Origin of the sequence: Pseudorhodoferax aquiterrae (genome assembly GCF_014652235.1) — a bacterium.
GTDB classification, from domain to species: domain Bacteria; phylum Pseudomonadota; class Gammaproteobacteria; order Burkholderiales; family Burkholderiaceae_C; genus Pseudorhodoferax; species Pseudorhodoferax aquiterrae.
Window position 1 is genome coordinate 113,618 of sequence record NZ_BMYK01000005.1, and the last position, 56,053, is coordinate 169,670.

Below are 56,053 nucleotides of genomic sequence, written 5' to 3' on the forward strand. Positions count from 1 at the left end.
CGACTGCCTGGACCTGCTGGTCGCGGGCTACCGGCCCGACGCCATCCTGATGGACCTGGCCATGCCCGGCATCGATGGCTGGGAGACCATCCGCCGCGTGCGCGCGCTGCTGCCGCGGCCGCCGCGCATCGCCATCGTCTCGGCCAACGCCTTCGACAAGGGCCTGGAAAACGATGTGGAGATCCGGCCCGAGGACTTCCTCGTCAAGCCCGTGCGCTTGTCCGAACTGCTGGACTGGCTGGGTCGCCAGCTGGCGCTGCAATGGCTGGACCAGCCGCCGGCCGCCGAGGCGTCGCCGCCCGCGCCTGCCGCCCCGTTGGCCTACCCCGACGCGGCCAGCCGCGCGGCCCTGCAGCAAGCGGTGGACGTGGGCTTTCCGCGTGGCATCACGAATGCGCTGGACGCCATCGAGCGCAGCCAGCCCGCCTGCGCGGGCTTCGTGCTGCAGATGCGCGGGCTGGCCCGACAATTCCAGTTCGAAGCCATGAGCCGATTGCTGCAACAAGCCGATGCCGCACCCACCCCTTGACCAGACCCTGGACCGCGCCAACAGCGACGTGGTGCTGATCGTCGACGACGTGCCGGACAACCTGGCCGTGCTGCACGACGCGCTGGACGAATCGGGCTTTACGGTGCTGGTCGCCACGGGCGGCGAGATGGCCTTGCAGCGTGCCGCGCAGGCCGTGCCCGACGTGGTGCTGCTGGACGCCATGATGCCGGGCATGGACGGCTTCGAGGTCGCGCGCCGGCTCAAGGCGCTGCCGGCCACGGCCCATATCCCCATCATCTTCATGACCGGCCTGACCGAGACCGAGCACCTGGTCGCGGCGCTGGAGTCGGGCGGCGTGGACTACGTGACCAAGCCGATCAAGCCCAAGGAGGTGCTGGCCCGCATGCAGGTGCACCTGGCCAGCGCGCGCGAGCGGCGCCAGGCGCGCAACGCGCTCGACGCCTTCGGCTATGCCAGCATCACCGTGCGCGTGAGCGACGGCCGGCTCATGTGGCAGACCGTGCTTGCGCGCGAGCTGCTGCAGCGCTACTGCGGCGGGCCGGGCGGCGGCAACGTGGCGCCGCCCGTGCTGCTGGACTGGCTGCGCCGCCATGCCTTTGACGCCGAGCAGCGCCAGATCGAGCCGCCGCCGCTGCGCCTGGAGCAGGGTGCGCGCGCGCTGAGTTTCCGGCTGCACCAGCAGACCGGCGACGGCGAGGGCGGCGGCGACTGGCTCATCGTCATGCGCGAGGAGTCGGACGCGGCCGTCATCGAGGCGCTGAGCCTGTCGCTGGCGCTGACCGCGCGCGAGGCCGAGGTGTTGTACTGGCTGGTCAAGGGCAAGACCAACCGCGACATCGGCGAGATCCTGGGCGCGAGCCCGGCCACCATCAAGAAGCACCTGGAGCGCGTCTACGTCAAGCTCGGCGTGGAGACGCGCACGGCGGCGGCCACGGTGGCGCTGCAGCGCGTGCGGCAGCTGCAGCCGCAGTCCTAGTTCAGGCGTCGGTGGGTGCGTCGGCGAAGCGCTCGCGGATCGCCAGCAGCTGCGGCAGGATGCCAATGAAGACCGGCACCAGCGCGGGGTCGAACTGCTTGCCGGCTTCCCGTTCGAGCAGCGCCACCGCGTCGTCCACGCTCCAGGCCGGCTTGTACGGCCGCACGCTGGTCAGCGCGTCGAACACGTCGGCGATGGCGATGATGCGGGCCTCCAGCGCAATGGCTTCGCCGGCCAGCCGGTCGGGGTAGCCACTGCCGTCCCACTTCTCGTGGTGGCTGCGCGCGATCTTGGCGGCGATGTGCAGCACGCCGCTCTCGTGCTGGCCGATGATGTCGGCGCCGATGCTGGCGTGCGTGCGCATCACGGCCCATTCCTCGGGCGTCAGCTGGCCCGGCTTGCGCAGGATGTGGTCGGGAATGCCGATCTTGCCCACGTCGTGCATGGGCGCGGCGTGCAGCAGGTCCTCGGCATCGCGCGCATCGAAACCCAGCGCCAGCGCCAGCGCCTGGGCGTAGTGGCTCATGCGCAGCACGTGCTGGCCGGTCTCGTTGTCCTTGTACTCCGCCGCGCGGCCCAGGCGCTGCACGATCTCCAGCCGCGAGGCCTTGAGTTCGTCCATGCGCACCAGCGACAGGTGCGTGCGCACGCGGGCCCGCACCATGGGCGGGCTCACGGGCTTGATGATGTAGTCGACCGCGCCGGCGTCGAACCCCTGCGCCTCGTCGCCCGCGTCAGCCAGCGCGGTCACGAACACCACCGGGATGGACGCGGTGGCGGTGTCGGCCTTGAGCGTGCGACAGACCTCGTGGCCGCTCATGCCCGGCATCATCACGTCCAGCAGCAGCAGGTCGGGCCGCTCGTCGCGGGCCAGCTTGAGCGCCGTGGCCCCGTCGCGCGCATACAGCAGCCGGTAGTCGGCCTGCAGGATGCCGCGCAGCACCTGCAGGTTGGTGGGCTCGTCGTCCACCAGCAGCAGGCGCGGGCGGCGGTCGGGGTCGGTGGTCATGGCAAGGCCTCGGTGGGGGTCTGCAGGTTGGCGCGGAGCCGGTCGACGCAGCGCAGGGCCGCGTCGAAGTCGAAGTTGTCGATGGCTTCCATGAGCGCGCGCATCTCCACCGGCGGCAGCACTTCGGCCAGCTGGTGCAGTGCTTCCTCGTCGAGCTCATGGCGCTTCAGGGCTTGCTGCAGGCCGTCCAGGCCGCCCAGCACGCTGTGCTGCTCCAGCGGCGCCAGCACGGTGGGCACCGTCGGCGCCGGCGCCGGAGCAGGTGGCGGCAGCACCGCGGCCACGGACTGGAGCTGGGCCAGCAGCACCGGCACGGCCGCCCGCGCAGGCGCCAGCTGGCCGGCGCGGGCCGCGCGTTCCAGCACCTGCGCGGCCAGCCGCAAGGCCGGCAGCGCCAGGTTGCCAGCGGCACCGGCGATGCGGTGGGCCGACGCCACCAGCGCCGCCGTGTCCTGGCGTTCCAGGGCGTCGGCCAGGTCCAGTGGCGTGCCGGCCTGCGCCTGCACGAAGTTGCCGATGGCCGCTTGCAGCCGCTCGCGGCTCTGCCAGAGGACCAGCCCCTGTTGCCAGTCGACCACGGCGTTGCTCTCGGGCACATCCTGCGAGCGCGTCGTTCCGGGCGCCGGTTGCAGGCCCAGCACGCGCCCGATCTCGGCGAACAGCTGCTGGGTCACGACCGGCTTGGTGGCGAAGCCGTCCATGCCGGCCTGCTGCGCGGCGAGGCGGTCGGCGGCCTGCACGCTGGCCGTGAGCGCGATGACCGGCGTGGGCACCAGGCCGCTTTCGCGTTCGCGCGCACGCAGCGCGCGGGTGGCGCTGAGCCCGTCGATCTCGGGCATGTGCATGTCCATCAGCACCAGGTCGAACCGGTGTTCGTCGAGCATGGCCAGCGCCTCGCGTCCGTTGCGTGCGCTGTGCACGCGGTGGCCGTCGGCCTGCAGCAAAAGCTCCAGCAGTTCCACGTTCTGCGGCACGTCGTCCGCCACCAGGACCGACAGCGGGGGCAACTGGCCCGTGGCGACGCCGACCTCGGCTTGCGGCGCCTGACCGGCCTGGAGCGGCAGATGCACCTCGAAGCAGCTGCCCACGCCCAGTTCGCTGCGCACGACGATGCGGCCGCCCATCAGCTCGGTGAGCTGGCGCGCGATGGTGGTGCCCAGGCCGGTGCCGCCGAACTGGCGTGTGATCGTGGCGTCTGCCTGCGCGAAGGCGTCGAAGATGCGCTCGACGCGGTCCGGTGCGATGCCGATGCCGGTGTCCTGGACGGCGATGACGGTGCTCTCGTCGCGCTGTTCGACACGCACGTCGATGCGGCCCTGGCGCGTGAACTTGATGGCGTTGCCCACCAGGTTGACGAGCACCTGCTGGATGCGCAATGCGTCGCCCCGGCGGAAGTCGGAAAGCGCGGCCGGGTAGTCCAGCGCGAGGGCCAGGCCCTTCTTCTCGGCCGTCAGCCGCATCGAGGCCACCACCTGCTCGCACAGCTGGCGCAGCGAGAAATCGCCCAGTTCGAGTTCGACCGCGCCCTTCTCGAGCTTGGCCGTGTCCAGGATGTCGTTGAGCAGGCCCAGCAGCGATTGGCCGGCCTGGCGCACCGTCTCCAGGTGGCGCCGCTGCGTGGGCGCCAGCGCGGTGTGGAGCAGCACGTCGGTGAAGCCCAGGATGGCGTTCATGGGCGTGCGGATCTCGTGGCTCATGTTGGCCAGGAAGCTGCTGCGCGCCTGCGCCGCCTGCTCGGCCCGCACCTTGGCCTGGCGCAGCTCGCGCTCCATGGTCTTGCGCAGCGTGATGTCGGTCTTGAAGGCCATGGTCTTGACGAGCCGCCCGGCGCCATCGAAGACCGGGTTGTAGGTGGCCTGCACCCACAGCTCGCGGCCGTTCTTGCCCATGCGCTCGAACTCGCCGGCCAGCACCTCGCCGCGCTGCAGCGCGTCCATCATGCGCAACTGGTCGGGCAGGCGGCGCAGGTGCGGCGGCAGCATGTCCAGGTAGGGCCGGCCGATCAGCTCTTCGGCCCGCTCGTAGCCGAGCATGGCGACGTAGTTGCCATTGCAATGCAGGATGCGGCCATCGGGTGCGAGTTCCAGCACCGCCATGGCGCGGTCCAGCACCGCGCCGGTGGTTTCGAAGGCCTTGGCGCGGGCGCGTTCCTCGGTCACGTCCAGCATCACACCGTCGATCCACTGCAGCTGCCCGTCGGCGTCGCGCACGCCGCCGGCCGATTCGGCGATCCAGCGCTCTGCGCCGTCGGCGCGGCGGATGCGGTATTCCACGGCATAGGGCTGGTCCTGCGCCAGCGCCAGCGCGATCGCGGCGTTGCGGGCCTGCCGGTCGGCCGGCGGGATCAGGGCTTCCAGACTGCGCAGGTTGCCGACGAACTCGGCCGCCGGCCAGCCCGTCAAGTCCTCCACGCGCTCGGAGACGAACAGCATGCGTGCGTGCGTGCGCGCCTCGCTGCGGAAGGCCACGCCGGGCATGTTGGCGATCAGGGTGCGGTACTGCGCCTCGCGGTTGCGCAGCGCCGTCTCGATCGCCTTGCGTTCGGAGATGTCGGTCACGATGCCCAGGTACAGCGGCTCGCCCTGGCCCTCGGTGCGGCTGATGGCCAGCCGCAGCGCGATCACGCGGCCGTCGCGGTGCCTGCCACTGACTTCGCGGCTGGCGCCGACCAGGCCGGCGAGGCGGCTTTGCAGGTGTTCGGCGCGTTCGGCCGCGTCCAGGCCGTCGGGCACCGCTGTCATGAGCAGATCGATGTTGCGGCCCACGACGGTCTGGGCCGACCAGCCGAAGATGCGCTCGGCCGAGGCGTTGAACGACAGGATGCGGCCGCTGCGGTCGGCCGAGATGATGCCGTCCACGGCCGTGTCGAGCACGGCGCGCAGACGGCCCTCGCTGTCGCGCAGCCGCTGGTTCAGGTGCTGCGAGCGCAGCAGGGCCTGCACCGTGACGGCCAGCGCGCCGATGGTCACGGCGACGAAGGCGATGACCAGCGCCAGCACGTTCTGCGGATCGGCGGCCGGATCGAAGGCCGGATCGGTCACGCCGATGAAGCGCGCCGAAGCCATGCCCAGGTAGTGCATGCCGGCGATGGCCAGGCCCATGACGCCGCCCGCCAGCAGGTCCAGCGCCTGGCCGCCCAGGCGCAGCCGGTGTGCCAGGCCGAAGCGGATCCACAGCGCCAGCACCGACAGCACCACGGCCAGCACGATGGAGGCAGCGAAGCCCAGCGGGTCGAAGGCCAGCCGGGCGTCCATGCGCATGGCCAGCATGCCGCCGTAGTGCATCGCGCCGATGCCGGCACCGACCAGTACGCCGCCCAGCAGCAACTGGCGCCCGCTGATCTGCGGGCGCGCCAGCAGGTGCAGCGCGGTGCCCGCGGCCAGCAGGCTGGGCAGCATGGACAGCAGGGTGATGCCGGGGTCGTAGTCCACATCGGTGCACAGCTGGAAGGCCAGCATGCCGATGAAGTGCATGGCCCACACGCCGGCGCCCAGGGCCAGCGCGCCAGCGCCCAGTGCGGCCCAGCGCGCGGCGGGCCGCGTGGTCCGCCGCGCGCCGACGGCCAGCTGCATCGCCGCCCAGGCGGCGGCCACCGCCACCACGACCGACAGCGCCACCAGCCAGGGGTGGTAGGCACCGGCGATCTGCAGCGCCGGCGGGATGTCCTCGCGCAGGAACCAGCGGTTCCAGTCGAACGTGGTGAGGGACGTCATGAGGTTTGTTACAAATTTACGCAGATCGGAGCCGGCATATGTTCGGCAAAAGATCCGATCCCTGCGCCCAAGGAATGCACGCCCTCGCCGTATTTGTGCGATGGTGGGGGCGCGCGGTGCGCGAGTATCAGGCTTGCAGGCGCAGTGCGGCCTGCTCGGCCGGTTCCGGCTGGCCGTAGAGATAGCCCTGGGCGCCATCGCAGCCGCAGGCGGCCAGGAATTCGGCCTGGGCCGGGGTCTCCACGCCCTCGGCCAGCACGCGCAGGCCCAGGCCGCGCGCCAGCGCCACGGTGGCATGCACGATGGCGGCGTCCTGCTCGTCCTGCGGCAGTGCGCAAACGAAGCTGCGGTCGATCTTGAGCTCGTCGAGCGGAAAGCGCTTGAGGTAGGCCAGCGAAGAGTAGCCGGTGCCGAAGTCGTCCAGCGACATCCGGATGCCCAGGGCGTGGATGTCCTGCAGCAGGCCGATGATCTGCTCGCCTTCGCCCATGGCCACGGTTTCCGTGATCTCCAGCCGCAGCAGGGCCGGGGCGATGGCGGTTTCGCGCAGCGCCAGGCGCACGACCTGCACGATCTCACCATTGGTCCATTGGCGCGCCGACACGTTCACCGCCACGGGCACCGGCCGCAGCCCGGCGGCCTGCCAGCGCGCCAGCTGGCGGGCCACCTCGCGCACGGCCCAGGCGCCCATGTCCACGATCAGGCCGGATTCCTCGGCCAGAGGAATGAACTCGGAGGGCGGCAGGTCCCGGCCCGGCGCCTGCTGCCAGCGCATCAGGGCTTCCATGCCGATCATGCGGCCGCTGTCGAACGCGAACTGTGGCTGGTAGTGCAGCCGCAGGCGCCCGTGCAGCAGGGCCTGGCGCAGATCGACCTCGCGCGCCAGGCGGTCGTGCATGCGCGCGTTGATGTCGCTGGCCCAGATGTGGAAGCTGGCCTTGGGCTGGCCCTTGGCGCGGTACATGGCCATGTCGGCCTTGGACAACAGGTCCTCGATCTGCATGCCGTCCCGCGGCACCAGCACCACCCCCACGCTGGCCGAACTGGGCAGCAGGCGGTGGTTGAACTCCGGGCCCAGCGCCACGTCGCGCGACAGCGCCTCGACGATCTTGCTCGCCCCCAGGGCAGCGCCCTCGGGGCCGCCCACGTCTTCCAGGATCAGCACGAACTCGTCGCCGCCCCAGCGCGCCACCGTGTCGGTGTTGCGGCACAAGGCCTGCAAGCGCTGGGCCAGCACGCGCAGCACGGCATCGCCGGTGCGGTGGCCCAGCGTGTCGTTGATGTGCTTGAAACGGTCCAGGTCGACGAACAGGATGGCGGCCACGCTGTGCTGGCGCTTGACGCGCGAGAGCGTGAGCTGCAGCTGCTCCTGCAGCAGCACGCGGTTGGGCAGGCCGGTCAAGGCATCGTGCGTGGCGGCATGCTCACGCTCGCGGGCGGCCTCGAGCGCGCCCGTCATGTCGGTGAACACCAGCACGGCGCCGTCGACCACGCCGTCCGTGGCCCGCAGCGGGCTGGCCGTCGCGCGCAGGCTGCGCAGGCCCTCGGCTGAGCGCAGCTGCAGCAGTTCGCGCACGCGCACGCTGACGCCCTGGGCGACACAGGCCGTGATCGCCGCATGCAGCGCATCGTGGCTCTGCTCCTCCAGCGGATAGGCGAGGGCGAGCGGGCGCCCGTCCAGCACCTGGGGGGCCGCCTGCTGCACGGCGCTGGGATTGGCGAAGCGCACGGTGTGCTCGGCGCCGTCGACGGTGAGCACCGCATCGTCGATGGCGCGCAGCGCGGCCTGGGCCTGGGCACGCGTGCGCTGCAGCTGGCGCTGGGCCGCGCGCGCGCGCGCCGCCTCACGGAAGCCCAACGCGACCGCCAGGCCGGCCACCGGCAGGGCCGGAGGCAGCCAGCGCTGCTGCGTCAGCAGGGCAGAGCTGGCGGCCAGGGGCAGGCACAGCAGCGCCAAAGCCAGCAGCAGGCGCGCCGGTGCCTTGCGTGGCCGCAAGGCCACTGCGCTGACCAGCAGCAGTGTGAAGAGTGCGGCCAGCGGCGTCGGCACCTGTTCGACCGCGGCCGCCTGGGGCAGGGTGGGGGCGCCATCGCCCTGCAGCAGGTGGTAGGCCAGCAGGTCCAGGTGCTGCAAGGCGGCCGGTTGCCACCAGGCCAGCAGCAGGGTGACGGCCGCTCCGGCGAACCACCAGGTGGCGCGTGCCGCCGCCGCCGCCGCGAGATTGCGCCGCCGGGGCCGCAGGCGCCCGCGACCGGTCGGGTCGACGGGGCGGGAGCGCGGGCTGGGCATGGCGGCTGGAGAGTGGCTGTGAAACGCCTCCGATTGTATGGATTGTTGTCAAGCAAATGTTTTGTATTCAGTGCAGTGACAGCATGCCGTGTTTCTTCACGCAGGGCTGGAGCGCAGTCCATAGGTCTTGCCGCCCACGAACAGGTATTCCACCCGCATCACGGCATCGCCCTGTTCCCCCTTGAACGTGAAGCCCACGGCCGCCACGCGGTCGCCCGCACGGATCTCCTCGGCCTGCCAGGCGCGCATGCGCGTGAGCGGCGCCAGCTCGAGTTCCCAACGACGGTCCTGGCGGGTCGGCAGCACGGTCTTGGCCAGCAGCGCGGGGCCATCGACGCCGGCGCTCTGGGCCGGCAGCGTGCGCTGCTTCAGGTCGGCCGGTAGCGCCAGCGTGGCGGGCGTCTCGACCACGAGTTCGGCATGCGGATTGCGCCAGCGGCTCTCGAGAACCTGGCCTTCCAGGTAGATCGGCCGGTCCTGGTCGAAGCTGCTCCAGCCGTGGTGGGCATGGGCGCGTTGCAGCGCGAGCGGGACGGCCAGGCCGGCCAGTGCGACCAGCCGGCGGCGCGTGAGGTACAGGTTCATGGCATCGCTCCTTCGTGGTGGTGGGTCATTCGTAGGCGATCCAGCGGCCGCAGACGATCGCGGCCAGCCACAGCCCGCTGGACACCAGCATCTGCAGCCGGGCCAGCCGGTCGAGCCGGGCCAGCGCGCCGCGGCCGTGGAACCAGGCCGCGTTGCAGCCGGCCAGCGCCAGCAGCGCCATCTTGAGCAGGAAGCTGCGCTTGGCCAGCAGCTCGCCGGGCTGGCTGGCGAACATCAGCAGGCCGCTGGCCGCGGCCAGCGCGAACCCGGCCAGCGCCAGCGTGAGCGACAGCCGCGCCAGCGCGGGCACCGGCAGCGCGGCGGCGCCGCCGAACACGCGCACCTCCAGCGCCACGAGGTTGCCCAGCAGCAGCGCGATGCCGGCGATGTGCACCACTTCGAGGGCAGGGTAGGCCCAGGGATGGGACTGCAGGGCGGCCAGGGCTTGCATGCGGGCCATCTTCGCACCGGCCGCGCGCGGCGCGGCCAATGCCCGTTTCAGCCGTCGGGCAGCACGCCTTCGCGCGTCACCAGGGCAGCGGCCGAAGCCCGCGTCTCCACGCCCAGCTTGGCATAGGCATGTTCCAGGTGCTTGTTCACCGTGCGTGGCGACAGGCCCAGGATGTCGCCGATGTCGCGGTTGGTCTTGCCCTTGGCCAGCCAGGACAGCACCTCGATCTCGCGCGGCGTGAGATCGGCCTCGCGCAGCCGCGAGGCCGCTTGCGGCCGCACCTGCAGCAGCGCCATGGCCTCGCCCATGCCGCTGGCACCGATCCACTGCAGCCGCAGCTCCTCGCCGCCCGCCGTGGCCAGCAGGGCCGAGCCGCCGCCGGCCGTGCGCAGCGGCGCCACGAACGGCGCGAGCCAGGCCGGCCATTGCTCGGCCGGCCGGTCCGAGAAGCGGCGCAGCCACTCGGCCGCGCGTGGCGAGCGCCAGGCCAGCCGGTCCTGGTGGTCCAGCAGCAGCACGCCCAGGCCGCCCAGGTCGACCGCCTCGCGTGCGAGCCGCGAGACACGCGCATTGCGCAGGTGGGTGGCGAGCCGCGCGAGCACTTCGTCGATCTTGACGGGCTTGACCACGTAGTCCACGCCGCCGGCCTCGAAGCCGGCCACGATGTGGGCGGTCTCGGACAGCGCCGTCATGAAGATCACAGGCACATGGGCGCGCTCGGGCAGGGCCTTGATGCGCCGGCAGGTCTCGAAGCCGTCCAGGCCCGGCATCAGCGCGTCCAGCAGGATGGCGTCCGGGATCACCCAATCCAGGCTCTGCAGTGCGGCCTCGCCGCTGCGTGCCACGAGCACGCCGTAGCCGGCCGCCTCCAGCGCGTCGACGAGAAAGCCCAGTGCGTCCGGTGCGTCGTCCACCACCTGCACGACCAGCTTGGGCGCCGCGGCCGTCATTCCCGTTGCAACCATCTCAGAAGACTTTCCAGATCGACCCGATCGACCAGCTGGCGCAGGTAGTCGCATTCGCGCTGCGTGGCGGTGTCGGCCGCGGCCATGCGGGCAATGCCGCGCTTGAGGGAGCCCAGGTCGCCGATGCGGGCGAGCCAGATCAGCTCGGCCGTGGCCTCGTTGGACAGCGTATGGGCCAGCGGCGGCGCGGTCTCCTGCGGTGCCGGCGCGGGCGGTGTTTCGTGCAGCCACTCCAGCTGCAGCAGCCGCTCCAGCTGCCCCAGCAATTCGGACTCGGCCACCGGCTTGGTCACGAAGCCGTTGCAGCCGCTGCCGTCCAGCTGCTCGGGCGCGTGGAACACGTTGGCCGAGACCATCACCACGGGCAGCGCCGCATGGCCGGCCTGGCGCAGCGCGCGGCAGGTGGCCCAGCCGTCCATGTCGCCCATGTTCACGTCCAGCAGCACCATGTCGGGCGCATGCGCGGCGACGGCCTGCAGGCACTCCGGGCCACTGGCGGCCTCCAGCGTGGCGAAGCCCAGCGGGATCAGGATCGCGGCCAGCAGCTGCCGCTGCTCGGGCTGGTCGTCCACGAGCAGCAGCCGGCGCCGCGCGCCCTGGTAGCCGATCACGCGGCGGTGGTTCTCCACCCGGTGCTGGTCGATGGCAGTCAGTTCGCGCATGTACAGCCTGAGCCTGAAGCAGCTGCCCCGGCCCACGGCGCTGTCCACCGAGAGTTCGCCGCCCATGAGGTCGGTCAGCAGCCGCGTGATGGCCAGGCCCAGACCGGTGCCGGGCTCGTGCGCGATGCGGCCCGAGCTGCTGCGCTCGAATGGCAGGAAGATGCGCTCGATGTCGTGCGGCGCGATGCCCAGGCCGGTGTCCTCGACCTCGAAGCGCGCCACCTCCATGCGGTGCGAGACGCGCAGCACCACGCTGCCCTCGGCCGTGAACTTGATCGCATTGCTGAGCAGGTTGAGCAGGATCTGGCGCAGCCGCTTGGCGTCGGCCTGCACGTAGGCGGGCAATGCCCGGGCCGGCAGCTCCAGGCGGAAATCCAGGCCTTTGGCATGGGCCTGCGGCTCCACCATGCGCACGAGATCGTCGAGGAAGTCGCGCAGCGAGATGGCGGCGGTCTCGATGCGCATGCGGCCGGCCTCGATGCGGGCCAGGTCCAGCATGCCATCGATGAGGCTCGAGAGGTGCTGTCCGCTGCGCTGGATCGTGGCCACCGGACCGCGCACGGCCTCGCTGGCGGCGCTGCGCAGCAGCACCTGCGAGTAGCCCAGGATGCTGTTGAGCGGCGTGCGGAACTCGTGGCTCATGCCGGTCACGAAGCGCGTCTTGGCCAGGTTGGCGGCCTCGGCCACTTCCTTGGCCTTCTGCAGCGCCGCGTCGGTGCGCTTGTGCGCCTCGATCTCGGCCAGCAGCAGCTGGTTCTGGTGGTTGGATTCGTCCTGGGCGACCTCGCGGCTCTCCACACCCAGCACGATCCACCAGGCGCCTACGGCCAGCAGCAGCAGCGCCAGCGTGTAGACCTTCTGGAAGCCTGCGCGCATGCTGGCGCGCGCGTGTTCGTCCAGGCCGGCAGCCACCACGTCCTGGTAGTAGACCAGGCCCATCACGGTGGACAGCAGCAGCACAAGGGAAACCAGCACCACGAGGTAGTGTGTGAGCCGGAAGTTCAGCCGCTGCGCCATCGCGCCGGGCAGCAGCGTGCGCAGCAGGTCCTGCGTCTGCTCGGACGCTTTCGCGCGGCTCTTGCAGCGGTCGTGGCAGCGCGACTCCAGCGTACAGCACAGCGAGCAGATCGCCGCGCCGTAGGCCGGGCAGAAGGACATGTCCTCGGACTCGAAGCGGTTCTCGCAGACCGAGCAGGCCACGCTTTCGCCGGGCCGCCACAGCGGCGTGCGCGGCCGCGCGATGTACCAGCGTCCGCGCGTGGCCCAGGCGATCAGCGGCGCGGCCACCAGCGCCGTGCCCAGCGCCAGCAGCGGCGAGAACGCGCGCGCGGCCGGCCCCAGCGCGCCCGCGTAGCTGGCCACGCCCAGGGCGCCGGCCAGCAGCGTGGCGCCCACGCCGACCGGGTTGATGTCATACAGGTGGCCGCGCTGGAACTCGATGCCCTTGGGCGACAGGCCCAGCGGCTTGTTGACGACCAGGTCGGCCACCAGCGCGCCGACCCAGGCGATGGCGATGTTGGCGTACAGGCCCAGCACCTCCTCCAGGGCGCGGAACACGCCCAGCGTGAGCAGCAGGATGGCGATCAGCACGTTGAACACCAGCCAGACCACGCGGCCCGGGTGGCTGTGCGTGAGCCGCGCGAAGAAGTTCGACCAGGCCAGCGAGCCGGCGTAGGCATTGGTCACGTTGATCTTGATCTGCGAGAGCACCACGAAGACCACCGTGATGGCCACGGCCCAGGCCGGATCCGCGAACAGCAGGCCGAAGGCCGCCAAGTACATCTGCGTCGGGTCCAGCGCCTTGTCCAGCGGCAGCTGGATCTGCAGCACCAGGTAGGCCAGCAGCATGCCGCCCATCATCTTCAGCATGCCGGGCACGATCCAGCCCGGCCCAGCGGCCAGCACGGCGGCCCACCAGCGCAGCCGGTTGGCTGCGGTCTGCTCGGGCAGAAAGCGCAGGAAGTCCACCTGCTCGCCGACCTGCACCACGAGCGCGAAGGCCATGGTGGCGGCCGCGCCGAACATCAGCCAGGAGAAGTCGCTCTCGCCCGAGCTGAAACCCGACAGGCCCGGCAGCTGCGCGAACACGCCCGGGTTCTTGACCAGGATGGCGATGAAGGGCAGCACCAGCAGCGCCAGCCAGAGCGGCTGGGTCCACGACTGCAGCCGGCTGATGAAGGTGATGCCATAGGCCACGAGCGGGATCACCACCAGCGAAGACAGCAGGTAGCAGGCCGTGATCGACCACTCGGTGAAGTACAGCTGCAGCGCCGAGGCCATGATGGCGGCCTCCAGCGCGAAGAAGATGAAGGTGAAGCTCGCGTAGATCAGCGAGGTGATGGTCGAGCCCAGGTAGCCGAAGCCCGCGCCGCGCGTGAGCAAGTCCATGTCGACCGCGTAGCGCGCCGCGTAGTAGCTGATCGGCAGCGCGGTGAGGAAGGTGATGGCGCCGACCAGCAGGATCGCCCACAGCGCGTTGGCAAAGCCGTAGTTCAGCGCCATGGCCGCGCCGATGGCCTCCAGCGCAAGGAAGGAGACGGCGCCCAGCGCCGTGTTGGCGACGCGGAACTCCGACCAGTGGCGGCGCGCGCGCGGCGTGAAGCGCAGCGAGAAGTCCTCCATGGTCTCGTCGGCGACCCAGGTGTTGTACTCCCGGCGGATGCGGAAGATCTTCTGGGCGGGGGCTGCGGTGTGCGTGTCATGCATCAGGGCGGTGCCCGACGCAAAAAACGTACCGGGGCCGGATTCAGCCCGACCGTGCGAGCTGGGCCTCCAGCGCCTGCACGCGCTGGCGCAGTTCATGTTCGACCGTGATGTCGGTGATCAGTCCATACCAGCGCGTGACCTCTCCCTGCGCGTCGAACTGCGGACGCGCCCGGCTGCGCACCCACTTGTGCGTGCCATCGGGCCACAGGATGCCGAACACGGTCTCGAACGGCTGCTTGCTCGGCAAATGGGCCAGCCACTCGGCGCGCACGCGCAACTGGTCTGCCGGGTCCATGCGCTCGCGCCAGCGGGCGTGGCGTTCGGCGCTGGTGCTCATGGGTGACCATTCCCAGGTCTGGCCCATGTAGTCGATGCTGCCGTCGGGGCCGGCAGCCCAGGCCACGTTGGGGGCCAGCGCGATCACCTGGCGGTAGTGTTCGATGGTGTCCTGCAGCGTGCGCTCGGCAGCCACGCGCTCGGAGATGTCGATGGCGAACACCGAGACCCCCAGGACCTGCCCAGACACGCTGCGCACCTGCTGCAGCGCGATGAGGCTGGTGGTGCCGGCGTCGCGGCGGCGGTACTCGACGGGCGCGAGCGGTTCGCCCTGCAGCACGCGCCGCAGCAGCGCGATGAAATCCGCGTGGCGCCGGCCGCCCTGCAGCTGGTCGGCCGTGCGCCCCATCGCCTGCGCCACGTCCAGCCCCAGCATCTCGCCGATGCGCGCGTTGGCGCTGACGACGCGCAGCTGCGCGTCGAGGAAGCCCAGGCCCACGGGCGCGGCCTGGTACAGCGATTCGAGCTGGTGGAAGCGCTGGAATGGCGAGGTGTCCAGCGGACGGTCCCGTCTGGAGAAGCTGCCTTGCCGCGCGAGCACCTGCTGCGCCTGTGGTGCGGCCTGCGGCGCGCCCCACAGGTAGCCCTGGCCGAGCTCGCAGCCCATGCGGGCCAGGATGGCGGCCTGCCGTTCGTTCTCGATGCCCTCGGCCACCACGTGCACGCCCAGGCTCTGGCCCAGGCCCAGCACGGCGGTCACGATCTTCAGGCTGTTGGGGTCGGTCTCCAGGCCGCGCACGAAGCTGGCATCGATCTTGATCTCGTCGAAGGGCAGGGCCTGTAGCCGCGTCAGGCTGGAATGGCCGGTGCCGAAATCGTCCAGTGCCAGCCGCATGCCGGCCTGCTTGAACAGCGCGATGGCGCGCTGCGCGGTCGAGTTGCTGTGGAACAGCGAGCTCTCGGTGATCTCGATGCACAGGCGTTGCAGCGCAAAGCCGCTCGCGGCGGCGGCCGCGCTGACATGGTCGACGATGCCGAGGTCCAGGAACTGCGTCGGTGCCAGGTTGAACGCGAGATGGAAGTCGCCCGGCCAGGTCCTGACCTGCGCGCAGGCCTGGCGGACCAGGTGCAGGATCAAGCCGTCCAGCAGGCCCGCCTGCTCGGCCACGGGGATGAAGCGCATCGGAGAGACCGACCCCAGCGTGGGCGAACTCCAGCGTGCCAGCACCTCGAAGCCGGTGATCTGGCGCGTCTGCAGGTCGACCTGCGGCTGCAGGGCCGGCCAGATTTCCCCAGCTGCGATGGCGTTGCGCAGGTGCCCCAGCAACTGCTGTTCGTCCATGCTTGCCTCCTTGGTATCCGGTTGTAAACCAAAAGGCACCGGTGGTGGGCGAGTTCAGACGAGATCGGGCCCTGGCGCCGAGCAGCCGCGCGGCGCCTCCGGGCGTGCGGGAGGGCCGCGTCCTTCAACGGCCGAGAAGGGCCCGGGATGCGCCCGACAGGCACAGCGCCATCGGTGCAGCAGCGTCGAGCAGGTGCAGGCAGGCTGCCCCGAACACCGGCTGCAGTTCGGCCAGGCCAGCGGCAACGCCGGTGATGCAATGCGCCTGCACGCCGGTCGCCCGCAGGGCGTCGACGGCCCGGCGCGCATCGTGCAGCAGATGCCCGGCCTCGAACACGTCGATGTCCCAGGGCTGCCCGTCGCTGAGCAGCACCAGGCCGCGGCGCGGGCTGTCCTCCTCGGCGAGCAGCGCCTGAGCGTGGCGCAGCGCGGCACCCAGGCGCGTGGAGTGGCGCACGGGCAGCGCGGCAAGGGTGGCCGCATCGCAGGGTGCGCCGAACTCCACCGCGCGCCAGTAGGCCACCGCGGCGCGGCCGTTGGAAGCGAAGCCGTGCACGGCCACGCGAGCACCCAGAGACGCCAGCCGGCGCGCCAACGACAGCGCCGCCTGCTGCTGCGCGGCCTGCACGGTCAGCGGCCCGCCGCACCAGGGGGCCAGCGTCGACCGCGACAGGTCCAGCAGCAGCAATACGCTGGCGCGTACCGGCGGCACCGTGCGGCGGAACATGCGCGGGTCCCAGGCGCGGTTGCGGCGCCGGTCCGCCAGCGCGGCCACAGCGGCCTGCACGTCCAGCGTCTCGCCCTCGGCTTCGGGTGGCAAGTGGCGGGGGCGGGGGCGGGGGCGGGGCCGTGGTCCGGCGGCCGGGCGGGCCAGCGAGCGCTCCTGCACACGGCACCAGGCCGTGCGCCACAGGCCGAGCTGCGCGTGCCATTCGCCGTAGTGCCGCTCCCGCAGCATGGCGACTTCGGCGCCGGGCTGGCTGCCAGCCGCGGGTGCCGCTGCACCGGCGTCGGCTGGCAACGGGTCGTCTTCGGCGCTGCGGCCGTGGTCCCACAGGTAGCTGTGGTCGTCACGGTAGGCCGGGCCGGGCCGGTACCGGGTGTCGAAGGGCACGCGCATCTGCCCCAGCATGTTGGCCAGCAGCAGCGCGAACTGGGCGAAGTCGGCAGGCGGCGCATCGGCCGGCAGCCCCCAGAACCCTTGCCGTGCGCGCTGGACCCAGTGGTGCCCGTCGTGGGCTGCCGGATCTGCCAGCACGCGGTCGAGTCGAGCCATCAGCGCAGCGAAGCCCAGCCCCGGCTCCGCCTGCGCGGGCAGGAAGGGGGCGAACCAGCGGCGCGCGCCTGGCCACTGCGCGACGAGCAGGCGCTCCACGCGCGCGTCCTCCACCGCGGACAGCACGGCGAGCGCCAAGGGTTTGCGCCCGCGCGCATCCTGGCCGGTGCGTGAATGCAGCAGATGCGCCGCCGCATGGGCGACGGCCGCCTGCTGCAATCCAGGCGCACCGGCAGGGGGCAGCAGCAGCTGCGCGGCCGCCGGCGTCACGGATACAGCGCGTCTGCCAGCGCGCGCAGCGCCTGCACGCGCTCGGGTTGATCCGACCAGGCCTGCACCAGCGCCAGCTCGCAGGCCACGCGGGCGGGCATACCGCCGGCGATCAGCTGGGCCGCGCGCACCAGCATGCGCATGGAGATGGCCTGGTCCGCGCCTTCGTCCAGCGCGCGTGTGCGCTCGGCCAGGCCCACCAGCCGCATCGCCTGCTCCACCGCCAGGCCGGACTCGTGCACCACGATGGCCACCTGGGCCGCCACCGGGGGCGGATCGAAGGCCATGGCCACGAAACGCTGGCGCGTGGCCGGCCGCAGGTCGCGCCCGGCCTGGGGGTTGTAGGAGACCACCAGCTGGAAACGCGGGTGTGCCACCAGCAGTTCGCCGTTGCGCTCCAGCGGCAGCACGCGCCGCGTGTCGGCCAGCGGGTGCAGCACGGTGAGCGCATCGGGCCGCGCCTCGATCAGCTCGTCCAGGTAGCACAGCGCGCCGTGGCGCGCGGCCAGCGTGAGCGGTCCGTCCTGCCAGCGCGTGCCGTCGGCGTCGATCAGCCAGCGGCCCAGCAGGTCGCCGGCCGCCATGTCCTCGTGGCAGGCCACGGTGACCAGCGGCAGGCCCAGCGTCCAGGCCATGTGCTCGACGAAGCGCGTCTTGCCGCAGCCGGGCGGGCCCTTGAGCAGCAGGGGCAGGCGCAGGGCGCAGGCGTCCCGGAACTGCGCGACCTCATCACCGACCGGACGGTAGTAGGGCTCGTGCGCGATCCGCCACTGTGCCAGCGGATCGGCCGGTGCCTGCAGAACGGCGCTCACCGGTGCTGGGGCAACTGGTTCGGAATGCCCTCGATCGGGCATTCCGGCGTGCCCGGCGTGCTGCGCGTGATGGCCTCGACTTTCTTGCGCGTGCCCTCGGGGTCCTTGATCCAGTCGGCGTAGAAGCCATAGGGGCAGGCCGCCACGCCGTGCATGTCCTCGCCCGAATTGATCTTGCCCGTGTAGCCGCGGTGCAGCAGCTTGTACAGGTGGTTCTGCGACTGGCCGTTCTTGCGTGCGTCGCGGATCAGGTGCATGGAGAGTTCGGCGTAGTTGATGCCCATCTCCTCCTCGCCGCATTCGCCCAGCGTGCGGCCGTCGAAGCCGATCAGCGCGGAATGGCCGAAGTACGAGTACACGCCGTCGAAGCCGGTGGCGTTGGCCACGGCCACGTAGCAGTTGTTCATGAACGCCATGGCCTTGGCCACCAGCACCTGCTGCTCCTTGGCCGGGTACATGTAGCCCTGGCAGCGCACGATGAGTTCGGCGCCCTTCATCGCGCAGTCGCGCCAGATCTCGGGGTAGTTGCCGTCGTCGCAGATGATGAGGCTGATCTTCAGGCCCTTGGGACCCTCGCTGACGTAGGTGCAGTCGCCCGGGTACCAGCCCTCCACGGGCACCCAGGGCATGATCTTGCGGTACTTCTGCACGATCTCGCCCGCATCGTTCATGAGGATCAGCGTGTTGTAGGGCGCTTTGTGCGGGTGCTCCTCGTGGCGCTCGCCGGTCAGCGAGAACACGCCCCAGACCTTGGCCTTGCGGCAGGCCTCGGCAAAGATGGCCGTCTCCTCGCCGGGCACGGTGGCGGCGGTCTCGTACATCTCTTTGGCGTCGTACATGATGCCGTGCGTCGAGTACTCCGGGAACACCACCAGGTCCATGCCCGGCAGCCCCTGCTTCATGCCGACCACCATGTCGGCGATCTTTCGCGCGTTGGCCAGCACCTCGGCCTTGGTGTGCAGGCGCGGCATCTTGTAGTTGACGACGGCGACGCCCACGCCGTCCTTGCTGCTGGAAATGTCGCCGTGGCGCATCGCATGGCTCCTGTCTGAAATGGGATCGGGCCACCAGTGTTCTCGCCTGTGGTGTGCCGCGCACTACGTTGAATGACGTATTCGGCCTGCGCAGGGTCGCGGATACCTTCTGTTGCACCGCAGCACACCAAGTTCGGTGCCGCGAACGGTTCAACACAAAGGAGTGCCCATGTCCGCTGATTCCCGTCCCGAGTCCCTGCTGCGCCGGCGCATGCTGCAGATGGCCGCCATGTCGCCCTTCGCCGGCCTGTCGGCCGCCGCGCTGGCGCAGCAGTTCCCCACCGCCAAGGTCAACACCACGGGCCTGGCCATCACTGACACCGAGGTGACGGTCGGCCAGCTGCACTCGGCCACCGGCACCATGGCCATCTCGGAGACCGGCTCGATCCAGGCCGAGCAGCTGGCCATCGACCAGATCAACGCCATGGGCGGCATCCTGGGCCGCAAGATCAAGGTCATCAAGGAAGACGGCGCCTCCGACTGGCCGACCTTCGCCGAGAAGAGCCGCAAGCTGCTCGTCAACGACAAGGCCGCCTGTGTCTTCGGGTGCTGGACCAGCGCCTCGCGCAAGGCCGTGCTGCCGGTGTTCGAGAAGGAGAACGGCCTCTTGTACTACCCCACCTTCTACGAAGGCCTGGAGCAGAGCAAGAACGTGATCTACACGGGCCAGGAAGCCACGCAGCAGATCATCTGGGGCCTGGACTGGGGCGCCAAGGAGAAGAAGGCCAAGACTTTCTTCCTGGTCGGCTCGGACTACATCTGGCCACGCACCTCGATGAAGATCGCGCGCAAGCACATCGAGACGGTCGGCAAGCTGGGCAGCGTGAAGGGCGAGGAGTACTACCCGCTGGGCCACACCAACTTCAACTCGCTGATCAACAAGATCAAGGTGGCCAAGCCCGACTGCATCTTCGCGGCCGTGGTGGGTGGCTCCAACGTGGCCTTCTACAAGCAGCTCAAGGCCGCCGGCATCACGGGCGACAAGCAGTTCCTGCTCACGCTGTCGGTGACCGAGGACGAGATGACCGGCGTGGGCGGCGACAACTTCGCCGGCTTCTACTCGTCGATGAAGTACTTCCAGTCGCTCGAGAACGAGAACAACAAGAAGTTCGTCGAGGCGTTCAAGGCCAAGTACGGCAAGGACGCCGTGATCGGCGACGTGACGCAGGCCGGCTACCTGGGCCCCTGGCTCTGGAAGGCGGCCGTCGAGAAGGCCGGAAGCTTCGACGTGAACAAGGTCACGGCAGCCTCGCCCGGCATCGAGCTCAAGACGGCGCCGGAGGGCTACGTCAAGCTCGATGCCAACCACCACCTGTGGAGCAAGGCGCGCATCGGCCAGGGCCAGAAGGACGGCACCTTCAAGGTGGTCGCCGAGTCGTCGAACCTGATCGCACCGGACCCGTTCCCCAAGGGTTACCAGTAAGCCACCCGGCCCTCTCCCGGCGGTCGGGGGAGGGCGCTTCTTGACTTGTGGAGAGCGAGCGTGCCATGACCATTTCCGAGATGCTCAACATCGGCCTCATGCAGGGCTTCGCGGGCCTGTCCCTGTTCGCGGTGCTGCTGCTGATGGGGCTGGGCCTGGCCATCATCTTCGGCCAGATGGGGGTCATCAACATGGCGCATGGCGAGTTCATGGCCATCGGCGCCTACACCGTCTACATGGCCGCCACCTTCACCGAGCACCACGCGCCCGGCGCGATGGCAGCCTACTTCCCGGTCGCCATCGTGCTGGCCTTCCTGGTGGCCTTCTTCTTCGGCTGGCTCATGGAATGGGCGCTGATCCGCCACCTGTACAGCCGGCCGCTGGACACGCTGCTGGCCACCTGGGGCGTGAGCCTGGCGCTGCAGCAGTGCTTTCGCAGCTTCATCGGGCCCAAGGAAGTGAGTCCCACGCTGCCCGACTGGCTGATGGGCTCCTGGGCGCCCATGGAAGGCCTGGACATTCCGATCAACGGCATGTTCGTGCTGGGTCTGACGCTGGTGGTCACCGCCGGCGTGCTGCTCGCGCTGAACAAGAGCCGCTGGGGCCTGCGCGTGCGCGCCACGGTCAGCAACCGCACCATGGCCAACGCCACGGGCATCGACACCAAGAAGACCGACCGCCTGACCTTCGCGATCGGCTGCGGCATCGCCGGTGTGGCCGGCGCGGCCTTCACCACCATCGGCTCCACCGGGCCGACCTCGGGCTCGCTCTACATCGTCGACGCCTTCCTGGTCGTCACCTTCGGCGGCGCCGCCAGCCTGCTGGGCACCGTGGTCTCGGCCTTCGGCATCGCGCAGACCCAGTCCATCACCGAGTTCTTCATGAGCGGCTCGATGGCCAAGGTGCTCACGCTCTCCTTGATCGTGCTGATCCTGATGGTGCGCCCGCAAGGCCTGTTCGCTTCCAAAGTCCGCCGCTAGAGGTTCCGTATGAAAGAACTGATCCACCGTTACCAGTTGGCCAGCGTGCTGCTGCTGACCATCCTGCTGGTCATCGTCCTGCCGTTGTCGCTCGACATCTTCCGCCTGAACCTGGTCGGCAAGTACCTCTGCTACGCCTTCGTCGCGGTGGGCCTGGTCATGGTGTGGGGCTACGGCGGCGTGCTGAGCCTGGGGCAGGGCGTGTTCTTCGGCCTGGGCGGCTACGCCATGGCCATGTTCCTCAAGCTCGAGGCCTCCGACCCCGAGAGCACCAAGATCCAGTCCACGCCCGGCATTCCGGACTTCATGGACTGGAACCAGCTGACCGAGCTGCCGACCTTCTGGCTGCCGTTCAAGAGTCTGCCGCTGTCGCTGCTGCTGGTGGTGCTGGTGCCCATGGCGCTGGCCTGGCTGATCAGCTTCGCGATGTTCAAGCGCCGCGTGGGCGGCGTGTACTTCGCCATCATCACGCAGGCCGTGGCGCTGATTCTCACGGTGCTCATCATCGGCCAACAGGGCTACACGGGCGGCGTGAACGGCATGACCGACCTCAAGACCCTGCTGGGCTGGGACATCCGCACCGACAGCGCCAAGACCATCCTGTACTTCGTCTGCGTGGCGCTGCTGATCGCCAGCATCCTGCTGTGCCGCTGGATCCAGACCAGCAAGCTGGGCACGCTGCTGCTGGCCATGCGCGACAAGGAAGACCGCGTGCGCTTCTCGGGCTACGACGTGTCCAACTTCAAGGTGTTCACCTTCTGCCTGGCGGCGGCGCTGTCGGGCATCGGCGGTGCACTGTTCACGCTGCAGGTGGGCTTCATGTCGCCCACGCTGGTCGGCATCGTGCCCTCGATCGAGATGGTGATCTTCGCGGCCGTGGGCGGGCGCATGAGCCTGGTCGGCGCGGTCTACGGCGCGCTGCTGGTCAATGCCGGCAAGACGCTGTTCTCCGAAAGCTTTCCGGACCTGTGGCTGTTCCTGATGGCCGCATTGTTCATCGGCGTGACCATGGCCTTCCCGATGGGACTGGCCGGTGTCTGGGAGGACAAGGTCAAGCCCTGGTGGCGCAGTCGCCGAGCCGCGCACAAGGCCTACGACGAGCAACTGCTGGCCCGCCGCCGTGCAGAAGCCGCCGCCGTGGTCGAGACCACACCGCCCGCTGCCAACACGCAAGGAGCGCATGCATGAGCGCCGCGCCGGGCCGCCCCAAGCAAGCTCGCACCGCAGTGCGCAGCACGGAGGTTTTCCAATGAGCAACACCGACTTCGCCCTGGCCGTGGAAGACCTCACGGTCGCCTTCGACGGCTTCAAGGCCATCGACAGCCTGACCCTGTACGTGGACCGGAACGAGCTGCGCGTGATCATCGGCCCCAACGGCGCGGGCAAGACCACGCTGCTGGACCTGATCTGCGGCAAGACCAAGGCCAGCGCCGGCTCCATCAAGTTCAAGAACACCGAGCTGACCGGCATGGCCGAGCACAAGCGCGTGCGCTTAGGCATCGGCCGCAAGTTCCAGACTCCCTCGATCTACGAGAACCTCTCGGTGTTCCAGAACCTGGAAGTGTCCTACCCCTCGGGCCGCTCGGTGCTGGGCGCGCTGGCCTTCAAGTGCACGGACCAGGTCAAGGCCCGCGTGCAGGTGGTGGCCGAGGACATCGGCCTGGCGGACAGGCTGCAAACCGAGGCCGGCCTGCTGTCCCACGGCCAGAAGCAGTGGCTGGAGATCGGCATGCTGCTGATGCAGGAACCCGAACTCCTGATGCTGGACGAGCCCATCGCCGGCATGAGTTCGCGCGAGCGCGAGCTGACGGCCGAGCTTTTGAAGCGCATCAGCCAGAACCGCGCCGTGATCGTGATCGAGCACGACATGGACTTCGTCGCGCAGATCGCGCACAAGGTCACCGTCATGCACCAGGGAAAGATCCTCGCCGAAGGGCCGATGGACAAGGTGCAGGCCGATCCCAAGGTCATCGACGTCTACCTGGGGCATTGAGATGAAGCTGTGGCAGCTTGGTCGTGCGACGGCGGTTGCACGTGATGCGCAAGGCGGCGGGGCACCCCATCGCTCCGTGTCCCCCGGCCTGGCGGCCTCCTCCTTGACCTGCGCGATGGGGTACCCCACCGCCTTGCTCGGCGTTGGCTCATCGTCGACACGTGCAGCCGCCGGTGGCCTGCTCGGGGTGTGGGTGGGGGCGTCCACGAAGGTAAAGGAGGAGGCCGCCAGGCCGGGGGACACGCAGTGGACGCCCCCACCCGCAGCCCGAGCTCCCGCCCGCCTTTATCCCCTGAATCCCAGCCTTGTGAAGGCCGCGCAACGCCGTGGAGAACTGACATGAGCGACATCCTTCTGAACGTCAACGACATCCACACCGCCTACGGTCAGAGCGAGGCGCTGCATGGCATCAGCTTCGCTGCCCACGCGAACGAGACCGTGGCCATCATGGGCCGCAACGGCATGGGCAAGACCACCCTGTTCAAGAGCCTCATGGGCATCCTGCCGCTCAAGAGCGGCAGCATCCAGGTGGCGGGGCAGGACGTGTCGAAGGACGAGAGCTTTCGCCGCGTGGCCAAGGGCATCGCTTACGTGCCGCAGGGCCGCATGATCTTTCCGACATTGACGGTCGAGGAGAACATCCAGACCGGCCTGCAGAGCGGCCCCAGCCTGCGCGTGCCGGACGAGATCTACGCGCTGTTCCCGGTCCTCTTCGAGATGAAGAAGCGCAAGGGCGGCAACCTGTCGGGCGGCCAGCAGCAGCAGTTGGCCATCGCGCGCGCGCTCGTCACCAACCCCAAGGTGCTGCTGCTGGACGAGCCGACCGAAGGCATCCAGCCTTCCATCATCAAGGACATCGCCAAGGCCCTCAACGAGATCCGGCGCATGAAGGGCATCGCCATCGTGGTGTCCGAGCAGGTGCTGTCCTTCGCGATGGACGTGGCCGACCGCCTGTTCGTGATCGAGGGCGGCCGCCTCGTGCACGAGACCGCGCGCGACAAGACCGACATCGCGCACATCAAGCGCTACCTCTCTGTCTGATTTTTCACAACCAGGAGCCACCAGATGCCCGAAACCCTGATCAAGGTCGACCTCTCCCAGCCCGCGCCGAGCAACGAGCTCGTGCACAACCGCTGGCATCCCGACATCCCCATGGCCTGCTGGGTCAATCCGGGCGACGACTTCGTGCTGGAGACCTACGACTGGACGGGCGGCTTCATCCAGAACAACGACAGCGCCGACGACGTGCGCGACATCGACCTGACCACCGTGCACTACCTCAGCGGCCCGGTCGGTGTGAAGGGCGCCAAGCCCGGCGACTTGCTGGTGGTGGAGCTGCTGGACATCGGCGCCAAGCAGGACAGCCTGTGGGGCTTCAACGGCTTCTTCAGCAAGAAGAACGGCGGCGGCTTTTTGACCGAGCACTTCCCGCAGGCGCAGAAGTCGATCTGGGACTTCCACGGCATGTTCACGACCTCGCGCCATGTGCCGGGCGTGAAGTACGCGGGCCTGATCCACCCGGGCCTGATCGGCTGCCTGCCCGACCCCAAGATGCTGGAGACCTGGAATGCGCGCGAGCAGGCGCTGATCGACTCCGACCCGGCCACCAGCGGCCTGGCCAACCCGCCTTTCGCGGGCACGGCCCACATGGGCAAGCTCACGGGCGAGGCCAAGGCCAAGGCGGCCGCCACGGGTGCGCGCACCGTGCCGCCGCGCGAGCACGGCGGCAACTGCGACATCAAGGATCTGTCGCGCGGCTCCAAGATCTTCTTCCCGGTCTACGTGGACGGGGCCGGCCTGTCGGTCGGCGACCTGCACTTCAGCCAGGGCGACGGCGAGATCACCTTCTGCGGCGCCATCGAGATGGCCGGCTGGGTGCACATGAAGGTCACCGTCATCAAGGACGGCATGGCCAAGTACGGCATCAAGAACCCGATCTTCAAGCCCAGCCCCATCGTGCCGACCTACAACGACTACGTGATCTTCGAAGGCATCAGCGTGGACGAAAGCGGCAAGCAGTACTACCTGGACGTCAACGTGGCCTACCGCCAGGCCTGCCTGAACGCCATCGAATACCTCAAGAAGTTCGGCTACTCGGGCGCCCAGGCCTACTCCATCCTGGGCACGGCCCCGGTGCAGGGCCACATCAGCGGCGTGGTGGACGTGCCCAACGCCTGCGCCACGCTGTGGTTGCCGACGCAGATCTTCGACTTCGACATCAACCCGAGCGCAGCCGGGCCGACCAAGTTCCTGGACGGCTCGGTGCAGATGCCGCTGTCGCCCGACCTGGTCTGAGCCTGCGGGGCCGCGGCATGATGTCGTCATGCCGCGCCCGCACCACCATGTCTACGTCGTCCAGCTCGCCGACCCTGTGTGGAACAGCGCGCGCTTTCGTGCTGCCAACCCGGACTACCAGCTCGGCAAGCCCTTCGTCTACGTGGGCATGACGGGCCTGGACCCGGACATCCGCTTCGACAAGCACAAGGCCGGCATCCAGGCCAACCGCTTCGTGATGCTGTACGGCGAGCGGCTTCTGCCGGCGCTGTACGCGCGCTACAACCCCATGCCCTACCAGGCCGCGCGGGAGATGGAGGTGGAACTCGGCATCCGCCTGCGCGCGCAGGGCTTCGGCGTGTGGCAAGGTTGAAGCGCCTACGTCATTCGACGTAGTGCCCGGCGCGGCCGGCCTGCGCAGAATGGCCCGAACTTTCCCACCGACCGGACCCTGGCCATGCCCACCTACGACTACGACTGCCCCGATTGCGGCGGCTTCGACGCCTTCCGCACGCTGGCCCAGCGCAACGAGCCGGCCGCCTGCCCGGACTGCGGCACCTCCTCGCCGCGCGTGTTCGTGAGCGCGCCGCGGCTGGCACTCATGGACGGCCGCACCCGTGCGGCCATCGGCGTCAACGAACGCGCGCGGCACGAGCCCAAGAGCTCGCGCGACTACCAGCGCATGCGCCACCCGGCCGGCTGTGGTTGCTGCAGCACGGGCGGCAAGCGCTCGTCCACGGTCACGGCGCCGAACGGGGCCAAGGCCTTCCCCTCCAAGCGGCCCTGGATGATCAGCCACTGAGGCGGACCGAACGCAGGGTCTGCACCAGCATGCGGTGCAGGCTGTCCACGGCCTGCGAGCCTTGCGAGGCCTTGCTGCGGTAGACGGCCACCTGCATGGGCTCCATGGGCCCCAGGCTGTGTTCGAGGCCCAGCACCTGCAGGTGCTCCGGTGCGCTGCACTGCGTGAGGGCCGCCACCGCCAAGCCGCTTTCCACGGCGGCGATCTGGCCCGCGAGGCTGGAGCTGTTGTAGACCACCTTGTAGGGCCGGCCCTGCTGGGCGAGCGCGTGCAGCGCACTGCGCCGGCCCAGGCTCTCGGCTTCGTAGACCGCGATCGGCAAGGGCGTGCGCCGCCAGATTTCGAACTGCGGCGAGCCGACCCAGACCATGGGTTCGTGGAACAGCAGCATGCCGCGCCGCGCATGGTCGCGCGAGACCAGGGCCAGGTCCAGGTCGCCACTGGCCACGCGCGGGATCAGCGAGGTCGATTGCTCGCAATCGAGCTGGATCTCCACACTGCCGTGGCGTGGCGCGAAGCGCTTGAGCACCGGCGTCAGGTACTTGCTGGCGTAGTCGTCCGGTACGCCCAAACGCACCTGGCCCGAGATCGTCTCTCCCTGCAAGGTGGCCTGGGCCTCGGCCTGCAGTTCCAGCATGCGCCGCGCGTAGCCCAGCAGCTGCTGGCCGTCGGGCGTGAGCTGCAGGTGGCGCGGCCCGCGCGCAAGGAGCGGCCGGCCGACGGCCGCCTCGAGCTTCTTGAGCTGCATGCTGACGGCCGACTGCGAGCGGTGCACCTGCAGCGCGGCGCTGGACAGCGAGCCGGCGTCCACACAGGCGACGAAGGCCCTCAACCAGTCGATCTGCAGGTCGTGCATGGATTCGATTACCGCATGGCAGGGCTGCGAATTATCCGCTTTCCATGGGGGTTGGCGCACGGCACAGTGCCGCCATGTCCCTCTCTCACCTGTCCGCGCCGACCCATGGTGCGCTCGACGCCCGCGCCACCGGCGTCATGGCGCTGCTGTGCCTGCTCTGGAGCCTGCAACAGATTTCGCTCAAGGCCGTGGCCGACGCGGCCAGCCCCATGCTCATGGTCGCGCTGCGCTCGGGCATCGCGCTGGTGCTGCTGGCCGGGCTGATGGCGCGCCGCGGCGAGGCGCCGCAGCGGGCGCGCTACGGCGCCGGCCTGCTCGTCGGTGCACTGTTCGGCGTCGAGTTCCTGCTGGTCAGCACTGCGCTGGAATTGACCCAGGCGGCGCACGTGGTCGTGTTCCTCTACACCTCGCCGATCTTCGCGGCCCTGGGCCTGCAGTGGCGGCTGCCGGCCGAGCGCTTGGGGGCGCTGCAGTGGCTGGGCATCGGTCTGGCCTTCGGCGGTATCGCCGTGGCGTTCCTGGGCGGGCAGGGCGGCGCGGCCGGCGGCCGGCCGCAGGCCTGGCTCGGCGACCTGCTGGCCTTGGCGGCCGGCGCCGCCTGGGGTGCGACCACGGTGGCGATCCGCTGCACGTCGCTGGCCAGCGCGCCGGCCACCGAGACGCTGCTGTACCAGTTGCTGGGCGCCTTCGTGCTGCTGCTGCCGGCGGCCTGGCTGCTGGGGGAGTGGCGCTTCTCGCCCACGCCCGCGGTGTGGGCGCACCTGGGCTTCCAGGGCGTGGTGGTGTCGTTCGCCAGCTTCCTGACCTGGTTCTGGTTGCTGCGGCGCTACCTGGCCTCGCAACTCGGCGTGTTCTCGTTCCTCACGCCCTTGTTCGGCGTGCTGCTGGGCGTCTGGCTGCTCGGCGAAGCGCTGGCGCCGGGCTTCGCGGCCGGCGGCGGCCTGGTGCTGGCCGGCATCGCGCTGGTCGGCGGGCATGCGGCGCTGGCGCGGCGGCTGGCGGCCGTGCGGGGGCTCGCCCCGCGCTGATCTGCCCCAAGCACCACATACGCCACCTGGCGTACAGACCCTTTTCGGGGTTCTCCCTAGGATCGCTCCCAAGGTCAGACAAGGCCCACAGGCTTGTAGGACCGGACCGATCCAACCACCCAACGGGAGCACTCCGAATGCAACGCAGCTTCACCATCAAGGCCACCGCTCTGGCCAGCGCCGCCATCGCCCTGGCCGGCCTCGCCGCCGTTCCCGCCTTCGCGCAGGACACCATCAAGGTCGGCGTGCTGCACGCGCTGTCCGGCACCATGGCGATTTCCGAGACGGCGCTCAAGGACATGGCGCTGATGACCATCGAGGAGATCAACGCCAAGGGCGGCGTGCTGGGCAAGAAGCTCGAGCCCGTGGTGATCGACACGGCCTCCAACTGGCCGCTGGCGGCCGAGAAGGCCAAGCAGCTCATCACCCAGGACAAGGTGGCCGTGACCTTCGGCTGCTGGACCTCGGTCTGCCGCAAGTCGGTGCTGCCGGTCTATGAAGAGAACAACGCGCTGCTCTACTACCCCGTGCAGTACGAGGGCGAAGAGCTGTCCAAGAACGTGTTCTACACGGGCGCAGCGCCGAACCAGCAGGCCATCCCCGCCGTGGAGTACCTGATGGGCAAGGAAGGCGGCTCGGCCAAGCGCTGGGTGCTGCTGGGCACGGACTACGTCTACCCGCGAACGGCCAACAAGATCCTGCGCGCCTTCCTGAAGTCCAAGGGTGTGGCCGACGCCGACATCATGGAGACCTACACCCCCTTCGGCCACAGCGACTACCAGACCATCGTTGCCGACATCAAGAAGTTCAGCACCGGCGGCAAGACGGCCGTGATCTCCACCATCAACGGCGACTCCAACGTGCCGTTCTACAAGGAACTGGGCAACGCGGGCCTGTCGGCGAAGAACGTGCCCGTGGTGGCCTTCAGCGTGGGCGAGGAAGAGCTGCGCGGCCTGGATCCCAAGCCGCTGGCCGGCCACCTGGCCTCGTGGAACTACTTCATGAGCGTGAAGAACCCGACCAACACGGCCTGGATCAAGCAGTGGAGCGACTACGCCAAGGCCAAGAAGCTGCCGGGCCAGTCCACCAAGCCGCTGACCAACGACCCGATGGAAGCCACCTACGTGGGCATGCACATGTGGAAGCAGGCCGTGGAGAAGGCCAAGTCCACCGACCCGGACAAGGTCATCGCCGCCATGGCCGGCCAGACCTTCAACGCGCCCAGCGGCTTCACGCTGACCATGGACGCCAAGAACCACCACCTGCACAAGCCCGTGCTGATCGGCGAGATCCGCCCGGACGGCCAGTTCAACGTGGTGTGGCGCACCAAGGCCCCGATCAAGGCCCAGCCCTGGAGCCCCTTCATCGAAGGCAACGACAAGAAGAAGGACGAGCCCGAAAAGAAGTGACGGCTGCCCTGTAGCGCGACGCACGAGAAGGGGCCGCGCGCCCCTTCTTTTTCATCTGGACAGACATCAGGGGGTTGCCTTGCGAAGTTGGACAAGGGCTTTGGCCGCAGCATGCATCGGGTGGGCCGTGGCCATGCTGCCGGCGCACGCGCTCACGAACGAGGCCGCGCTGGCCATGGCCTCGGGCACCTCGTCCGTGCGCATCGAGGCCATCACGGCGGCCGTGATCGAGGCGGTCGAGAAGGGCGACGACAAGACCGAGGCCTTCCTGAAGGCCATGGCCGATGACAGCGTGCGCTTCACGGCCGACAAGGTCTTCGTCGTGCAAGGCGACAAGGGCATCGACCCGGTCACGGGCGCAGAGCTGCCGCTGCCGGCCGATGCGGAGGACGTGGTCAACAACAACCTCATGCGCAGCGAGCTGGACGTGGCGCTGGCCGCGCTGCAACTGCGCAGCAGCGACACCGCCGTGCGCGCCGAGGCCGCACGCGCGTTGGCGGGCGCCCCGTCCGAAGCGCGCGTGCCCCTGGTCCAGAAGGCGCTGGCGACCGAGAAGGACGCTGGCATCCGCGAACAGCTGGAACTGGCCCAGGCCGGCGGCCTGCTCGGCAGCGAGGACCCGGCCAAGCGCCTGGCCGCCGCCACCACACTTTCCGAGAACAAGCGCCCGGCCACCAAGCTGCTGCTCAACGAACGCCTGGCCGAGGAGCAGGACCCGGCCGTCAAGAAGGCCATCGTGGCGGCGATTGCCAGCATCGACGCCGGCCTGGTCTGGGGCGAACGCCTGGGCCAGGCCTTCACGGGCGTGAGCCTGGGCTCCATCCTGCTGCTGGTGGCGCTGGGCCTGGCCATCACCTACGGCCTCATGGGCGTGATCAACATGGCCCACGGCGAGCTCATGATGATCGGTGCCTACGCCACCTACGTGGTGCAAGGCCTGTTCCAGAAGTACCTGCCGGGCGCCTTCGACGCCTACCTGATCGCCGCCATCCCGGCCGCCTTCCTGAGCTCGGCACTGGTCGGTGCCATCCTCGAGCGCGGCGTGATCCGCTTCCTGTACGGCCGGCCGCTGGAGACGCTGCTGGCCACCTGGGGCATCAGCCTGGTGCTCATGCAGCTCGTGCGTTCGACCTTCGGCGCGCAGAACGTGGCTGTGGAAAGCCCATCCTGGATGAGCGGCAGCGTGCAGCTGCTGCCCAACCTTGCGCTGCCCTGGAACCGCGTGCTCATCATCGTGTTCGCATTGCTGGTGCTTGGCGCCGTGGCCTGGATGATCGGCCGCACGCGGCTGGGCCTGTTCGTGCGCGGCGTGACGCAGAACCGTCCGATCGCCTCGTGCATGGGCGTGAACACCGCGCGCATCGACACCTACGCCTTCGCGCTGGGCTCGGGCATCGCGGGCCTGGCCGGCTGCGCGCTGAGCCAGGTCGGCAACGTGGGCCCGGACCTGGGCCAGAGCTACATCGTCGATTCCTTCATGGTCGTCGTGGTCGGCGGCGTGGGCCAGCTGGCGGGCACGGTCTACGCCGCGCTGGGCCTCGGCATCCTGAACAAGCTGTTCGAGGGCTGGGCCGGCGCGGTGCTGGCCAAGATCGCCGTGCTGGTCCTCATCATCGTCTTCATCCAGAAGCGGCCCCAGGGCATCTTCGCGATGAAGGGCCGCAGCGCAGAAGCGTGAACACCATGAGCAGCACACCCATGTCTTCGATCGAACGCGCGCTGGCGGCAGAGGCCGGCACCCAGGTGTCCCCGCCCCCGCCGCCACCCGCGCCCATCGTGCGCCCGGAGGTCACGCTGCCGGGCCGCGCGCCGCTGCTGACCCGGCCCGGCTGGGCCGCCTTCTTCGCCGCGCTGCTGGCCGTCTGCGCGCTGGCGCCGGCCCTCAACCTGCTGGTGCCCGAGGGCAGCGCGCTGCACCTGTCGGACTACAGCGTGGCCGTGCTGGGCCGCATCATGTGCTATGCCATCGCGGCGCTGGCCATGGACCTGATCTGGGGCTACACCGGCATCCTGTCGCTGGGCCATGGCCTGTTCTTCGCGCTGGGCGGTTACATGATGGGCATGTACCTCATGCGCCAGATCGGCCTGGAGGGCAACTACAAGAGCGAGCTGCCCGACTTCATGGTCTTCCTGGACTGGAAGGAGCTGCCCTGGCACTGGACCTTCAGCGGCTCCTTCATCCTGCAGATGATTCTGGTGGTCGCGGTGCCGGGCCTGCTGGCTTTCGTGTTCGGCTACTTCGCGTTCCGTTCGCGCATCAAGGGCGTGTACTTCTCCATCATCACGCAGGCGCTGACCTTCGCCGCCATGCTGCTGTTCTTCCGCAACGAGACGGGCTTCGGCGGCAACAACGGCTTCACGGACTTCAAGCGCATCCTGGACATCCCGCTCGCCACGCAGCAGATGCGCATGACGCTGTTCGTGCTGACCGGTCTCACGCTGCTGGGCTTCTTCCTGTTCGCGCGCTGGCTGGTGGGCAGCAAGTTCGGCCGCGTGCTGCAGGCCATCCGCGACGCCGAGAGCCGCGTGATGTTCTCGGGCTACAACCCGGTGCGCTACAAGCTCACGGTCTGGACCATCTCGGCCATGATGTGCGGCGTGGCCGGGGCGCTGTACGTGCCCCAGGTCGGCATCATCAACCCGACCGAGATGTCGCCGGCCAACTCCATCGAGATCGCGATCTGGGCCGCGGTGGGCGGCCGGGCCACGCTGATCGGGCCCATCGTCGGCGCCTTCCTGGTCAACGGTGCCAAGAGCTGGTTCACCACGGCCTTCCCCGAGTACTGGCTGTACTTCCTGGGCGCCATGTTCATCATCGTCACGCTGTACCTGCCGCACGGCGTGGTGGGTCTGGTGCGCAAGCTGGCCGCACGCGGCAAGGAGGAGCGCGCATGACGCCGGATCTGATGGAAGATGGCGCGCGGCGCTTGGCGCGCACCGCGGCGCCCGAGCAGGGCAAGACCGAATCGGGCGGTCGCGAGGCCGGCTTCTCGCGCATCGCCACGCCGGGCGAGGTGGACGTCACGCACGGCCGCATCCTGTACCTGGAGGACGTGCACCGTTCCTTCGACGGCTTCAAGGCCATCAATGGCCTCAGCCTGGACATCGCGCCCGGCGAGCTGCGCTGCATCATCGGCCCCAACGGCGCCGGCAAGACCACGATGATGGACATCATCACGGGCAAGACCCGGCCGGACAAGGGCACGGTGTTCTTCGGCAGCACCATCGACCTGTTGCGCCACAGCGAGCCGGAAATCGCCCAGCTGGGCATCGGCCGCAAGTTCCAGAAGCCCACGGTGTTCGAGCAGCTCACCGTGTTCGAGAACCTGGAGCTGGCGCTCAAGACCGACAAGAACGTCATGCCCTCGATGCTGCACCGGCTGGATTCGCGCCAGAGCGACCGGCTGGCCGAGATCCTGCACACCATCCACCTGGCGGACAGCGTGAACCGGCTCTCGGGCAACCTCAGCCACGGCCAGAAGCAGTGGCTGGAGATCGGCATGCTGCTCATGCAGGACCCCAAGCTGCTGCTGCTCGACGAGCCCGTGGCCGGCATGACCGACGAGGAGACCGCGCGCACGGCCGAGCTGTTCCTCACGCTCAAGGGCCAGCATTCGCTGATGGTGGTGGAGCACGACATGAGCTTCATCCGCACCATCTCGGAGATCGTCACCGTGCTCTGCGATGGCGCGGTGCTGGCGCAGGGCACGCTCGACGAGGTGCAGGCCGACGAGCGCGTGATCGAGGTTTACCTGGGACGATGAGATGAGCATTCTGAGCGTCAAGAACGTCAACCAGTACTACGGCGGCTCGCACATCCTGCGCGATGTGAGCCTTGAGGCGCAGCTGGGCAAGGTCACCGTGCTGCTGGGCCGCAACGGCGTGGGCAAGACCACGCTGCTCAAGTCGCTGATGGGCCTGGTGCCGATCAAGACCGGCTCCATCGCCTTCGACGGCAAGCCCATCGAACGCACCACGCCCTACGAGCGCGCGCGCGCCGGCATCGGCTTCGTGCCGCAGGGCCGCGAGATCTTCGCGCGGCTCACGGTGGAGGAAAACCTGCGCATGGGGCTGGCCTACAAGAGCGGCAGCACGCCGATCCCGGCCGAGCTGTTCGAGCTGTTCCCGGTCTTGAAGCAGATGCTGCACCGGCGTGGCGGCGACCTGTCGGGCGGGCAGCAGCAGCAGCTCGCGATCGCGCGCGCGCTGGCGCCCAAACCCAAGCTGCTGATCCTGGACGAGCCGACCGAGGGCATCCAGCCGTCCATCATCAAGGACATCGGCCGCGTGATCCGCATGCTGGCCGACCGGGGCGACATGGCCATCCTGCTCGTGGAGCAGTACTACGACTTCGCCGAGGAACTGGCCGACGAGTACCTGGTGATGGAGCGCGGCGTGTTCATCGCGCGCGGGCCGGGCAGCGAGATGCAGGAGAAGGGGATCCGCCAGCTGGTGGCGATCTGAGCGCAGCCGGGGCGGCTGCGCGAAGCAGGGTGCCGCCCTTGCAGCGGCACCCGGACCGGCGCCTTACAGCGCGGCGTCCTTGAGCTTCTTGAGCGAACGCACCTTCACGCGCACGGTGGCGGGCTTGGCGGCGAATTCGCGCTCGACCTTGGTGAAGGGGTCGATGCCGCGGCGCTTCTTCTTCGCGGGGATCGCGACCGCGTTGATCTTGAGCAGGCCGGGCAGCGTGAACTCGCCCAGGCCCTTCTTGTTCAGCGAAGCGACCATGGTGGCTTCCAGCGCGCCCAGCACGGCCTTGACGACCTTGGGCTCGGCACCCGACAGCTCGGCCAGCTGGGCCTGCAGCGTGGTCTTGTTGAAGGCGGTCTTGATGGGCTTGAGCGGGCCGGCGGCGGCCTTGGCGGGCGCTGCCTTCTTGACGGGCGCGGCAGCCTTCACAGGGGCAGCCTTCTTGGCGGACGCAGCGGCCTTCACGGGAGCGGCCTTCTTGGCGGGAGCTGCCGCCTTGGCGGTGGCGGTCTTCTTGACGGGAGCGGTTTTCTTAGCAGTTGCCATGTTCGAAATACGTCTTTGGAATCGGAAATGCGCAATGTCGCGCAGCGCGATTCTAGGAAAGTCGCGGTGGCCGCCCCGAATCCAGTGTCCACGAGAGGTCGTTGCGACGCGCAACCGCGCCGGCGAGCGCATGGCGCGATCGCGTTCGCAAGCGCGTGGCCCCGCGCGGCGGCAGCTTCCACGCGGAGCGGCGGCGCTCCGAGGAGCGCGCCGGCCATCCGCGTGGACGGTGCCGTGCACAGCACGGCGGCCATCTCAGGCCGTGGCCGGCCGGACGATGATCTTGACGTTGGCGTCCTTGTTGTGGACCAGTTCCTCGAAGCCGTGGGTGACGATGTCGGGCAGCGCGATGCGGCCCGTGATCAGGGGCCGCACGTCGATGCGACCGTCGGCGATGAAGCGGATGACGTCGGCGAATTCGCCGTTGTACGCCAGTGAGCCCACAACCTCCTTCTCGGTCGCCACCAGCTCGAAGAAGTTGAACTGGCTCGGCTCTTCGAAGATGCCGACCATGACGCAGCGCCCTGCCTTGCGGATCACGTCGAGCGCCAGCTTGGCGGTGTTCTTGTTGCCGATGCACTCGAAAGAAACGTCTGCGCCGTACCCGCCCGTCAATGCCTTGAGTTCGGCGATGGCATCGCACTCCTTGGGATCGATGACCAGGCTGGCACCGACCTCCATCGCCTTGGCCTTGCGGGCCGCCGACATCTCCAGCGCGATGACGCGGCCGGCCCCGGCGGCTTTGGCGCACATGATGGTGCAAAGACCGATGGTGCCGGCGCCCACGACCACGACGGTTTTTCCGACGAGCTCGCCGGCCTTCTTGACGGCATGCAGCCCGACGGCCAGCGGCTCGATCAGCGCACCGGCTTCGGTCGGAAAGTCGTCGGGCAGCTTGTAGAGCAGCTCGGCCGGCACGTTCACGTACTCTGCGAACGCGCCGTTGTTCATGAGGCCGGTGAACGCGAGGTTCTCGCAGATGTTGTACAGACCGTGCGTGCAGTAGTAGCACTTGCCGCAATGCTGGCAGGCGTCGGCAGTGACGCGTTCACCGACGGCGTAACCGGTGACGCCGTCGCCGAGTTCGGCAATCTCGCCGCTGAACTCATGGCCCAGCGTGCACTGGCCCTTGAGGCCGGTGAGCGGATGGGGGTGGTCGACGGGGATGAACACGGGACCGGCGAGGTACTCGTGCAGGTCGGATCCGCAGATGCCGCACCAATGCACGCGGATCTGGACCCAGCCTGCGGGCGGTTTCTGTGGTACCGGCACGTCCTGGACGCGGATGTCATGGCGTCCGTGCCAGACGGCGGCTTGCATGCTGCGTTGATGCTCGGTGCTTGCGCTGTTCATGGTGTGTCTCCAGTGCGTTGGGAAGGGCTGTGCGCATGCCCTGGCCTTGCCAGGGCGCGGGGGGAGGGGGGGACGGCGTCAGACCAGGACCATGCCGCCGTCGACGACCAGCGACTGGCCGGTCATGTAGTCCGAATCGGGCGATGCGAGGAAGCAGGAGACGCCCACCAGGTCATCGGCCCGCGATGGCCGGCCGAGCAGGATGTCGGCCGAAAATTGGTCGAAGGCCTCGTTCTCGCGCGTCGTCATGCCCTCGGTGCGAAAGCCCTGGTCGATCAGCTTCCACATGTCGGTGGCGACCACGCCGGGGCAGATCGCGTTGACGGTGATCTTGTGCTCGCCGAACGCACGGGCGCCCGCCTGCGTCAGCGCGACCACGCTGAACTTGCTGGCACAGTAGTGGGCCAGCGGCGCATAGCCTTGCTTGCCAGCGATCGAGGCGGTATTGACGATCTTCCCGCCGCCGCCCTGCGCAATCATCTGTTTGGCCGCCTCCTGCATGCCGATCAGCACTCCGAGGGCGTTGATGTCCATGACGCGGTGCCAGTCGTCCTCGGTGATCGAGAGGAAGCTGCGCGTTTGCGCAATGCCGGCGTTGTTGAAGATGCCGTCGAGGCGGCCGAACCGGGCCACCGTGGTTTCGACCAACGCCTTGACGCTGGCGCGCTGGCTCACGTCCACCGGCACGGCGATGGCTTCGCCGCCTTGCTCGCGGATCGCGCTGGCCACGGCTTGGGCGTTGTCGATGTCGATGTCGGCGATCGCCAGGCGGCCACCCTGTGCGGCCAGGCCGCGGGCGATCGCTGCGCCGATTCCGCGGCCTGCGCCGGTGACGATGATGGACTTGCGCTCGAGGCGGCTGGGCATGCTGGTCTCCTGTCTGTTGGTGTGGAAGCCCACTCCTCTGCATGCGCCGTGCCAGCCGGTTTTGGCCGGATTGACGGGGATTTCGTGGCCGCATGCGGTGCCAGGCGCAACAGCTGTCGCAGCCGCATGCCACAGGCGTCGCGCCACGGATGCGACAGATGGCGCACACGGGAGCGCGGGGAGCCGCTCTCTACGGGTGGGCGCGGGGAAGCTGGGCGGAACGCGGCGCATGCCCCGTCGCGAAGGAAGGCGCGGCACGGCCCTGGCAAGGCTTGGACACCCCCGCGCTCCCCGGGCCGGGGCAAGGGTCGGCCCTACAGCAGATGCGGCTGCGTGATGCCGTAGCGCTCCATCTGCCGGTAGATCGTGGCCCGGCAGCGCTGCAGCGTGCGCGCGGTCGAGGCGATGTTCCACTGGTTCGCCTTCAGGGCCTGCAGGAGGCGTGTCGCGCCGGCATCTTCGGCCGCGTGTGCGGCGTCGGCCGCAGGCGCGCGCAGGCCCTGTTGCACCGGTGCGGTGTCGGAGCGCTCTGCCGGCTGCGGGGCCGGCGCACCGCTGACTTCCGGCGGCAGATCCGCGACCACGACCGGCCGGTCGCCGGCTTGCGCCAGGGCGAAGCGCAGCGCGTTGCGCAGTTCGCGGATGTTGCCGGGCCAGTCGTGCGCGAGCAGGCTGCGCAGCGCCTCGGGGTCCAGGCTGGCGTTCAGGCCCAGCGTGCAAGCCTCCTCGGCGAACAGCTTGCGCACCAGGAACGCCTGGTCCTTGCGCGCACGCAAGGGCGGCAATGCCAGCGTGGCGCCCGCCAGCCGGTAGTAGAGGTCCTCGCGAAAGCGGCCATCGGCAATCGCATGGCGCAAATCGCGGTGGGTGGCCGCGATCACGTTCAGGCGCACGGCCACCGGCCGCTCCGCACCGAGCGGCAGGACCTCGGATTCCGCGAGCACGCGCAGCAAGCGTGTCTGCAGCGCCAGTGGCATGTCGCCGATCTCGTCCAGGAACAGCGTGCCGCCGTCGGACTGGGCGATCAGTCCTTTCATGCCCTTGCTCCTGCCGCCGGTGAAGCTGCCCGGCATGTAGCCGAACAGTTCGCTCTCGATCAGGCTCTCCGGGATCGACGCGCAGTTGACCGCCACGAAAGGCTGGGCGGCACGCGCGCTGTACGCATGCAGGGCGCGTGCGAGCACTTCCTTGCCGGTGCCGGTTTCGCCGCGGATCAACAGGGGCACGTGGCTGTCCACCAGGCGTTTGGACTGGTCGACGAGGCGGCGCATCACCGCGTCGTCGCCGAGCAGGCGGTCGAGTGCATCCGACCTGCGGGTGTCCGCGTGGTCCGCACTGCGCACCAGGGCCTGCGGCTTGGGGCCGTCCGTGGCCGCAGGCCCGGATGCGACCGTGCCCGCGCCCTTGGGCGGGATCAGGATCCCCTGGAATTGCGCATTCCTGTGCGAACCGCCGGCCGTGACGGGCTCGGACGCGCCGCTGCGGGCCATGCGGCGCAGCGCGTCCATTCCGATGTCCAGCAGCTGCGTGATCGGCTGGCCCACCAGATCGGCGGCAGGGCCGCCGAAGTGTCGCCTGGCTCCGGTGTTGGCGCCGCACACGACGCCGTCGTCGTCCAGCGCGAACATCACGTGACCCGAGACCTCCACCAGCCCCGGCACGGTGCCCAGCCGCAGCACGGCATGCCTGGCAAAGCAGCGCAGGAAGTTGGCGTCCTCGATCATCTGCGCGTACATCGCGGTCAGGTGCTGGACCAGGTGCTGGCTTTCGCGCGCTTGCGGCGAATGCAGCGCGGACACGTCCAGCACGCCCAGCAGCTGGCCGCTGGGCGCGCGCAGCGGCGCTGCGGTGCAGGTCAGCGCGATGTGGGTGGCGTCGAAGTGCTCGGCCTGGTGGCAGGTGATCGTGGCCTGTTCGACCAGGCAGGTGCCCACGCCGCAGGTTCCGGCATGGGCCTCGTTCCAGTCGGCGCCGATGTACAGCCCGGCGGCCTTGAACTGCGACTCGGAGGCCGGGTTGCCGATGTAGTCGACGGTGATGCCTTCGGCATCGGTCAGCAGCAGCATGTAGCCCAGGTCGGCGACGCGGCCGTACAGGTCCTGCATGCCGGCGCGCGCGACGCGCATGAAACCGTCCATGCGCTGCTGGTGGTCGCGCACCAGATCGGAGGGCAGGATACGGGTGGGCGTCGGGCGCGTCGGGTCCAGGCCGTGCTGCTGCATGCAGCGTGTCCAGGACTTGTGGATGATGGCCTGCGGTCCGCCACCGGACAGGCTGGATGCGTTGGCAGTACCGATCCTGACCACGTTGTCGATGTGTCTTGACCTGACGCTGGACATGGCTGCGACTCCTGATCTGGGTCTCGTGCGCTGGGACTCGCGGTCCCGTGGCTTCGTCGTTGCGGTCTGGCGCCGCGCACGGCGGGTGGCCGGGCCGATCGCCCGGTGGAGCATCCGCGCCGCATGATGGTGCGGTGCATCCGGTGTCTCAATTGCCGCTTTCCCTAGGCGACAGGTGTCGCACCGGGGCCGCTTGTCGCAGCTTGCGACTGCGTTAGCATCGCGGCGGGTCGGCCCCATTGCCGACCACGTCGCTCGGACGGTTCCGGGCGCTTACGTGAGAGTTCTCCATGTCCGCATCTGCTGCAGGCAAGCGCCGTTTCGCGCGCATCGACCGCCTGCCCCCCTACGTGTTCAACATCACGGCCGAGCGCAAGCTCGCCGCACGCCGCGCCGGCGTGGACGTGATCGACATGAGCATGGGCAACCCCGACGGGGCCACGCCGCCGCACATCGTGGCCAAGCTGGTCGAGGCCGCGCAGCGGCCCGACACGCACGGCTACTCGGCCAGCAAGGGCATCCCGCGGCTGCGCCGTGCGATCTGCCACTGGTACGAAGAGCGCTACGGCGTGGCTTTCGATGCCGACACCGAGGCCATCGTGACCATCGGCTCCAAGGAGGGCCTGGCCCACCTGATGCTGGCCACGCTGGACCGCGGCGACACCGTGCTGGTGCCCGACCCGAGCTACCCCATCCACATCTACGGCGCCGTGATCGCGGGTGCCGACATCCGCTCGGTGCCCATGGCGCCGGGCGTGGACTTCTTCGGCGAACTCGAGAAGGCCATCCGCGGCAGCTACCCCAAGCCCAAGATGATCGTGCTGGGCTTTCCGTCCAACCCCACGGCGCAATGCGTGGAGCTGGACTTCTTCGAGCGCGTGGTGGCGCTGGCGAAGAAGCACGACATCTTCGTCGTGCACGACCTGGCCTATGCCGACATCGTGTTCGACGGCTGGAAGGCGCCGTCCATCATGCAGGTCAAGGGCGCGCGCGACATCGCGGTGGAGTTCTTCACGCTGTCCAAGAGCTACAACATGGCGGGCTGGCGCGTGGGCTTCATGGTCGGCAACGCCGACCTCGTGGCGGCGCTGGCGCGCATCAAGAGCTACCACGACTACGGCACCTTCACGCCGCTGCAGGTGGCGGCCATCGCCGCGCTGGAGGGCGACCAGCAGTGCGTGAAGGACATCGCGCTGCAGTACCAGCGCCGGCGCGACGTGCTCTACAAGGGCCTGACCGAGGCCGGCTGGCAGGTCGAGTGCCCGAAGGCCTCGATGTACATCTGGGCGCGCATCCCCGAGGCCTACCGCGCCATGGGCTCGCTCGAGTTTTCCAAGCAGCTGCTGGACAAGGCCAAGGTCAGCGTCTCGCCCGGCATCGGCTTCGGCGACCACGGCGACGAGCATGTGCGCTTCGCCCTGATCGAGAACGAGTCGCGCATCCGACAGGCGGTGCGGGGCATCAAGGCCATGTTCAAGGCCGACGGCCTGGTGTGAGGGCTCGGATGCCGATAGTGAGCATGCGTTATCATTAGCGCCTCGCGAGGGCAGCCGCCCTCGCTTTCTTTTTTCGAAGAATCGCGCACCGCCATGGATCTGCTCGGCATCCTGATCGCCACCCTGGTCGCCGGCGTCGGCAGCGTGTGGCTGGCGGCGCTGCTGCTGCGGCTGGCCGCACGCCAGCGCCGGCTTCTCGCCGACCGCCGCTACCTGCTGAGCTTTGCCGCCGGCGCGCTGCTGGCCACGGCCTTCGTGCACCTGCTGCCCGAGGCCTTCGAGAGCGGCATGAACCCCGCGCTGCTGTTCGGCGTGCTGCTGGCCGGCCTGGTGTTGTTCTTCCTGCTCGACAAGGTGGAGCTGTGGCACCACGGCCATGAGCACGCCGACCACGGCCACGCGCATGGCCAGGACCACCACCACGGCCACCACCATCACCACCACGGTGGCAAGGGCGGCAGCTGGGCCGTGCTGGCCGGCGACAGCGTGCACTGCTTCGGCGACGGCATCGTGATCGCCTCGGCCTTCGCGGTCAGCCCCGCGCTCGGGGCGGTGGCGGCGCTGGCCGTGCTCGCGCACGAGGTGCCGCACCACATCGGCGACCTCGTCGTGCTGGACGGTGGCACCGGCACGCCGCGTGTGGCCGTGCTCAAGCTGACGCTGGCCGGCATGGTCACGGCCCTGGGCGGCCTGGTCGGCTGGTGGCTGCTGGAGCGGCTGCAGGCCTGGCTCCCGTACTTTCTCGTGGTGGCCAGCAGCAGCTTCGTCTACGTCGCGCTGGCCGACCTGATCCCGCAGCTGCAGACACGGCTGACCAAGCGTCAGACGGCGGCCCAGGTCAGCTGGCTGGTGGCCGGCATCGCGATCGTGGCCGTGGTGGGCACGCTGGCGCACCACGGCCACGACCATGGCCATGGCGACCACGACGGGCACGGCCACGACGGTGTCACGCAGCCGCACGACCATGCAGGCGAGCACGCGCACGACCATGCGCCTGCGGCGCCGGCCTTCAAGTAGGGGAACTTCCGGGCCGCTGCGGCGGTCCGCACGGTGACAACAGCACGACGCAGCATGCCCATTTCTTCTTTGCTCCCGACCCGCCGCCTGCTCGCGGCCTGCGGCCTGGCGCTGGCCCTGGCCACAACGGCGTTCGCGCAGCACGACCACAAGGCCCACGCCCATGGCCGCATCGAACTCGACGTCGCCGTGGACGCCCAGCGCATCAGCTTGCGCATGGAATCGCCGCTGCACGACCTGCTGGGCTTCGAGCGCGCTCCGCGCTCGGTGGCCGAGCGCGGCCGCGTGACGGCGCTGGCCGAGCAGTTGCGCGCGGCCGACAAGCTGTTCGTGGTCGATGCCGCAGGCGAATGCCGGCTGGCCGATTCCGTGGTCGAGGCGCCTATGCTCGGCCTGGGCGCGGCAGCGCCGGCGGCTTCCGCCGCGTCCACGCCGGCCGCGGCGCCCGATGCCGAGACCCATGCCGACCTGGTGCTGACGGCCAACTTCGATTGCCGCAAGGCCGCGGCCGCGCAGCACGTCGATGTGCGCCTGTTCGAGGCCTTCCCGGGCGTGCGCACGGTGGCCGCCCAGGTGGCCGGACCCAAGGGCCAGAGCCTGACGCTGCTGCGCAAGGCGGCGGCCCGCTTGCCGCTCGCAGGCAAGTGAGCCATCCGGTTCTCCAGGTCGAGGGGCTGCGCTTCGCCTGGCCGGGCAGCGCGGCCGACTGCCTGGACATCCCGGCCTTCACGGTCGCGGCCGGCGACACGGTGTTCGTGCACGGCCCCAGCGGTTGCGGCAAGAGCAGCCTGCTGGCGCTGGCCGCCGGCGTGCTGCTGCCCCAGCAGGGCCGCGTGCTGCTGGCCGGGCGCGACTGGCGGGGCCTCTCGCGCGCCGCGCGCGACCGCTGGCGCGTGGACCATGTGGGCATCGTGTTCCAGCAGTTCAACCTGCTGCCCTACCTGAGCGTGCTCGACAACGTGCTGCTGCCCTGTCGCTTTTCCACGCAGCGCCAGCGCGCCGCCGCGCAGCAGGGCGGCTCGGCCCGCGCGCAGGCCGGCCACTGGCTGGCGGCCATGGGGCTGGACGAGGCGCTGTGGTCGCGCCAGCCTGGCCAGCTCTCGGTGGGCCAGCAGCAGCGCGTGGCGGCGGCGCGCGCGCTGGTCGGCATGCCGGCCCTGGTGATCGCCGACGAGCCGACCTCGGCGCTGGACGAAGACCGGCGCGATGCCTTCGTCGACCTGCTGCTGGCGGCCTGCGCGGGTGCCGGCAGCGCGCTGCTGTTCGTGAGCCACGACCGGCGGCTCGCACCGCGCTTCGGCCGCCAGGTGGCGCTGCCCGAACTCAACCGCGCGCTAGCGGGGAGGGTGGTGGCATGAAGCCCTTCCTGGCCGTGCTGGCGCTGCGCAGCGCCTGGAACCGGCGCTTCACGCTGGCGCTGACCATCGCCTCGATCGCGCTGTCCACCTTCATGCTCTTGGGCGTGGAGCGCATCCGCAGCGACCTGCGCGACAGTTTCGCCTCGGCCGTCTCGGGCACCGATCTCATCGTGGGCCCGCGCACGGGCTCGGTGCAGTTGCTGCTGTACTCGGTGTTCCATGTCGGCGGCGCACGCAACAACATCGGCTGGAACACGGTGCAGGCGCTCAAGGCGCAGCCGGCGGTTTCCTGGGTCGTGCCGCTGTCGCTGGGCGATGCGCACCGCGGCTTTCCGGTCATGGGCACCAGCGTGGAGATCTTCGAGCGCTTCCGCCATGGCGAAGGCCAGCCGCTGCGCCTGGCGCAGGGCCAGCCGTTCGCCCAGCTGTTCGACGCCGTGATCGGCGCCGAGGTGGCCGAGCGCCTGGGCTACGGGCTGGGCCAGCGCATCACGCTGGCCCATGGCGGTGGAGAGCTGGAGCAGGACAGCCACGCCGACAAGCCCTTCGGCGTGGTGGGCGTGCTGGCGCGCACGGGCACGCCGATCGACCGCAGCGTGCTGGTGAGCCTTCAGGCCATGGAGGCGCTGCACGCCGACTGGATCGGCGGCATCCGGTTGCCGGGGCGTGCGCCCGCGGCGCTGCCGGCCGACCTCACGCCCAAGTCCGTCACGGCCGCGCTGGTCGGCCTCAAGAGCCGGGCGCAGGTGTTCTCGGTGCAGCGCTGGGTCAACAACTACAGCGGCGAGCCCGTCATGGGCATCCTGCCCGGCGTGGCCATGGACGAGCTGTGGGATGTGATCGGCCCGGGCGAGCAGGCGCTGCTGGCCATGTCGGGCCTGGTGGCGCTGGTCAGCATGGCGGGCCTGGTGGCCGTGGTGCTGGCCGGCCTCAACGAGCGCCGGCGCGAACTGGCCGTGCTGCGCGCCGTGGGCGCCGGCCCGGTGCAGGTCATGGGCCTGCTGGCGCTGGAAGGCCTGTGGGTCACGCTGGCCGGGCTGCTGCTGGGCCTGGCGGCGCAGTGGGCCGTCATCGCCGCCACCGGGCCCTGGCTGCAGTCGCAGTTCGGCCTCAGCCTGCAGCTGGCGCTGCCGAGCGCAGCACAATGGACCCTGTTGGCCGCCTTGCTGGTGGCCGGATTGCTGGCCAGCCTGGTGCCGGGCTGGCGAGCCTACCGTTTGTCCCTGGCCGACGGCCTGACCCCGAGGATTTGACATGTTCCAAGACCGTGACCGCATGCCGACGCGCCGGGCCGCCCTGGCCGCCTGTGCCGCTGCCTCCCTCGCGCCGCTGGCCGCCCGCGCCACGCAGTTCCGCGAGATCACCTGGACCGAGCTCGTGCCGGCCGGCTGGGACCCGTCCAAGGACCTGCAGGGCCTGAGCGCCGGCACCGGTGGCCTGCAGGACACCGACCCGCGCGCCAAGGAGCTCATGGACAAGCTGCGCGAGATCTGGGACAACGCGCCCACCGTCGCCGCCATGAACGGCATCGACGCCAAGCTGCCCGGCTACCTGGTGCCGCTGGAAGAGGGCAAGCAGGGCATCCGCGAGTTCCTGCTGGTGCCGTACTTCGGCGCCTGCATCCACACGCCGCCGCCGCCTTCCAACCAGATCCTGCTGGGCCGGGCCGAGAAGCCCTTCACGGGCCTGCGCACCATGGAGGCGATCTGGGTCTACGGCCGCCTGGAGATCGAACGTGCGCCGTCCGCGATGGGCGTGGCCGGTTACACCATGCGCGTGGCCAAGGTCGAGAAGTACCGGGAGAAGTAAGGGGTGGAGCGCACGACCCGCCAGCGCGACGCGATCCGCCAGGCCCTGGTGCAGGCCGGCCGGCCGCTGCTGCCCACCGAGATCCTGGCCGCGGCCCAGGCCGAGGTGCCGGCGCTGGGCATCGCCACCGTCTACCGCAACCTCAAGCAGCTGGCCGAGGCCGGCGAGGTGCAGAGCGTGGAACTGCCCGGCGAGGCGCCGCGCTTCGAGCCGGGCGGGCACCACCACCACCACCACTTCAGCTGCACTGTCTGCCACCGCGTGTTCGACGTGCACGCCTGCCCGGGCGACATGCAGAAACTGGCGCCGCCCGGCTTCGCGGTGGAGCGCCACGAACTCACGCTGTACGGCCGCTGCGACGAGTGCGCCGCCCCCCAAGGCGGCCAGCGCCGCAAGGCCGCACGGCGAAGCTGAGAAAAGCGTCCGCGGACGGCCTTTTGTCCCACAATGGTCTGGCGGGCCGATGGCGAGAATGCGCTCGTCGGGCGCGCTGGCCCGCCCAAGGAGGACGTATGGACAGCTTGCGAACGCGTGCGGCTCTGGCCGTCGGTCTGCTGGCAGGTGCCTGCGCTTTCGCGCAGGGCGGCAGTACCCCATCGTCGCCACCCTCCGGCCCCAACTACGAACTGCGCCGCAGCAGCTGGCTGCCGGGCGGTTATGCCGGGCTGAGCCTGGGCCGCCCGAGCTACCGGCTGGACTGCGGCATCGGCGGCTGCGACCAGCCCAACCTGTCGGGCCATGCCTACGTGGGCGGCATGTTCAGCCCCTACTTCGGTGCGGAAATCGGCTTGCTGAGCATGGGCGAGGTCGAGCGCGCAGGCGGCGAGACCCGCGCCGAAGGGGTGAACTTCAGCCTGATGGGGCGTGCGCCGGTCGGCGCCGGGTTCGGCGTGTTCGGCCGCGTCGGCACGACCTGGGGCCGCACGCGCATCGATGCGGCGCCCGGTGCCGGCATTGCCACCGGCCGCGCGAGCGGCTGGGGGCCGGCCTACGGGCTCGGGGTGGACTGGGCCTTCAGCAACAACTGGTCGGCCGTGCTGGACTGGCAGCGCCACCGCTTCGATTACGCCGGCGACGACAATGGCTGGGTCCGGTCCACCAGCATCGGGCTCAAGTACCGCTTCTAGACACTGCCTCCATGCCCCAGACCCGCATCCTGTACGTCGAAGACAACGAAGACCTGCGCGATTCCATTGCCATGCTGCTGGAGGAGGAGCCCGGCTACGCCGTGACGGTCTGCGGCACCGGCGAGGAGGCGCTGGCGCTGCTGGCGCAGGACGATTGCGACATCCTGATCACCGACGTGGGGCTGCCAGGGCTGTCGGGCGTGGAACTGGCGCAGCAGTTGCTGGCGCGCAAACCGGCGCAACATGTGCTGCTGTGCTCCGGTTATGACATGGGGGGCGAGCTGGCCGCGATGGGCCCTCATGTGCGGGCGCTGACCAAGCCCTTCGAAGTCGACGAACTCGAGCGCTTGCTGCAGGAGATGGTGGCAGCGTTGCGCAGCGCCGCTTGAGCGCTGCGGCGCACGGCTCAGTCCCGGCGTTCCATCCAGCCCAGGGCCTGGTCCCGCAGTTGCACAATGCGTGACCAGCTCATGCACATGCGCGCGTAGGCGCGCAGGACGTCGGTATTGACGGGTGCCTCCATGCCTTCCAGGGCGGCGGGTTCGAGCCGGTTGCGCGCCACGGTCTCGAACTCGCTGCTGGCCTGCAGCCATTGGTCGGCCAGGTCCCCGTAGCCGGAATCGTGCAAGGTGATGCACGCGTCGTCCCGGCGGTGCTCCTCGATCAGAGCCAAGGCCCTTGCCTGCTGCAAATCCATCGCTTTCCCCTGTTGCTGCACTGCAGCGTCGCTGTTGCATCCGGTTTCAGCACGCGATACTGCGCGGCCGCCGGTGGCCTCCTTGTAGGCCGTGGGCGCATCAGCATGTGCGCCATGTCCGTGGCTGGCCTACAGCGCGGGCAAGGGCGAAAGCCGCCGCATCGTGGGGGAAAGGCGCACCGGCGGTGCGCTGGGCCGGCAGGTGGCATGCGGACGCATCGCCGGTCGGCTGCGGGCCGCGGCATGGCGGCGTCCGCAAGGGCCGTGCAGGGCTGCGCGGGGGAGCCGGATGGGCCGGCTCCGCGCGGCATCGGCCCTCAGGCCGTCTCGGCCCAGGCCAGCGCCTGCAGGTGCGCCATGTTGACCTGCCGGCTCGACAGCGCCAGCGCGTTGGCGACGCGGGCGAACACCGCGTCATCGCCGCGCTCGCAGGCCTCGGTCAGTTCGAGGAAGGGGGCGTACAGGCCGCGGCGGTGCAGCAGCGCATCGACGACCGGCTCGGGCAGGGCCACCGATTCGAGCGCCTTGGCCATGGGCACGCCCAGCATGCTGTCCAGCAACGAGAACACACCCACCGTGAAGGCGTTGTCGCATTCCTCGGGCGACAGCAGCTCGGCCGTCAAGAGCTCCATGAGGCGGCCGCGCACCACCGCGGTCTGGCCGATGGCCGGGGGCGGGCCGCCGCTGCGCGACGTGCTCAGGAGCAGCGCCGCCCAGCGCAACAGCTTTTGCATGCCGAGGATCATGACCGCGTGGCGGAAGGAGGTGATCTCGCAGTTCAGGCCGAAGCCCGAAGCGTTGATGAAGCGCAGCAGGTTGAACGACAGCGTGGGGTCGCGCTTGAGCAGCTCCTCCAGTTCGGCACTGCCGGCCTGGTTGCGCACCAGGTTGACGAGCCGCAGGATGGTCGCCTGCGAGGGGCGGATGGTCAGGGCCTTGACCATGGTCGGCTTGGCGAACCAGTAGCCCTGGAACAGCTTGACGCCGTAGCCGGCCAGCAGCTTGTGCTGCTCGCCGGTTTCCACCTTTTCGGCCACCAGCTGGGCGCTGGTGTTGCTGCGGGCGAACTGCACGAAGGCCTCGACCTTGTCGCCGGACAGCACCATGAGGTCCAGCTTGATGTAGGCGGCCAGCGGGCGCCAGGGCGCATAGCCGCGCGTCAGGACGCTGTGGTTGAAGGCGAAGCGAAAGCCTTCCTTGTGCAGCTTGTGCATGACCTCGGCCATCCTCGCGATGAGCGCGGGGTCGTGCCCGGGCACCGGCGGCACCTCCAGCACCACCTTGTCCGGATGGATCAGCTCCAGGTGGCCCCCGGCCAGGCTTTCGTGCGTGCAGTTGATGAACACCAGCTTGTTGCCGACCAAGGTCTCGGTGTCGGCGAACGACAGCGCGTTGAACAGCAGGGCGGCATCGCTGTCGGCCGTGTGCTGGCTGGGCGAGGTCGAGCGGTCGAACAGCTCGTAGCCGAGCACCGTGCGGGTGTCGTCCACGATGGCCTGGCGCGCGATCACGACCTGGTTGTCATCGCCCGCGGGCTTCATCGGTGTCAGCGCGTCGGGGATGATGGACATGGTGCAGGCTCCGTGCGGGCAGGCGGTTCTTGGCAGGGGGCGGGATGCGTCGGCCGGTGTGGCGGGGTGGGGCTCACTCGACCAGGGCGTCGGCCCAGGCCAGCGCATCCAGGTGCGCCAGGCTGACCTGGCGCTCGGTCAGGTGCAGGGCCGCCGTGGCGCGGCGGAAGGCCTCGGCATCGCCGGTTTCGCAGGCCTGCGCCAGTGCCAGCAGGTCGGCATACGGCCCGTTGCCGTGCAGCAGCGCGTCGACGATGGGCGGCTGCAGCGTCAGCAGGCCCACGGCCTGCTCCATGGGCATGCCCAGCATGGTGTCCAGCAGCGAGAACACACCGACCACGAAGGCGGCGTCGCATTCCTCGGGCGACATGGACTCGGCCGCCAGCAGCTCCATGAGCCGGCCGCGCACCACCGCCGTGCTGCCCACCACCGGCGAGGCTGCGCCGGCCGCCGCCGTGGTCAGCAGCAGTGCGGCCCAGCGGAACAGCTTCTTCAGGCCCAGCAGCATCACGGCCTGGCGGAAGGAGGTGATTTCGCGCGTGAGCCCGAAGCCCGAGGAGTTGATCAGGCGCATCAGGTTGAAGCCCAGCATCGCGTCCTTCTTGAGCACCTGCTCGATCTCGTCGGTGCTGGCCTGGTTGCGCACCAGGTTGATGAGCTGGATCACGTTGGCCTGCGAGGGCGCGAGCAGGCGCGTCTTGATCAGGTCCGGCTTGGCGAACCAGTAGCCCTGGAACAGCTCCACGCCGTAGCCGACCAGCTGCTCGTACTGGGCGGCGGTCTCGGTCTTCTCGGCGATCAGCCGCGCGCCGGTGCGGGTCAGCGCGGCCTGGATCAGCTTGGGCAACTGCATCGGGTCGATGTCCGCGAGGTCCAGCTTGATGAAGTCGGCCAGCGGCTGCCAGCTGGCATAGGCCGGCTCGAGCACCTGTTGGCTGAAGGCCAGGCGAAACCCCCGTTTGCGCAGCCCATGCAGCGCGTGCGAATGCGCTTCGATCTCGGCGGGCGCGTCGCCTGCGATGCCCTCGATCTCCAGCACCAGCCGCTCGGGCTGCACCAGATCCAGGTGGCCGCCGGCCAGGCTGTTGTGGGTGCTGTTGACGAAGATCGCGAACTGGCCGACCAGGGCCTCGCTGCCGGTATGCGCCAATGCGCTGAACACCAGGGCTACGTCGTGCGCAGGCGCGTGCGCGTCCGCGGGGTGGGAGCGGTCGAACAACTCGTAGCCGAACACCGCCCGGCGCTTGTCCACGATGGGCTGGCGGGCGATCAGCATGGACGCGGTATCGGCAACGGTCATGGGGGCGTGGCGGTTCAACCAGAATGGAGTCTTGGCGAATTCTAGGGCGCTGCGTTTCATTCGTACGCCATCTCTTTCCAATGGGCTCCGACACTTGACCCAATCTCCGAACATCGAAGCCGGCCTGCGTCCCGCCGCGCTGGCCGCGCTCTGCGAAAGCGCGCCCGCGCGCAAGGCCGTGCGCGCGCGTGCGCTGGACGATGGCCTGCCGCTGGACGCGCAGCAGCGGCTCGAGGCGCCGGCCGCGGTGCCGGGCCGGCCGGCGCAGCCCATGCTGGTGCCGCACCAGCAGCTCAAGCCGCGGCCGGTGCACACCCCCGCGGGCCGTGCCGTGTTGCTGCACGCGCTGGCCCACATCGAATTCAACGCCATCAACCTGGCCTGCGACATCCTGTGGCGCTTTGACGGACTGCCCGAGGCCTTCTACCGCGACTGGGCCCGTGTGGCGCGCGAGGAGGCCTTGCACTTCCAGCTGCTGGCCGCACATCTGGCAGAGTCGGGCCACGCCTATGGCGACTTCCCGGCCCACAGCGGCCTGTGGGACATGGCCGAGAAGACGCAGGACGATCTGCTCGCGCGGCTGGCCCTGGTGCCGCGCACGCTGGAGGCGCGCGGCCTGGATGCCGCGCCGCCGATCCGCGCCAAGCTGGTTGCTGCAGGCGACCGGCGTGCGGGCGAGATCCTGGACGTGATCCTGGCCGACGAGGTCGGCCACGTGGCCATCGGCAACCACTGGTACGGCTGGCTGTGCCGGGCGCGCGGGCTGGAGCCGGTCGCCACCTACGCGGCGCTGGCACGCCAGTACGGGGCGCCGCGGCTCAAGGGCCCGTTCAATCTGGAGGCCCGGCGCGCGGCCGGCTTCAGCGAGGCCGAGCTGGCCGCCCTGCAGCAGCCGGACGCCTCCCTACAATGACCCGGACACCACCACGAGGACGCAAGATGGCTTTGTACGCATTGGATGAACGCACGCCCCAGGTGGCCGAGACGGCCTGGGTGGCCGAGAGCGCCCAGGTCATCGGCGGCGTGGCCCTGGGGCCGGACAGCAGCGTCTGGCCCGGCGTGGTGATCCGCGGCGACAGTGGGCCGATCTCGGTGGGCGAGGGCAGCAACATCCAGGACAACAGCGTGCTGCACGCCGACGAAGGCGTGCCCCTCACCATCGGCAAGCACGTCACCGTGGGCCACCAGGTCATGCTGCACGGCTGCACGGTGGGCGACGAGTCGCTGATCGGCATCGGCGCCATCGTGCTCAACAACGCGAAGATCGGCCGCAACTGCCTGGTCGGCGCGGGGGCGCTCGTGACCGAGGGCAAGGAATTCCCGGACGGCTCGATGATCGTCGGCAGCCCCGCCAAGGTGGTGCGCCAGCTGACGCCCGAGCAGATCGAGGGCCTGCGCCGCAGCGCGCGGCATTACATGGACAACGCCCGGCGCTACCGCGCGGGCTTGAGGAAGATCGGCTGATGCGCGCCGTGCCGGGCCGCCCCAAACAAGCGCGCTCCCGCTCGGCGGGACCGGCCGCAGGCCGAAGGGTGCAGAAATGAGTGAATTGCGCAAGTTTCTGTTCGACGGCCTGCCCGTGCGGGGGGCCATCGTGCGCCTGACCGACGCCTGGCAGGAGGTGCTCCGCCGGCGCGCGTCCAACACCACGGCGGGTGCCTACCCGGCGCCCGTGCAGTCGCTGCTGGGCGAGATGACGGCGGCCGCCGTGCTGATGCAGTCCGGCATCCAGTTCGATGGTGCGCTGGTGCTGCAGGTGTTCGGCGACGGCCCGCTCAAACTGGCGGTGGTGGAGGTGCAGTCCGATCTGCGCGTGCGGGCCACGGCCTCGCTGAGCGGCGCGGTCGAGAACGGTGCCGCCCTGTCCGAACTCATCAACCAGAATGGCCAGGGGCGCTGCGCGATCACGCTGGACCCGGCGCGCAAGCAGCCCGGCCAGCAGCCCTACCAGGGTGTGGTGGCGCTCAGCGACGGCGAGGGCCAGGGCTTCGAGCGCATGGCCGAGGTGTTGCAGCACTACATGCGCCACAGCGAGCAGCTCGACACCGTGCTGGTGCTGGCAGCCGACGCCCAGGTGGCGGCCGGCCTGCTGATCCAGCGCCTGCCCGTCAAGGGCGAGGCCAACCTGGCCGGCCAGGCCAGCGAGGGCGAGGATGCGGCGCAAGCCGACACCCAGGGCCAGAACGAGGACTTCAACCGCATCGCCCACCTGGCCAGCACGCTCAAGCGCGAGGAACTGCTGACGCTGGACATCGACACCGTGCTGCGCCGCCTGTTCTGGGAAGAGCGCGTGCTGACCTTCGCGCCGCTCACGGGCGAGGCCGGCCCGCGCTTCGCCTGCACCTGCAGCCGCGAGCGCGTGGCGCAGATGATCCGCGGCCTGGGGCAGGCCGAAGCCGAGTCCATCCTGGCCGAGCGCGGCGACATCGAGGTGGGTTGCGAGTTCTGCGGCCAGCATTACCGCTTCGACGCGGTCGACGCGGCGCAGATCTTCGCCGCGCCGGGCTCGCTGCCGCCGGGCAGCCAGTCGGTTCAGTAGCCCTGCAACCGGCGGAACAGCCGGTGCTCGCAGGCCGCGTCGCCATCGCAGGCGCAGCGCCAGCGGGCGGCGGCCGGCGCGTCGGGCAGGGCGCCCAACCGGGGGGCGAGCACGGGCAGGGCGCGCAGCGCGCGCTCGGCGCGGGCCAGCCGCGCAGGGCCGTGGCCGTAGACCACCTGGAAGGGCAGGCCGGCGCGGTCCAGCGCTGCACGCACCAGCGCGTCCACGGGCGCCTGCACCTGTGGGCCGTCGCGCTGGATGCCGTCGGCCACCCAGGGCAGGTCCAGCCCCATGACCAGGGTCAGGGCGTAACTGCGCTGGTGCTCCAGCGCGAACGGGTACAGCGTGCGGTCGGCGAACAGCAGGTCGCTGTAGACGGCGACCATGAGCGGCGTGGTGTCGGCGATGAGCAGGTCCGGTGCCCTGGCGCCGGCGCGGGCGATGGCATCGGCGTGGGCGCGGGCGATGCCTTCCTGCTCGTCCGCACGCGGCGTGCGGCCGGCGTCCAGGCACCACTGGCGCAGCAGCTCGGGCACCAGTTCCACGGTCAGCCCGCGCGCGGTGAGCGATTGCGCCAGCGCCTGCGACAGCGCGGTCTTGCCGCTGCTCTCGGCCCCGAGCAGCGCGATGCGCAGTGTCACGGGGAGCCCGGGACGGCCGCCACGAGCCGGCGTTTCCAGGCCTGCCAGCCCAGCCAGCTCAGACCGATGAACAGCGCGTAGAGCAGCGTGGTCAGCCACAGGCCCTTGTAGGCGAACAGGCCCACACTGACGGTGTTGACGACCAGCCAGACCAGCCAGTTCTCGATGTACTTGCGGCCCAGCAGGTACTGGCCGACCAGGCTCACGGCCGTGGGAAAGGCGTCCCACCAGGGCACATCGGTGTCGGTGAAGCGCATCAGGAACAGCGCCACCAGCGGCCACAGCACAGCGCAGGCCGCCACCACGGCCCAGCAGCCCGCCGCGGACAGGCGCGCCACGCGCAGCGCCGAGCCATCGGGCCGGTGACCGCGCAGCCAGTTGAACCAGCCCCACAGGGCGACGCTGGCGAAGAAGATCTGCAGCGCCGCATCGCCGTAGAGCTTGCTGCGCGAAAACAGTCCGAAATAGAGCAGCGAGCTCACGGCGGCCAGAGGCCAGCCCCAGTGCCGCTCGCGGATGTTGAAACCCACCATGGCCAGCGCCAGCAGCACGGCAACAATCTCGAGCCAGCTGCTGGCCACGCCCCACAGCGTGAAGGCCGGCTCCAGCAGCCACAGCCACAGGGCGCGCAGCGGCTCGGGCATCAGCGGGTGAGTTGCACGAACAGTTCGTTGGGCTTGACCATGCCCAGTTCGCCACGGGCCTTTTCTTCCACCATCTCCAGGCCGTCCTTGAGGTCGGCCACCTCGGCCGCGAGCCGGTCGTTGACGGCCTGGGCCTTGGCGTTGGCGGCCTGCTGGTCGATCAGCCGCTCCTGCAGCTCGGCCACATTGGAGATGCTGCCGCGGCCGAACCATAGCTGGGCGTGCACGACGGCCAGCAGCACCAGCAGCACGGCCGGAACGAAGCGCGAGCCCATGGGAACGGCGACGGAAGCAGAGGGTGGGAGCGGGACGCTCAGCGCAGCACGTTGAACGCGCGGCGGCCCGGGTAGCGCGCGACGTCGCCGAGGTCTTCCTCGATGCGCAGCAGCTGGTTGTACTTGGCCATGCGGTCCGAGCGCGACAGCGAGCCGGTCTTGATCTGGCCGGCGTTGGTGCCCACCGCGATGTCGGCGATGGTGGAGTCTTCGGTCTCGCCCGAACGGTGGCTGATGACCGAGGTGTAGCCCGAGGTCTTGGCCAGCTCGATGGCGGCGAAGGTCTCCGACAGCGTGCCGATCTGGTTGATCTTGATCAGGATGGAGTTGGCGATGCCGCGCTCGATGCCTTGCTGCAGGATCTTGGTGTTGGTCACGAACAGGTCGTCGCCCACCAGCTGTACGCGCTTGCCCAGCACCTCGGTCTGGTGCTTCCAGCCATCCCAGTCGCCTTCGGCCATGCCGTCCTCGATGCTGATGATGGGGTACTTGTCGCACCAGCCCGAGAGCATGGCGGTCCACTCTTCGCTGGACAGCGACAGGCCTTCGCCCTCCAGCACGTACTTGCCGTCCTTGTAGAACTCGGAGGCCGCGCAGTCCAGGCCCAGGGCGATCTGCTCGCCGGGCTTGTAGCCGGCCTGCTCGATGGCCTGCAGGATCATCTGGATCGCGGCCTCGTGGCTGGCCACGCTGGGGGCGAAGCCGCCTTCGTCGCCGACGGCGGTGCTGATGCCTTGGTCGTGCAGGATCTTCTTGAGCGCGTGGAAGGTCTCGGTGCCATAGCGCAGGGCTTCGCGAAAGCTCGGTGCGCCGACCGGGATGATCATGAACTCCTGCAGGTCCAGCGAGTTGTTGGCGTGGGCACCGCCGTTGATGACGTTCATCATCGGCACCGGCAGCGAGACGCCACCCATGCCGCCGAAGTAGCGGTACAGCGGCAGGCCCGATTCCTCGGCGGCGGCGCGGGCCACGGCCATGGAGACGGCCAGCATGGCGTTGGCGCCCAGGCGCGACTTGTTCTCGGTGCCGTCCAGGTCGATCAGCGTCTTGTCCAGGAAGGCCTGCTCGGAGGCGTCCAGGCCCAGCACGGCTTCGCTGATCTCGGTGTTGACATGCTCGACGGCCTTGAGCACGCCCTTGCCCAGGTAGCGGCTCTTGTCGCCGTCGCGCAGCTCGATGGCTTCGCGCGAACCGGTGGAGGCGCCCGAGGGCACGGCCGCGCGGCCCATGGTGCCGGATTCCAGCAACACGTCGCATTCGACGGTGGGGTTGCCGCGGCTGTCCAGGATCTCGCGACCCACGATGTCTACGATGGCACTCATTGCTACGTCTTTCTAAGAGCTAGGGAATCCTTGGGGCGGGCGCTTCAGACGCCTTCGACCACGATCATGCGCATGATGGCCGCGCCCTGGCGTGCCGCGCGCGCCTTGCCGTACTCGGGCGAGGCGTCGAAGGCCTTGGCGGCCTCGACGCTGGGGAACTTGAGCATGACCAGCCGGCTCGGCGACCAGTCGCCTTCCAGCACCTCGACCTTGCCGCCGCGCACACAGACCTCGGCGCCATGCGCCTGCATCGCGGCCGTGGACCACTTCTTGTACTCCTCGTACTGTGCAGGGTTGGTGACGGTGACGTCGGCAAGGATGTAGGCGCTGGGCATGCGGTCGGGTCTTTCGGTGGTGGGCGATCAGGCCGTGGTGGCCGGTTCCGTGGGCTGGGGCAGTTGGGCCTGCTGGTGGTCCAGCGCCGCCTTGACGAAGGCGTTGAACAGCGGGTGGCCGTCCCAGGGCGTGGACTTGAACTCGGGGTGGAACTGCACGCCCATGAACCAGGGGTGCTGGCTCTGCGGCAGCTCGACGATCTCGGTGAGTTGCTCGCGCTGCGTCAGCGCGGAGATCACGAGGCCGGCAGCGCGCAGCTTGTCCAGGTACTTGACGTTGGCCTCGTAGCGGTGGCGGTGGCGCTCGGTCACCACGTCGCCGTAGATCTTGTGCGCCAGCGTGCCCTTGGCCACGTCCGAGCTCTGCGCGCCCAGGCGCATGGTGCCGCCCAGGTCGGAGTTCTCGTCGCGCGTCTTGATGCTGCCGTCGGCGTCCTTCCACTCGGTGATCAGCGCGATCACGGGGTGCGGCGCGGTGGGCTCGAACTCGGTGCTGTTGGCATGGGCCAGGCCCGCCACATGGCGCGCGAACTCGATGGTCGCGACCTGCATGCCCAGGCAGATGCCCAGGTAGGGCACGCGCTGCTCACGCGCATAGCGCGCCGCGCAGATCTTGCCCTCGACGCCGCGCTTGCCGAAGCCGCCCGGCACCAGCACGGCGTCGTACTGCGCCAGCTGCGCCACGTTGCCCGGCGTGATGG

The 56,053-nt window shown here is 69.6% G+C and carries 53 protein-coding genes (2 of these 53 cut by a window edge); 28 read left to right on the forward strand and 25 right to left on the reverse strand.

The window, feature by feature from the left end:
- Positions 1-529: the final stretch of a hybrid sensor histidine kinase/response regulator gene (locus IE209_RS10815; RefSeq protein ID WP_229882801.1), read on the forward strand. It extends 2,990 nt beyond the left edge of the window; the window shows 529 of its 3,519 coding nt (coding positions 2,991-3,519); the start codon falls outside the window, past its left edge; the stop codon is at positions 527-529.
- Positions 510-1,487 carry a response regulator transcription factor gene (locus IE209_RS10820; protein WP_189686968.1) on the forward strand — a complete coding sequence of 326 codons (978 nt, stop codon included), beginning with the start codon at positions 510-512 and terminating at the stop codon, positions 1,485-1,487. Before IE209_RS10815 ends, IE209_RS10820 begins: the two co-directional genes overlap by 20 nt.
- Before the next feature lies 1 nt (position 1,488).
- Here the strand turns inward: IE209_RS10820 and IE209_RS10825 are convergent, their stop codons facing one another.
- The 11 genes from IE209_RS10825 to IE209_RS10875 all read right to left on the reverse strand — a co-directional run bounded on the left by IE209_RS10825 (position 1,489) and on the right by IE209_RS10875 (position 18,878).
- Positions 1,489-2,496, reverse strand: a complete 1,008-nt coding sequence (locus IE209_RS10825; protein WP_189686969.1) for an HD-GYP domain-containing protein — start codon at positions 2,494-2,496, stop codon at positions 1,489-1,491.
- A complete protein-coding gene (locus IE209_RS10830; protein ID WP_189686970.1) occupies positions 2,493-6,209 on the reverse strand; it encodes a PAS domain S-box protein in 3,717 nt (1,238 codons plus the stop codon). The genes IE209_RS10825 and IE209_RS10830 overlap by 4 nt, the downstream gene beginning before the upstream one ends.
- A 127-nt stretch (positions 6,210-6,336) precedes the next feature.
- Positions 6,337-8,499 (reverse strand): putative bifunctional diguanylate cyclase/phosphodiesterase, encoded by a 2,163-nt coding sequence (locus IE209_RS10835; protein ID WP_189686971.1) that lies wholly within the window; start codon positions 8,497-8,499, stop codon positions 6,337-6,339.
- Between the two features lie 96 nt (positions 8,500-8,595).
- On the reverse strand, positions 8,596-9,084 hold the full coding sequence (locus tag IE209_RS10840; RefSeq protein ID WP_189686973.1) for a DUF6152 family protein: 489 nt from the start codon (positions 9,082-9,084) through the stop codon (positions 8,596-8,598).
- 25 nt (positions 9,085-9,109) lie between these two features.
- Entirely contained in the window at positions 9,110-9,535 is a 426-nt protein-coding gene (locus tag IE209_RS10845; protein WP_189686974.1) for a hypothetical protein, read from the reverse strand.
- A 47-nt stretch (positions 9,536-9,582) separates the two neighbouring features.
- Complete coding sequence (locus tag IE209_RS10850) at positions 9,583-10,500, reverse strand: response regulator transcription factor (protein ID WP_229882802.1); 918 nt, start codon at positions 10,498-10,500, stop codon at positions 9,583-9,585.
- Positions 10,482-13,868: an ATP-binding protein gene (locus IE209_RS10855; RefSeq protein WP_189686975.1), complete on the reverse strand. Its 3,387-nt coding sequence runs from the start codon at positions 13,866-13,868 to the stop codon at positions 10,482-10,484. Before IE209_RS10855 ends, IE209_RS10850 begins: the two co-directional genes overlap by 19 nt.
- Before the next feature lie 40 nt (positions 13,869-13,908).
- A complete protein-coding gene (locus tag IE209_RS10860; RefSeq protein ID WP_189686976.1) occupies positions 13,909-15,486 on the reverse strand; it encodes a sensor domain-containing phosphodiesterase in 1,578 nt (525 codons plus the stop codon).
- Between the two features lie 124 nt (positions 15,487-15,610).
- Positions 15,611-17,032: a vWA domain-containing protein gene (locus IE209_RS10865; protein WP_189686977.1), complete on the reverse strand. Its 1,422-nt coding sequence runs from the start codon at positions 17,030-17,032 to the stop codon at positions 15,611-15,613.
- The gene (locus IE209_RS10870; RefSeq protein WP_189686978.1) at positions 17,029-17,886 is read right to left on the reverse strand and encodes a CbbQ/NirQ/NorQ/GpvN family protein; all 858 of its coding nucleotides are present in this window, start codon (positions 17,884-17,886) and stop codon (positions 17,029-17,031) included. Before IE209_RS10870 ends, IE209_RS10865 begins: the two co-directional genes overlap by 4 nt.
- Positions 17,841-18,878, reverse strand: coding sequence for an aliphatic amidase (locus IE209_RS10875; protein WP_189686979.1), 1,038 nt, complete (start codon positions 18,876-18,878; stop codon positions 17,841-17,843). The genes IE209_RS10870 and IE209_RS10875 overlap by 46 nt, the downstream gene beginning before the upstream one ends.
- A 169-nt stretch (positions 18,879-19,047) precedes the next feature.
- On the opposite strand from IE209_RS10875, the gene urtA (IE209_RS10880) reads away from it, so the two are divergent.
- From urtA (IE209_RS10880) to IE209_RS10915, 8 genes are all read left to right on the forward strand, one after another.
- Entirely contained in the window at positions 19,048-20,301 is a 1,254-nt protein-coding gene (urtA, locus tag IE209_RS10880; protein ID WP_189686980.1) for an urea ABC transporter substrate-binding protein, read from the forward strand.
- Between the two features lie 65 nt (positions 20,302-20,366).
- Entirely contained in the window at positions 20,367-21,281 is a 915-nt protein-coding gene (gene urtB, locus IE209_RS10885; protein WP_189686981.1) for an urea ABC transporter permease subunit UrtB, read from the forward strand.
- 9 nt (positions 21,282-21,290) lie between these two features.
- Complete coding sequence (gene urtC, locus IE209_RS10890; protein WP_189686982.1) at positions 21,291-22,469, forward strand: urea ABC transporter permease subunit UrtC; 1,179 nt, start codon at positions 21,291-21,293, stop codon at positions 22,467-22,469.
- Between the two features lie 61 nt (positions 22,470-22,530).
- On the forward strand, positions 22,531-23,274 hold the full coding sequence (gene urtD, locus IE209_RS10895; protein WP_189686983.1) for an urea ABC transporter ATP-binding protein UrtD: 744 nt from the start codon (positions 22,531-22,533) through the stop codon (positions 23,272-23,274).
- A gap of 339 nt (positions 23,275-23,613) precedes the next feature.
- Positions 23,614-24,315: an urea ABC transporter ATP-binding subunit UrtE gene (urtE, locus tag IE209_RS10900; RefSeq protein WP_189686984.1), complete on the forward strand. Its 702-nt coding sequence runs from the start codon at positions 23,614-23,616 to the stop codon at positions 24,313-24,315.
- 24 nt (positions 24,316-24,339) lie between these two features.
- Positions 24,340-25,569 carry a formamidase gene (gene fmdA / locus IE209_RS10905; protein ID WP_189686985.1) on the forward strand — a complete coding sequence of 410 codons (1,230 nt, stop codon included), beginning with the start codon at positions 24,340-24,342 and terminating at the stop codon, positions 25,567-25,569.
- Between the two features lie 28 nt (positions 25,570-25,597).
- Positions 25,598-25,921, forward strand: coding sequence for a hypothetical protein (locus tag IE209_RS10910; protein WP_189686986.1), 324 nt, complete (start codon positions 25,598-25,600; stop codon positions 25,919-25,921).
- Positions 25,922-26,005: 84 nt separating this feature from the next.
- Positions 26,006-26,350, forward strand: a complete 345-nt coding sequence (locus IE209_RS10915; RefSeq protein WP_189686987.1) for an FmdB family zinc ribbon protein — start codon at positions 26,006-26,008, stop codon at positions 26,348-26,350.
- Here the strand turns inward: IE209_RS10915 and IE209_RS10920 are convergent.
- Entirely contained in the window at positions 26,340-27,206 is an 867-nt protein-coding gene (locus tag IE209_RS10920; RefSeq protein ID WP_189686988.1) for a LysR family transcriptional regulator, read from the reverse strand. The two genes, IE209_RS10915 and IE209_RS10920, sit on opposite strands and share 11 nt — an antisense overlap.
- Positions 27,207-27,280: 74 nt before the next feature.
- Here IE209_RS10920 and IE209_RS10925 point away from each other — a divergent pair, with 74 nt between their 5' ends.
- From IE209_RS10925 to urtE (IE209_RS10950), 6 genes are all read left to right on the forward strand, one after another.
- A complete protein-coding gene (locus IE209_RS10925; protein WP_189686989.1) occupies positions 27,281-28,234 on the forward strand; it encodes a DMT family transporter in 954 nt (317 codons plus the stop codon).
- 137 nt (positions 28,235-28,371) lie between these two features.
- On the forward strand, positions 28,372-29,643 hold the full coding sequence (gene urtA / locus IE209_RS10930; protein ID WP_189686990.1) for an urea ABC transporter substrate-binding protein: 1,272 nt from the start codon (positions 28,372-28,374) through the stop codon (positions 29,641-29,643).
- 133 nt (positions 29,644-29,776) lie between these two features.
- Positions 29,777-31,321, forward strand: a complete 1,545-nt coding sequence (gene urtB, locus IE209_RS10935) for an urea ABC transporter permease subunit UrtB (protein WP_189687147.1) — start codon at positions 29,777-29,779, stop codon at positions 31,319-31,321.
- Positions 31,322-31,341: 20 nt separating this feature from the next.
- Positions 31,342-32,538, forward strand: a complete 1,197-nt coding sequence (gene urtC / locus IE209_RS10940) for an urea ABC transporter permease subunit UrtC (RefSeq protein ID WP_189686991.1) — start codon at positions 31,342-31,344, stop codon at positions 32,536-32,538.
- A complete protein-coding gene (urtD, locus tag IE209_RS10945; protein WP_189686992.1) occupies positions 32,535-33,407 on the forward strand; it encodes an urea ABC transporter ATP-binding protein UrtD in 873 nt (290 codons plus the stop codon). Before urtC (IE209_RS10940) ends, urtD (IE209_RS10945) begins: the two co-directional genes overlap by 4 nt.
- 7 nt (positions 33,408-33,414) lie before the next feature.
- Positions 33,415-34,107, forward strand: a complete 693-nt coding sequence (gene urtE, locus IE209_RS10950; protein ID WP_189687148.1) for an urea ABC transporter ATP-binding subunit UrtE — start codon at positions 33,415-33,417, stop codon at positions 34,105-34,107.
- Between the two features lie 63 nt (positions 34,108-34,170).
- On the opposite strand, the gene IE209_RS10955 is transcribed toward urtE (IE209_RS10950), so the two are convergent.
- From IE209_RS10955 to IE209_RS10970, 4 genes are all read right to left on the reverse strand, one after another.
- Positions 34,171-34,662, reverse strand: a complete 492-nt coding sequence (locus IE209_RS10955) for an HU family DNA-binding protein (protein WP_189686993.1) — start codon at positions 34,660-34,662, stop codon at positions 34,171-34,173.
- Between the two features lie 255 nt (positions 34,663-34,917).
- Positions 34,918-35,982 carry a 2,3-butanediol dehydrogenase gene (locus IE209_RS10960; RefSeq protein WP_189687149.1) on the reverse strand — a complete coding sequence of 355 codons (1,065 nt, stop codon included), beginning with the start codon at positions 35,980-35,982 and terminating at the stop codon, positions 34,918-34,920.
- 111 nt (positions 35,983-36,093) lie between these two features.
- Positions 36,094-37,029: an SDR family NAD(P)-dependent oxidoreductase gene (locus IE209_RS10965; protein WP_229882804.1), complete on the reverse strand. Its 936-nt coding sequence runs from the start codon at positions 37,027-37,029 to the stop codon at positions 36,094-36,096.
- A 167-nt stretch (positions 37,030-37,196) separates the two neighbouring features.
- Complete coding sequence (locus IE209_RS10970) at positions 37,197-39,221, reverse strand: sigma-54-dependent Fis family transcriptional regulator (protein WP_189686994.1); 2,025 nt, start codon at positions 39,219-39,221, stop codon at positions 37,197-37,199.
- A 290-nt stretch (positions 39,222-39,511) separates the two neighbouring features.
- Here IE209_RS10970 and alaC point away from each other — a divergent pair, with 290 nt between their 5' ends.
- The 9 genes from alaC to IE209_RS11015 all read left to right on the forward strand — a co-directional run bounded on the left by alaC (position 39,512) and on the right by IE209_RS11015 (position 46,417).
- The gene (gene alaC / locus IE209_RS10975) at positions 39,512-40,717 is read left to right on the forward strand and encodes an alanine transaminase (RefSeq protein WP_189686995.1); all 1,206 of its coding nucleotides are present in this window, start codon (positions 39,512-39,514) and stop codon (positions 40,715-40,717) included.
- Between the two features lie 93 nt (positions 40,718-40,810).
- Complete coding sequence (locus tag IE209_RS10980) at positions 40,811-41,734, forward strand: ZIP family metal transporter (protein ID WP_189686996.1); 924 nt, start codon at positions 40,811-40,813, stop codon at positions 41,732-41,734.
- 54 nt (positions 41,735-41,788) lie between these two features.
- Positions 41,789-42,382: a ZrgA family zinc uptake protein gene (locus IE209_RS10985; RefSeq protein WP_189686997.1), complete on the forward strand. Its 594-nt coding sequence runs from the start codon at positions 41,789-41,791 to the stop codon at positions 42,380-42,382.
- Complete coding sequence (locus tag IE209_RS10990; protein ID WP_189686998.1) at positions 42,379-43,092, forward strand: ATP-binding cassette domain-containing protein; 714 nt, start codon at positions 42,379-42,381, stop codon at positions 43,090-43,092. The genes IE209_RS10985 and IE209_RS10990 overlap by 4 nt, the downstream gene beginning before the upstream one ends.
- Entirely contained in the window at positions 43,089-44,345 is a 1,257-nt protein-coding gene (locus IE209_RS10995; protein ID WP_189686999.1) for an ABC transporter permease, read from the forward strand. The genes IE209_RS10990 and IE209_RS10995 overlap by 4 nt, the downstream gene beginning before the upstream one ends.
- A gap of 1 nt (position 44,346) precedes the next feature.
- Positions 44,347-44,901 carry a DUF3299 domain-containing protein gene (locus IE209_RS11000; RefSeq protein ID WP_229882805.1) on the forward strand — a complete coding sequence of 185 codons (555 nt, stop codon included), beginning with the start codon at positions 44,347-44,349 and terminating at the stop codon, positions 44,899-44,901.
- Between the two features lie 3 nt (positions 44,902-44,904).
- Positions 44,905-45,315 (forward strand): Fur family transcriptional regulator, encoded by a 411-nt coding sequence (locus IE209_RS11005; RefSeq protein ID WP_189687000.1) that lies wholly within the window; start codon positions 44,905-44,907, stop codon positions 45,313-45,315.
- Positions 45,316-45,413: 98 nt separating this feature from the next.
- Complete coding sequence (locus IE209_RS11010; protein ID WP_189687001.1) at positions 45,414-46,028, forward strand: outer membrane beta-barrel protein; 615 nt, start codon at positions 45,414-45,416, stop codon at positions 46,026-46,028.
- 11 nt (positions 46,029-46,039) lie between these two features.
- Positions 46,040-46,417: a response regulator gene (locus IE209_RS11015; protein ID WP_189687002.1), complete on the forward strand. Its 378-nt coding sequence runs from the start codon at positions 46,040-46,042 to the stop codon at positions 46,415-46,417.
- 17 nt (positions 46,418-46,434) lie between these two features.
- On the opposite strand, the gene IE209_RS11020 is transcribed toward IE209_RS11015, so the two are convergent.
- From IE209_RS11020 to IE209_RS11030, 3 genes are all read right to left on the reverse strand, one after another.
- A complete protein-coding gene (locus tag IE209_RS11020; protein WP_189687003.1) occupies positions 46,435-46,725 on the reverse strand; it encodes a hypothetical protein in 291 nt (96 codons plus the stop codon).
- Between the two features lie 317 nt (positions 46,726-47,042).
- Positions 47,043-48,296, reverse strand: a complete 1,254-nt coding sequence (locus IE209_RS11025; RefSeq protein WP_189687004.1) for an EAL and HDOD domain-containing protein — start codon at positions 48,294-48,296, stop codon at positions 47,043-47,045.
- 73 nt (positions 48,297-48,369) lie between these two features.
- Positions 48,370-49,596, reverse strand: coding sequence for an EAL and HDOD domain-containing protein (locus tag IE209_RS11030; protein ID WP_189687005.1), 1,227 nt, complete (start codon positions 49,594-49,596; stop codon positions 48,370-48,372).
- Between the two features lie 94 nt (positions 49,597-49,690).
- Between IE209_RS11030 and IE209_RS11035 the strand changes: the two genes are divergently transcribed.
- From IE209_RS11035 to hslO, 3 genes are all read left to right on the forward strand, one after another.
- Positions 49,691-50,509, forward strand: a complete 819-nt coding sequence (locus tag IE209_RS11035) for a ferritin-like domain-containing protein (RefSeq protein ID WP_373305322.1) — start codon at positions 49,691-49,693, stop codon at positions 50,507-50,509.
- Between the two features lie 26 nt (positions 50,510-50,535).
- On the forward strand, positions 50,536-51,060 hold the full coding sequence (locus tag IE209_RS11040; protein WP_189687006.1) for a gamma carbonic anhydrase family protein: 525 nt from the start codon (positions 50,536-50,538) through the stop codon (positions 51,058-51,060).
- A gap of 76 nt (positions 51,061-51,136) precedes the next feature.
- Positions 51,137-52,135: an Hsp33 family molecular chaperone HslO gene (hslO, locus tag IE209_RS11045; RefSeq protein ID WP_189687007.1), complete on the forward strand. Its 999-nt coding sequence runs from the start codon at positions 51,137-51,139 to the stop codon at positions 52,133-52,135.
- Here the strand turns inward: hslO and IE209_RS11050 are convergent.
- The 6 genes in view from IE209_RS11050 to pyrG are tightly spaced (at most 44 nt apart) and all read right to left on the reverse strand, a layout consistent with a single transcriptional unit that may run on beyond the window.
- The gene (locus tag IE209_RS11050) at positions 52,129-52,776 is read right to left on the reverse strand and encodes an AAA family ATPase (protein ID WP_229882806.1); all 648 of its coding nucleotides are present in this window, start codon (positions 52,774-52,776) and stop codon (positions 52,129-52,131) included. The genes hslO and IE209_RS11050 overlap by 7 nt on opposite strands.
- Positions 52,773-53,420 carry a nicotinamide riboside transporter PnuC gene (pnuC, locus tag IE209_RS11055; protein WP_189687008.1) on the reverse strand — a complete coding sequence of 216 codons (648 nt, stop codon included), beginning with the start codon at positions 53,418-53,420 and terminating at the stop codon, positions 52,773-52,775. The genes IE209_RS11050 and pnuC overlap by 4 nt, the downstream gene beginning before the upstream one ends.
- Entirely contained in the window at positions 53,420-53,695 is a 276-nt protein-coding gene (locus IE209_RS11060; protein ID WP_114465542.1) for a septum formation initiator family protein, read from the reverse strand. Before IE209_RS11060 ends, pnuC begins: the two co-directional genes overlap by 1 nt.
- Positions 53,696-53,733: 38 nt before the next feature.
- Entirely contained in the window at positions 53,734-55,017 is a 1,284-nt protein-coding gene (eno, locus tag IE209_RS11065) for a phosphopyruvate hydratase (protein WP_189687009.1), read from the reverse strand.
- 44 nt (positions 55,018-55,061) lie between these two features.
- Positions 55,062-55,352, reverse strand: coding sequence for a DUF1330 domain-containing protein (locus IE209_RS11070; protein ID WP_189687010.1), 291 nt, complete (start codon positions 55,350-55,352; stop codon positions 55,062-55,064).
- Positions 55,353-55,379: 27 nt separating this feature from the next.
- On the reverse strand, positions 55,380-56,053 hold the 3' portion of the coding sequence (pyrG, locus tag IE209_RS11075; protein ID WP_189687011.1) for a CTP synthase. The gene runs 1,006 nt beyond the window's last position; only the last 674 of its 1,680 coding nucleotides appear in the window; the start codon falls outside the window, past its right edge — the gene reads right to left on this strand; its stop codon occupies positions 55,380-55,382.

Excerpts from the sequence above, each read along its gene's own strand:
- IE209_RS10820 (WP_189686968.1), top strand. The coding sequence starts at position 510 with ATGCCGCACCCACCCCTTGACCAGACCCTGGACCGCGCCAACAGCGAC.
- IE209_RS10825 (WP_189686969.1), bottom strand. The coding sequence starts at position 2,496 with ATGACCACCGACCCCGACCGCCGCCCGCGCCTGCTGCTGGTGGACGAC.
- IE209_RS10830 (WP_189686970.1), bottom strand. The coding sequence starts at position 6,209 with ATGACGTCCCTCACCACGTTCGACTGGAACCGCTGGTTCCTGCGCGAG.
- IE209_RS10835 (WP_189686971.1), bottom strand. The coding sequence starts at position 8,499 with ATGCCCAGCCCGCGCTCCCGCCCCGTCGACCCGACCGGTCGCGGGCGC.
- IE209_RS10840 (WP_189686973.1), bottom strand. The coding sequence starts at position 9,084 with ATGAACCTGTACCTCACGCGCCGCCGGCTGGTCGCACTGGCCGGCCTG.
- IE209_RS10845 (WP_189686974.1), bottom strand. The coding sequence starts at position 9,535 with ATGCAAGCCCTGGCCGCCCTGCAGTCCCATCCCTGGGCCTACCCTGCC.
- IE209_RS10850 (WP_229882802.1), bottom strand. The coding sequence starts at position 10,500 with ATGGTTGCAACGGGAATGACGGCCGCGGCGCCCAAGCTGGTCGTGCAG.
- IE209_RS10855 (WP_189686975.1), bottom strand. The coding sequence starts at position 13,868 with ATGCATGACACGCACACCGCAGCCCCCGCCCAGAAGATCTTCCGCATC.
- IE209_RS10860 (WP_189686976.1), bottom strand. The coding sequence starts at position 15,486 with ATGGACGAACAGCAGTTGCTGGGGCACCTGCGCAACGCCATCGCAGCT.
- IE209_RS10870 (WP_189686978.1), bottom strand. The coding sequence starts at position 17,886 with ATGCCCGATCGAGGGCATTCCGAACCAGTTGCCCCAGCACCGGTGAGC.
- IE209_RS10875 (WP_189686979.1), bottom strand. The coding sequence starts at position 18,878 with ATGCGCCACGGCGACATTTCCAGCAGCAAGGACGGCGTGGGCGTCGCC.
- urtA (WP_189686980.1), top strand. The coding sequence starts at position 19,048 with ATGTCCGCTGATTCCCGTCCCGAGTCCCTGCTGCGCCGGCGCATGCTG.
- urtB (WP_189686981.1), top strand. The coding sequence starts at position 20,367 with ATGACCATTTCCGAGATGCTCAACATCGGCCTCATGCAGGGCTTCGCG.
- urtC (WP_189686982.1), top strand. The coding sequence starts at position 21,291 with ATGAAAGAACTGATCCACCGTTACCAGTTGGCCAGCGTGCTGCTGCTG.
- urtD (WP_189686983.1), top strand. The coding sequence starts at position 22,531 with ATGAGCAACACCGACTTCGCCCTGGCCGTGGAAGACCTCACGGTCGCC.
- urtE (WP_189686984.1), top strand. The coding sequence starts at position 23,614 with ATGAGCGACATCCTTCTGAACGTCAACGACATCCACACCGCCTACGGT.
- fmdA (WP_189686985.1), top strand. The coding sequence starts at position 24,340 with ATGCCCGAAACCCTGATCAAGGTCGACCTCTCCCAGCCCGCGCCGAGC.
- IE209_RS10910 (WP_189686986.1), top strand. The coding sequence starts at position 25,598 with ATGCCGCGCCCGCACCACCATGTCTACGTCGTCCAGCTCGCCGACCCT.
- IE209_RS10915 (WP_189686987.1), top strand. The coding sequence starts at position 26,006 with ATGCCCACCTACGACTACGACTGCCCCGATTGCGGCGGCTTCGACGCC.
- IE209_RS10920 (WP_189686988.1), bottom strand. The coding sequence starts at position 27,206 with ATGCACGACCTGCAGATCGACTGGTTGAGGGCCTTCGTCGCCTGTGTG.
- IE209_RS10925 (WP_189686989.1), top strand. The coding sequence starts at position 27,281 with ATGTCCCTCTCTCACCTGTCCGCGCCGACCCATGGTGCGCTCGACGCC.
- urtA (WP_189686990.1), top strand. The coding sequence starts at position 28,372 with ATGCAACGCAGCTTCACCATCAAGGCCACCGCTCTGGCCAGCGCCGCC.
- urtB (WP_189687147.1), top strand. The coding sequence starts at position 29,777 with ATGCTGCCGGCGCACGCGCTCACGAACGAGGCCGCGCTGGCCATGGCC.
- urtC (WP_189686991.1), top strand. The coding sequence starts at position 31,342 with ATGTCTTCGATCGAACGCGCGCTGGCGGCAGAGGCCGGCACCCAGGTG.
- urtD (WP_189686992.1), top strand. The coding sequence starts at position 32,535 with ATGACGCCGGATCTGATGGAAGATGGCGCGCGGCGCTTGGCGCGCACC.
- IE209_RS10955 (WP_189686993.1), bottom strand. The coding sequence starts at position 34,662 with ATGGCAACTGCTAAGAAAACCGCTCCCGTCAAGAAGACCGCCACCGCC.
- IE209_RS10960 (WP_189687149.1), bottom strand. The coding sequence starts at position 35,982 with ATGCAAGCCGCCGTCTGGCACGGACGCCATGACATCCGCGTCCAGGAC.
- IE209_RS10970 (WP_189686994.1), bottom strand. The coding sequence starts at position 39,221 with ATGTCCAGCGTCAGGTCAAGACACATCGACAACGTGGTCAGGATCGGT.
- alaC (WP_189686995.1), top strand. The coding sequence starts at position 39,512 with ATGTCCGCATCTGCTGCAGGCAAGCGCCGTTTCGCGCGCATCGACCGC.
- IE209_RS10980 (WP_189686996.1), top strand. The coding sequence starts at position 40,811 with ATGGATCTGCTCGGCATCCTGATCGCCACCCTGGTCGCCGGCGTCGGC.
- IE209_RS10985 (WP_189686997.1), top strand. The coding sequence starts at position 41,789 with ATGCCCATTTCTTCTTTGCTCCCGACCCGCCGCCTGCTCGCGGCCTGC.
- IE209_RS10995 (WP_189686999.1), top strand. The coding sequence starts at position 43,089 with ATGAAGCCCTTCCTGGCCGTGCTGGCGCTGCGCAGCGCCTGGAACCGG.
- IE209_RS11000 (WP_229882805.1), top strand. The coding sequence starts at position 44,347 with ATGTTCCAAGACCGTGACCGCATGCCGACGCGCCGGGCCGCCCTGGCC.
- IE209_RS11010 (WP_189687001.1), top strand. The coding sequence starts at position 45,414 with ATGGACAGCTTGCGAACGCGTGCGGCTCTGGCCGTCGGTCTGCTGGCA.
- IE209_RS11015 (WP_189687002.1), top strand. The coding sequence starts at position 46,040 with ATGCCCCAGACCCGCATCCTGTACGTCGAAGACAACGAAGACCTGCGC.
- IE209_RS11020 (WP_189687003.1), bottom strand. The coding sequence starts at position 46,725 with ATGGATTTGCAGCAGGCAAGGGCCTTGGCTCTGATCGAGGAGCACCGC.
- IE209_RS11025 (WP_189687004.1), bottom strand. The coding sequence starts at position 48,296 with ATGTCCATCATCCCCGACGCGCTGACACCGATGAAGCCCGCGGGCGAT.
- IE209_RS11030 (WP_189687005.1), bottom strand. The coding sequence starts at position 49,596 with ATGACCGTTGCCGATACCGCGTCCATGCTGATCGCCCGCCAGCCCATC.
- IE209_RS11040 (WP_189687006.1), top strand. The coding sequence starts at position 50,536 with ATGGCTTTGTACGCATTGGATGAACGCACGCCCCAGGTGGCCGAGACG.
- hslO (WP_189687007.1), top strand. The coding sequence starts at position 51,137 with ATGAGTGAATTGCGCAAGTTTCTGTTCGACGGCCTGCCCGTGCGGGGG.
- pnuC (WP_189687008.1), bottom strand. The coding sequence starts at position 53,420 with ATGCCCGAGCCGCTGCGCGCCCTGTGGCTGTGGCTGCTGGAGCCGGCC.
- IE209_RS11060 (WP_114465542.1), bottom strand. The coding sequence starts at position 53,695 with ATGGGCTCGCGCTTCGTTCCGGCCGTGCTGCTGGTGCTGCTGGCCGTC.
- eno (WP_189687009.1), bottom strand. The coding sequence starts at position 55,017 with ATGAGTGCCATCGTAGACATCGTGGGTCGCGAGATCCTGGACAGCCGC.
- IE209_RS11070 (WP_189687010.1), bottom strand. The coding sequence starts at position 55,352 with ATGCCCAGCGCCTACATCCTTGCCGACGTCACCGTCACCAACCCTGCA.